Annotated in this window: 54 protein-coding genes, 1 tRNA gene and 1 pseudogene (1 of these 56 cut by a window edge); 23 read left to right on the forward strand and 33 right to left on the reverse strand. The window is 46.0% G+C overall.

The features are described 5' to 3' along the window. From DXZ20_RS28850 to nuoK, 7 genes are all read left to right on the forward strand, one after another. A partial coding sequence (locus tag DXZ20_RS28850; RefSeq protein ID WP_431732092.1) for a DHH family phosphoesterase occupies nucleotides 1–730 on the forward strand: 730 nt, incomplete at its 5' end. 119 nt (nucleotides 731–849) lie between these two features. Then, entirely contained in the window at nucleotides 850–1,365 is a 516-nt protein-coding gene (sixA, locus tag DXZ20_RS28855; protein ID WP_163702529.1) for a phosphohistidine phosphatase SixA, read from the forward strand. Between the two features lie 205 nt (nucleotides 1,366–1,570). Then, nucleotides 1,571–2,764, forward strand: a complete 1,194-nt coding sequence (locus DXZ20_RS28860; RefSeq protein ID WP_163661231.1) for a citrate synthase — start codon at nucleotides 1,571–1,573, stop codon at nucleotides 2,762–2,764. Nucleotides 2,765–3,049: 285 nt separating this feature from the next. Beyond that, entirely contained in the window at nucleotides 3,050–4,168 is a 1,119-nt protein-coding gene (gene nuoH / locus DXZ20_RS28865; RefSeq protein ID WP_163661233.1) for an NADH-quinone oxidoreductase subunit NuoH, read from the forward strand. Between the two features lie 4 nt (nucleotides 4,169–4,172). Further along, entirely contained in the window at nucleotides 4,173–4,778 is a 606-nt protein-coding gene (gene ndhI / locus DXZ20_RS28870) for an NAD(P)H-quinone oxidoreductase subunit I (RefSeq protein WP_163661235.1), read from the forward strand. Between the two features lie 86 nt (nucleotides 4,779–4,864). Beyond that, complete coding sequence (locus DXZ20_RS28875) at nucleotides 4,865–5,473, forward strand: NADH-quinone oxidoreductase subunit J (protein ID WP_163661237.1); 609 nt, start codon at nucleotides 4,865–4,867, stop codon at nucleotides 5,471–5,473. Between the two features lie 45 nt (nucleotides 5,474–5,518). Beyond that, nucleotides 5,519–5,824 (forward strand): NADH-quinone oxidoreductase subunit NuoK, encoded by a 306-nt coding sequence (gene nuoK, locus DXZ20_RS28880; RefSeq protein WP_006517218.1) that lies wholly within the window; start codon nucleotides 5,519–5,521, stop codon nucleotides 5,822–5,824. Nucleotides 5,825–6,043: 219 nt separating this feature from the next. On the opposite strand, the gene DXZ20_RS28885 is transcribed toward nuoK, so the two are convergent. Together DXZ20_RS28885 and metH are read right to left on the reverse strand one after the other, a co-directional pair. Next, on the reverse strand, nucleotides 6,044–6,406 hold the full coding sequence (locus DXZ20_RS28885; protein WP_006517217.1) for a c-type cytochrome: 363 nt from the start codon (nucleotides 6,404–6,406) through the stop codon (nucleotides 6,044–6,046). A 460-nt stretch (nucleotides 6,407–6,866) separates the two neighbouring features. Further along, a complete protein-coding gene (gene metH, locus DXZ20_RS28890; protein WP_163702530.1) occupies nucleotides 6,867–10,535 on the reverse strand; it encodes a methionine synthase in 3,669 nt (1,222 codons plus the stop codon). Between the two features lie 107 nt (nucleotides 10,536–10,642). On the opposite strand from metH, the gene DXZ20_RS28895 reads away from it, so the two are divergent. Then, on the forward strand, nucleotides 10,643–11,104 hold the full coding sequence (locus tag DXZ20_RS28895; protein ID WP_163702531.1) for a VOC family protein: 462 nt from the start codon (nucleotides 10,643–10,645) through the stop codon (nucleotides 11,102–11,104). On the opposite strand, the gene DXZ20_RS28900 is transcribed toward DXZ20_RS28895, so the two are convergent. After that, nucleotides 11,056–12,426, reverse strand: a complete 1,371-nt coding sequence (locus tag DXZ20_RS28900) for an MATE family efflux transporter (protein ID WP_163702532.1) — start codon at nucleotides 12,424–12,426, stop codon at nucleotides 11,056–11,058. The two genes, DXZ20_RS28895 and DXZ20_RS28900, sit on opposite strands and share 49 nt — an antisense overlap. Nucleotides 12,427–12,537: 111 nt before the next feature. On the opposite strand from DXZ20_RS28900, the gene DXZ20_RS28905 reads away from it, so the two are divergent. Then, nucleotides 12,538–14,070, forward strand: a complete 1,533-nt coding sequence (locus DXZ20_RS28905) for a tetratricopeptide repeat protein (protein WP_163702533.1) — start codon at nucleotides 12,538–12,540, stop codon at nucleotides 14,068–14,070. Between the two features lie 114 nt (nucleotides 14,071–14,184). Further along, complete coding sequence (locus DXZ20_RS28910; protein ID WP_163702534.1) at nucleotides 14,185–14,685, forward strand: DUF3122 domain-containing protein; 501 nt, start codon at nucleotides 14,185–14,187, stop codon at nucleotides 14,683–14,685. Between the two features lie 31 nt (nucleotides 14,686–14,716). Here DXZ20_RS28910 and lipA read toward each other — a convergent pair whose 3' ends face one another. Further along, complete coding sequence (gene lipA / locus DXZ20_RS28915) at nucleotides 14,717–15,628, reverse strand: lipoyl synthase (RefSeq protein ID WP_163702535.1); 912 nt, start codon at nucleotides 15,626–15,628, stop codon at nucleotides 14,717–14,719. Nucleotides 15,629–15,923: 295 nt separating this feature from the next. On the opposite strand from lipA, the gene DXZ20_RS28920 reads away from it, so the two are divergent. After that, nucleotides 15,924–16,430, forward strand: a complete 507-nt coding sequence (locus DXZ20_RS28920) for a response regulator (protein WP_250564831.1) — start codon at nucleotides 15,924–15,926, stop codon at nucleotides 16,428–16,430. 36 nt (nucleotides 16,431–16,466) lie between these two features. Here the strand turns inward: DXZ20_RS28920 and recR are convergent, their stop codons facing one another. From recR to DXZ20_RS28940, 4 genes are all read right to left on the reverse strand, one after another. Beyond that, the gene (recR, locus tag DXZ20_RS28925; protein WP_250564738.1) at nucleotides 16,467–17,138 is read right to left on the reverse strand and encodes a recombination mediator RecR; all 672 of its coding nucleotides are present in this window, start codon (nucleotides 17,136–17,138) and stop codon (nucleotides 16,467–16,469) included. Between the two features lie 27 nt (nucleotides 17,139–17,165). Further along, nucleotides 17,166–17,396, reverse strand: a complete 231-nt coding sequence (locus tag DXZ20_RS28930; RefSeq protein WP_006517207.1) for a hypothetical protein — start codon at nucleotides 17,394–17,396, stop codon at nucleotides 17,166–17,168. 46 nt (nucleotides 17,397–17,442) lie between these two features. Continuing rightward, the gene (locus DXZ20_RS28935) at nucleotides 17,443–18,516 is read right to left on the reverse strand and encodes a RuBisCO accumulation factor 1 (RefSeq protein WP_163702536.1); all 1,074 of its coding nucleotides are present in this window, start codon (nucleotides 18,514–18,516) and stop codon (nucleotides 17,443–17,445) included. Between the two features lie 519 nt (nucleotides 18,517–19,035). Next, a complete protein-coding gene (locus tag DXZ20_RS28940; protein WP_163661255.1) occupies nucleotides 19,036–19,365 on the reverse strand; it encodes an NfeD family protein in 330 nt (109 codons plus the stop codon). A 469-nt stretch (nucleotides 19,366–19,834) separates the two neighbouring features. Between DXZ20_RS28940 and DXZ20_RS28945 the strand changes: the two genes are divergently transcribed. Next, a complete protein-coding gene (locus DXZ20_RS28945) occupies nucleotides 19,835–22,159 on the forward strand; it encodes an NACHT domain-containing protein (RefSeq protein WP_163702537.1) in 2,325 nt (774 codons plus the stop codon). 741 nt (nucleotides 22,160–22,900) lie between these two features. Here the strand turns inward: DXZ20_RS28945 and DXZ20_RS28950 are convergent. Further along, entirely contained in the window at nucleotides 22,901–23,080 is a 180-nt protein-coding gene (locus tag DXZ20_RS28950; protein ID WP_163661259.1) for a hypothetical protein, read from the reverse strand. A gap of 657 nt (nucleotides 23,081–23,737) precedes the next feature. On the opposite strand from DXZ20_RS28950, the gene DXZ20_RS28955 reads away from it, so the two are divergent. Then, a tRNA-Ala gene (locus tag DXZ20_RS28955) sits at nucleotides 23,738–23,810 on the forward strand. 47 nt (nucleotides 23,811–23,857) lie between these two features. On the opposite strand, the gene DXZ20_RS28960 is transcribed toward DXZ20_RS28955, so the two are convergent. The 3 genes from DXZ20_RS28960 to DXZ20_RS28970 all read right to left on the reverse strand — a co-directional run bounded on the left by DXZ20_RS28960 (nucleotide 23,858) and on the right by DXZ20_RS28970 (nucleotide 30,779). Further along, nucleotides 23,858–25,012 carry a tetratricopeptide repeat protein gene (locus DXZ20_RS28960; protein ID WP_163661261.1) on the reverse strand — a complete coding sequence of 385 codons (1,155 nt, stop codon included), beginning with the start codon at nucleotides 25,010–25,012 and terminating at the stop codon, nucleotides 23,858–23,860. Between the two features lie 678 nt (nucleotides 25,013–25,690). After that, a complete protein-coding gene (gene recJ / locus DXZ20_RS38615) occupies nucleotides 25,691–28,927 on the reverse strand; it encodes a single-stranded-DNA-specific exonuclease RecJ (protein ID WP_163702538.1) in 3,237 nt (1,078 codons plus the stop codon). 409 nt (nucleotides 28,928–29,336) lie between these two features. After that, nucleotides 29,337–30,779, reverse strand: a complete 1,443-nt coding sequence (locus DXZ20_RS28970) for a hypothetical protein (protein WP_163702539.1) — start codon at nucleotides 30,777–30,779, stop codon at nucleotides 29,337–29,339. A 249-nt stretch (nucleotides 30,780–31,028) separates the two neighbouring features. On the opposite strand from DXZ20_RS28970, the gene DXZ20_RS28975 reads away from it, so the two are divergent. After that, a complete protein-coding gene (locus DXZ20_RS28975; protein WP_163702540.1) occupies nucleotides 31,029–31,925 on the forward strand; it encodes an alpha/beta fold hydrolase in 897 nt (298 codons plus the stop codon). 22 nt (nucleotides 31,926–31,947) lie between these two features. Here DXZ20_RS28975 and DXZ20_RS38790 read toward each other — a convergent pair whose 3' ends face one another. After that, the gene (locus DXZ20_RS38790; protein ID WP_163703651.1) at nucleotides 31,948–32,064 is read right to left on the reverse strand and encodes a pentapeptide repeat-containing protein; all 117 of its coding nucleotides are present in this window, start codon (nucleotides 32,062–32,064) and stop codon (nucleotides 31,948–31,950) included. A gap of 282 nt (nucleotides 32,065–32,346) precedes the next feature. Between DXZ20_RS38790 and DXZ20_RS28985 the strand changes: the two genes are divergently transcribed. Beyond that, nucleotides 32,347–32,859 carry a hypothetical protein gene (locus DXZ20_RS28985; protein WP_163702541.1) on the forward strand — a complete coding sequence of 171 codons (513 nt, stop codon included), beginning with the start codon at nucleotides 32,347–32,349 and terminating at the stop codon, nucleotides 32,857–32,859. Between the two features lie 292 nt (nucleotides 32,860–33,151). On the opposite strand, the gene DXZ20_RS28990 is transcribed toward DXZ20_RS28985, so the two are convergent. Continuing rightward, entirely contained in the window at nucleotides 33,152–33,754 is a 603-nt protein-coding gene (locus DXZ20_RS28990) for a fasciclin domain-containing protein (protein WP_250564739.1), read from the reverse strand. A 240-nt stretch (nucleotides 33,755–33,994) separates the two neighbouring features. On the opposite strand from DXZ20_RS28990, the gene DXZ20_RS28995 reads away from it, so the two are divergent. Further along, the gene (locus DXZ20_RS28995) at nucleotides 33,995–34,150 is read left to right on the forward strand and encodes a hypothetical protein (RefSeq protein ID WP_163661273.1); all 156 of its coding nucleotides are present in this window, start codon (nucleotides 33,995–33,997) and stop codon (nucleotides 34,148–34,150) included. Nucleotides 34,151–34,408: 258 nt separating this feature from the next. Here the strand turns inward: DXZ20_RS28995 and DXZ20_RS29000 are convergent, their stop codons facing one another. Then, nucleotides 34,409–34,570: a hypothetical protein gene (locus tag DXZ20_RS29000; RefSeq protein WP_163696638.1), complete on the reverse strand. Its 162-nt coding sequence runs from the start codon at nucleotides 34,568–34,570 to the stop codon at nucleotides 34,409–34,411. 179 nt (nucleotides 34,571–34,749) lie between these two features. Here DXZ20_RS29000 and DXZ20_RS29005 point away from each other — a divergent pair, with 179 nt between their 5' ends. Next, a complete protein-coding gene (locus DXZ20_RS29005) occupies nucleotides 34,750–35,004 on the forward strand; it encodes a hypothetical protein (RefSeq protein WP_163702542.1) in 255 nt (84 codons plus the stop codon). 254 nt (nucleotides 35,005–35,258) lie between these two features. On the opposite strand, the gene DXZ20_RS29010 is transcribed toward DXZ20_RS29005, so the two are convergent. The 11 genes from DXZ20_RS29010 to DXZ20_RS29060 form a co-directional block, all read right to left on the reverse strand. Continuing rightward, the gene (locus tag DXZ20_RS29010; RefSeq protein ID WP_163702543.1) at nucleotides 35,259–35,612 is read right to left on the reverse strand and encodes a hypothetical protein; all 354 of its coding nucleotides are present in this window, start codon (nucleotides 35,610–35,612) and stop codon (nucleotides 35,259–35,261) included. A gap of 145 nt (nucleotides 35,613–35,757) precedes the next feature. Beyond that, complete coding sequence (locus DXZ20_RS29015) at nucleotides 35,758–36,075, reverse strand: hypothetical protein (protein WP_163661279.1); 318 nt, start codon at nucleotides 36,073–36,075, stop codon at nucleotides 35,758–35,760. Nucleotides 36,076–36,274: 199 nt separating this feature from the next. Next, nucleotides 36,275–36,436: a hypothetical protein gene (locus DXZ20_RS29020; RefSeq protein WP_163661281.1), complete on the reverse strand. Its 162-nt coding sequence runs from the start codon at nucleotides 36,434–36,436 to the stop codon at nucleotides 36,275–36,277. Between the two features lie 156 nt (nucleotides 36,437–36,592). Next, nucleotides 36,593–38,701: a PatA/PatG family cyanobactin maturation protease gene (locus tag DXZ20_RS29025; protein ID WP_163702544.1), complete on the reverse strand. Its 2,109-nt coding sequence runs from the start codon at nucleotides 38,699–38,701 to the stop codon at nucleotides 36,593–36,595. Nucleotides 38,702–38,975: 274 nt separating this feature from the next. After that, entirely contained in the window at nucleotides 38,976–39,968 is a 993-nt protein-coding gene (locus DXZ20_RS29030) for a hypothetical protein (RefSeq protein WP_163661285.1), read from the reverse strand. A gap of 54 nt (nucleotides 39,969–40,022) precedes the next feature. Further along, entirely contained in the window at nucleotides 40,023–40,709 is a 687-nt protein-coding gene (locus tag DXZ20_RS29035; protein WP_163702545.1) for a hypothetical protein, read from the reverse strand. Nucleotides 40,710–40,806: 97 nt separating this feature from the next. After that, nucleotides 40,807–42,777, reverse strand: coding sequence for a hypothetical protein (locus DXZ20_RS29040; protein ID WP_163702546.1), 1,971 nt, complete (start codon nucleotides 42,775–42,777; stop codon nucleotides 40,807–40,809). A gap of 383 nt (nucleotides 42,778–43,160) precedes the next feature. Then, nucleotides 43,161–44,438, reverse strand: a complete 1,278-nt coding sequence (locus tag DXZ20_RS29045; protein ID WP_250564740.1) for a ligand-gated ion channel — start codon at nucleotides 44,436–44,438, stop codon at nucleotides 43,161–43,163. 296 nt (nucleotides 44,439–44,734) lie between these two features. Then, nucleotides 44,735–45,520 (reverse strand): hypothetical protein, encoded by a 786-nt coding sequence (locus tag DXZ20_RS29050; RefSeq protein WP_163661292.1) that lies wholly within the window; start codon nucleotides 45,518–45,520, stop codon nucleotides 44,735–44,737. A 77-nt stretch (nucleotides 45,521–45,597) separates the two neighbouring features. Beyond that, nucleotides 45,598–46,023: a tetratricopeptide repeat protein gene (locus DXZ20_RS29055; protein ID WP_163702547.1), complete on the reverse strand. Its 426-nt coding sequence runs from the start codon at nucleotides 46,021–46,023 to the stop codon at nucleotides 45,598–45,600. Further along, a complete protein-coding gene (locus tag DXZ20_RS29060; RefSeq protein ID WP_163702548.1) occupies nucleotides 46,020–46,775 on the reverse strand; it encodes an RNA polymerase sigma factor in 756 nt (251 codons plus the stop codon). The genes DXZ20_RS29055 and DXZ20_RS29060 overlap by 4 nt, the downstream gene beginning before the upstream one ends. A gap of 240 nt (nucleotides 46,776–47,015) precedes the next feature. Between DXZ20_RS29060 and DXZ20_RS29065 the strand changes: the two genes are divergently transcribed. Continuing rightward, nucleotides 47,016–47,576, forward strand: a complete 561-nt coding sequence (locus DXZ20_RS29065; RefSeq protein ID WP_163661299.1) for a C39 family peptidase — start codon at nucleotides 47,016–47,018, stop codon at nucleotides 47,574–47,576. Between the two features lie 910 nt (nucleotides 47,577–48,486). Here the strand turns inward: DXZ20_RS29065 and DXZ20_RS29070 are convergent. Further along, entirely contained in the window at nucleotides 48,487–48,699 is a 213-nt protein-coding gene (locus tag DXZ20_RS29070; RefSeq protein ID WP_163702549.1) for a hypothetical protein, read from the reverse strand. A 123-nt stretch (nucleotides 48,700–48,822) separates the two neighbouring features. Next, a complete protein-coding gene (locus DXZ20_RS29075) occupies nucleotides 48,823–49,365 on the reverse strand; it encodes a CAP domain-containing protein (RefSeq protein ID WP_163661303.1) in 543 nt (180 codons plus the stop codon). A gap of 496 nt (nucleotides 49,366–49,861) precedes the next feature. Here DXZ20_RS29075 and DXZ20_RS29080 point away from each other — a divergent pair, with 496 nt between their 5' ends. After that, a complete protein-coding gene (locus DXZ20_RS29080) occupies nucleotides 49,862–51,970 on the forward strand; it encodes an NACHT domain-containing protein (RefSeq protein ID WP_163702550.1) in 2,109 nt (702 codons plus the stop codon). Between the two features lie 7 nt (nucleotides 51,971–51,977). Here the strand turns inward: DXZ20_RS29080 and DXZ20_RS29085 are convergent, their stop codons facing one another. The 4 genes from DXZ20_RS29085 to psb34 all read right to left on the reverse strand — a co-directional run bounded on the left by DXZ20_RS29085 (nucleotide 51,978) and on the right by psb34 (nucleotide 53,567). Next, nucleotides 51,978–52,322 carry a hypothetical protein gene (locus DXZ20_RS29085; RefSeq protein WP_250565965.1) on the reverse strand — a complete coding sequence of 115 codons (345 nt, stop codon included), beginning with the start codon at nucleotides 52,320–52,322 and terminating at the stop codon, nucleotides 51,978–51,980. A gap of 30 nt (nucleotides 52,323–52,352) precedes the next feature. Next, nucleotides 52,353–52,781 carry a hypothetical protein gene (locus DXZ20_RS29090; RefSeq protein ID WP_163702551.1) on the reverse strand — a complete coding sequence of 143 codons (429 nt, stop codon included), beginning with the start codon at nucleotides 52,779–52,781 and terminating at the stop codon, nucleotides 52,353–52,355. A gap of 331 nt (nucleotides 52,782–53,112) precedes the next feature. Beyond that, on the reverse strand, nucleotides 53,113–53,343 hold the full coding sequence (locus tag DXZ20_RS29095) for a photosystem II protein, Psb35-related (RefSeq protein WP_163661309.1): 231 nt from the start codon (nucleotides 53,341–53,343) through the stop codon (nucleotides 53,113–53,115). Nucleotides 53,344–53,396: 53 nt separating this feature from the next. Next, nucleotides 53,397–53,567, reverse strand: coding sequence for a photosystem II assembly protein Psb34 (gene psb34, locus DXZ20_RS29100; RefSeq protein ID WP_163661311.1), 171 nt, complete (start codon nucleotides 53,565–53,567; stop codon nucleotides 53,397–53,399). Nucleotides 53,568–54,593: 1,026 nt separating this feature from the next. Here psb34 and DXZ20_RS29105 point away from each other — a divergent pair. Both DXZ20_RS29105 and DXZ20_RS29110 read left to right on the forward strand, forming a co-directional pair. Then, a complete protein-coding gene (locus DXZ20_RS29105; RefSeq protein ID WP_163702552.1) occupies nucleotides 54,594–55,106 on the forward strand; it encodes a hypothetical protein in 513 nt (170 codons plus the stop codon). A 305-nt stretch (nucleotides 55,107–55,411) separates the two neighbouring features. Beyond that, complete coding sequence (locus DXZ20_RS29110) at nucleotides 55,412–55,702, forward strand: Calvin cycle protein CP12 (protein WP_163702553.1); 291 nt, start codon at nucleotides 55,412–55,414, stop codon at nucleotides 55,700–55,702. A gap of 45 nt (nucleotides 55,703–55,747) precedes the next feature. Here DXZ20_RS29110 and DXZ20_RS29115 read toward each other — a convergent pair whose 3' ends face one another. After that, nucleotides 55,748–55,981: a hypothetical protein gene (locus DXZ20_RS29115; RefSeq protein WP_163702554.1), complete on the reverse strand. Its 234-nt coding sequence runs from the start codon at nucleotides 55,979–55,981 to the stop codon at nucleotides 55,748–55,750. Nucleotides 55,982–56,821: 840 nt separating this feature from the next. On the opposite strand from DXZ20_RS29115, the pseudogene DXZ20_RS29120 reads away from it, so the two are divergent. Continuing rightward, nucleotides 56,822–56,971: pseudogene (locus DXZ20_RS29120) on the forward strand (ISL3 family transposase); the annotation flags it as partial. A gap of 344 nt (nucleotides 56,972–57,315) precedes the next feature. Beyond that, on the forward strand, nucleotides 57,316–57,671 hold the 5' end (the start) of the coding sequence (locus DXZ20_RS29125) for a trypsin-like serine peptidase (protein WP_163702555.1). Its footprint extends 604 nt past the window's final position; only the first 356 of its 960 coding nucleotides appear in the window; it begins with the start codon at nucleotides 57,316–57,318; the stop codon falls past the right edge of the window.

A 57,671-nucleotide genomic window follows, 5' to 3' on the forward strand; every position in this document is an offset into this window, starting at 1 on the left:
TAAAACCAAGGCAGAATTTTCTGATATTCGTCCAGAGGCTCGGGCAACCGCTACGATTTTGACCCAGTATCTCCAGGCAGGGCTGTTAGATCTCGACCGTAGCAATAGCAAACACGTTAAGTGTGCTACGGCCTTAATGCACGGTTTACGTTCAGATACAGGACAATTAATGCAGGCTGCAGAAGCAGACTTTATGGCAGCTGCTTACCTTAGTCAGTATTGCGATGCCCAATTGCTAAGTGCCATTCTCCAAGCCTCCCGCTCTAAACGAGCCATGGATGTCATTGAACGATCGCTGCGTAATCGCAATATTCAAAACAGTGTCTCAATTTCAGGTGTGGGCTACCTGCGATACGAAGACCGTGATGCAATCCCTCAAGCCACAGACTTTCTGCTTACCGAAGAAGACGTCCATACAGCCGTCGTCTATGGCATTGTCCACGATGAGGACGATGAACGAGAAGTCGTTATTGGCTCCTTACGCACCAGTAAAATCACCCTTGACCCGGATGAGTTTATTAAAGAAGCCTTTGGACACGACGACCAAGGACGCTTTTTTGGCGGTGGTCGCTCTATGGCGGGAGGCTTTGAAGTACCTGTAGGCTTCTTATCTGGCTTTTATGAAAATGGCGCTTACAATCGATTGAAATGGGAAGTATTTGATGTGCAGATTAAGCAAAAGCTCATGAAATTGATTAACCCAAAAGACGGGGTTATGAATCCAGATTAAATTTACGGAGCGCTTAAAAACTGAGCATGGCTGATCCTCAGGATGGTTTTATCTGTCAAATTTAGGCTGTTAGAAAGTTTTACCGATCAATCCATCCTCTAAATCAGTAACGGCAAAAAATGGAATTGTCTTCTAAATATGCAACTCAGGTGTACTTTATTCGCCATGGCATTGCAGCCGAACGAGGTACCTATGTTGATGACCATCAGCGCCCTTTAGTTGATAAAGGCATTCAGAAAACCCAGAAGATTGCTCAAAGACTTGTGAGCCTTGGGTTGCATTTTGACATGTTGCTCACCAGTCCGTTGGTACGGGCAGTCCAAACGGCAAAGATCCTATGTGAAGCAAAGCTTGCCTTGGACTATCAGCTATTTCCTCCACTGGCTCCCGAGGGCTGTTTACAAAATTGGTTAAGTTGGTTGGAAAGTTGGCAGTCAGAGGTTCCTAAGAGCCTGGCACTAGTTGGCCACAAACCGGACCTTAGCCAATGGGCACAGCAATTGGTTCAAGGAAATAGCAATGATCGCTGGGTCTTTAAAAAAGCAGGTATCATCGGACTGACCTTGCCTGATGCACAAAGCGCCATTGGTAATAGTCAGCTATTTTGGCTAGCTCCACCTCACCTAATTTTGTAATGAGCAGACGATTACTCTGTGGCGTAAGTTTGCCTACTATCAAATGTGTATGAGTCGATGGGTGGATGCAATTGTGGCCAAATTGCGGCCATCGGGTACTAGTTTTCTTCAAAGAAAGCTTACCTGTTCCCAGGGAAAATGCATGAATAGACCACTTCTCGATATCCTTAAGGAATAAAAGAGAGCAGCGGTAGGACGACTGACAATGACCCTATGCGAATATCGCCCTGGTTTAGAGGGAATTCCCGCGACAGAATCAAGCATTAGTTACGTAAACGGTCAGGAAGGGATCTTAGAATACCGAGGCATTCGTATCGAAGAGTTAGCCCCAAAAAGTACCTTTTTAGAAACGGCCTATTTACTTATCTGGGGAGGCCTACCCACCAAGCAAGAACTGGATTTATTTAAGGATGAGATTCAACATCATCGCCGGTTGAAGTATCGCATCCGCGACATGATGAAGTGCTTTCCTGAGAGCGGCCATCCCATGGATGCATTACAGGCATGTGCAGCCGCCTTAGGGTTATTTTACTCCCGGCGAGCGTTAGAGGATCCGGCCTATATCCAGGCTGCCGTGGTCCGCTTATTAGCTAAAATCCCCACCATGGTGGCCGCATTTAAGCTGATTCGGAAAGGAAATGATCCGGTTCAACCTCGGGATGATCTCGATTACGCAGCAAATTTTTTGTACATGCTGAATGAGGAGGTACCAGACCCCTTAGCAGCCCGAATTTTTGATGTATGTCTCACGCTGCATGCTGAGCACACGATCAACGCCTCTACATTTTCGGCAATGGTCACAGCCTCTACACTCACTGACCCATATGCTGTGGTGGCTTCAGCAGTGGGTACACTAGCTGGTCCCCTCCATGGCGGTGCGAACGAGGAAGTCGTCGCCATGCTTCAAACGATTGGTTCGGTGGATAATGTACGCCCCTTTGTAGATGATTGCATTGCCCGTAAAGCTAAGATTATGGGCTTTGGCCATCGGGTCTATAAAGTTAAGGATCCAAGGGCGGTTATCTTGCAAAAGCTGGCTGAGCAACTCTTTGAGAAGTTTGGCCAGGATGAATATTACGAAATTGCCTTAGAACTGGAAACAGCTGTCACGGAACGTCTAGGACAAAAGGGCGTATACCCAAATGTAGATTTCTATTCGGGACTGGTTTACCGAAAGTTGGGAATTCCGACTGACTTATTTACACCAATATTTGCGATCGCACGTGCCGCTGGATGGCTCGCCCACTGGAAAGAGCAGTTGGCTGAAAATCGAATTTTTCGACCAACACAAATTTATACTGGTCCTCACAACCAAGCATACATAAACGTGACAGAGCGTCTGCACCTTTGGGATAAAAAGGCTCAGTCTCCGTCAGCTGTGCGCAACGGATCCGTATAAATCGGTATTTTCCCCCTGTGATGGGCATCACCCCTCTTGTCAATACTGATAAATCCAACGAAACTGATATCAGTGACGATTTTCAGGAACTCCAGCCCCTCTTGATGCATATCAAGGGGGGTTTTTGTATGCATCACCAGGAATGACTAATGTTTAATCTATAACCATGAGTAGTAATTCCTATTAGTACCAACTCAGTTATTTCACCTTTGAAGACATATTAAGCGTTAGAATCATTAGGGAAATTGGCCCTGAGGCCCTCCACTCCATCTATTTAAGTTGGGTATGAGTTCTGGAATTAACCTGCAAGAGAGCTTCATTCAAATACTGGTATCACTGGGAATACCCCCAGCTGTAGCTAAGCTGGTTTGGATGCCGCTGCCGATGTTACTAATTCTCATCGCTGCGACCGTCAGCATTTTTATTGCCGTTTGGCTAGAGCGAAAAATTTCAGCTGCGGCCCAGCAGCGAATTGGCCCTGAATATGTTGGTCCGCTGGGCGCACTGCAAGCAACAGCGGACGGCGTCAAACTTATATTCAAAGAAGATATTAATCCAGCCCAAGCAGACCCAATTTTATTTACTTTGGGTCCAGCCCTGGTCGTTATCCCTGTCTTTGTGTCTTACCTGGTTGTGCCCTTTGGGCAGAACATGGTGATTACCGATTTAGGTGTAGGCATCTTTCTATGGATTGCCCTTTCGAGTGTTACCCCCATCGGCTTACTGATGGCCGGGTATTCTTCAAACAATAAGTATTCTCTACTAGGAGGATTGCGAGCGACAGCCCAGTCAATTAGCTATGAAATTCCCTTAGCGCTAGCAGTCCTGGCTGTGGTGATGATGTCTAATAGCCTTAGCACCATCGACATTGTCAACCAGCAAGCAAGCTATGGCATTCTCAGCTGGAATATCTGGCGACAGCCTGTTGGTTTTATCCTTTTCTGGATTGCAGCCCTGGCAGAATGCGAACGCTTACCATTTGACTTACCAGAGGCAGAAGAAGAGATTGTAGCTGGCTACCAAACTGAATACACCGGTATGAAGTTTGGCCTATTTTATGTTGGCTCCTACGTTAATCTAGTCCTCTCAGCCATGTTGGTATCAGTGCTATACCTGGGCGGATGGAGTTTTCCGATTCCTGTTGAAGTTATGGCTGATGGTTTAGGGATTAGTGAAACCACCCCTTGGCTACAGGTAATTACTGCCGCTTTAGGGATCATGATGACCCTAATTAAGGCTTATTTCTTAGTATTTCTCGCCGTACTTTTACGATGGACTGTGCCTCGCGTACGCATCGACCAGCTTCTAGATTTAGGCTGGAAATTTCTACTGCCAGTAGCCCTGGTTAATCTGCTACTAACAGCAGCGCTCAAGCTCGCATTTCCATTTGCGTTTGGAGGGTAAAACAATGCTCAACTTTCTAAAGCAGGTTGGTGACTACGCCAAAGAGACCGTCCAAGCCGCTAAGTATATCGGTCAAGGTCTATCAGTCACGTTTGACCATATGAAGCGTCGTCCTGTGACGGTGCAATATCCCTACGAAAAGCTAATTCCATCTGAACGCTATCGCGGTCGTATCCACTTTGAGTTTGATAAGTGCATCTCTTGCGAAGTTTGCGTCCGTGTTTGTCCAATCAATTTGCCTGTTGTTGACTGGACCTTCGATAAATCAACTAAGAAGAAGGTACTGGACCACTACAGCATTGATTTTGGCGTTTGTATCTTTTGCGGTAACTGTGTAGAGTATTGCCCTACCAACTGTCTCTCCATGACTGAGGAGTATGAGTTGGCCGCCTATGACCGCCACGAACTCAACTATGACAGCGTTGCTCTAGGTCGTTTGCCCTACAAAGTCACTGATGATCCCATGGTGACACCAATGCGTGAGCTGGCCTACCTACCCAAGGGTGTTATGGATCCCCATGAATTACCTGAAGGGTCTCGGCGCGCTGGTAAACTACCACAAGAGATCTTGGAAGAACTGGAAGCTTCTAAACCAGCGAAGACTGAGTAAGCAGCTGACTAAATAATTTGTCCAAAGATGTTAGGACAAATTATCCACCAGCCAAGCAAATAGCAGCCTAGATAACCGGAGTAGTAGTGAACTTAGCAGAAGGCGTACAATTTGTTTCCCTAGGCATCCTTGGTGCCTTGATGTTATTAGCAGCCCTGGGCGTAGTGCTGCTTAATAATATTGTTTATTCAGCATTTTTGCTGGGTCTGGTATTTATCAGCATTTCAGGCCTTTACATCTTGCTAAATGCAGGGTTTGTGGCGGCGGCTCAAGTCCTGGTTTATGTAGGTGCAGTCAATATCCTGATTCTGTTCGGGATTATGCTGGTAAATAAGCGGGAAGATTTTCAACCCGTGTCCAATGCTTGGCTTGGTAAAGCTGCAACAGGTGCTGTGTGCATCGGATTGTTTAGCTTACTGAGTTCCATGGTGCTATCCACATCCTGGCAGCTCTCTTCAGCAGCGCCAGCTGGTGAAGCATCCATTGAAATCATCGGTCAGCACTTTTTTAGTGACTTTTTGCTACCGTTCGAACTCGCCTCGGTATTACTATTAATGGCCTTGGTGGGAGCCATTATTCTGGCACGTCGTGAATATGTGCCGGATTATGAGCCTGCTGACGAGCCTAAAGTGCTAACGTTACCTGAACGTCCTCGCGAGTTAGTAGCTGCTGGCAGCGACACTCAGGACAGTTAGATTAAACCTGCGTCAAGTTATCCATAAGAAGAAGTTAGTTAATCCATGCAACTAGAGTACTTTTTGATTCTTGCCGCTGCGCTTTTTTGCGTAGGTATTTATGGGCTAGTCACAAGCCGAAACGTCATTCGAGTACTCATGTCGATTGAGTTAATGCTCAATGCCGTAAACCTGAATTTAATGGCATTTTCTAATTACCTGGACCCAGCTGAAATCAAGGGCCAGGTCTTTGCTGTCTTTGTGATTACGATTGCTGCGGCTGAAGCTGCTGTAGGTCTTGCCATTGTGCTGTCGATTTACCGCAACCGCGACACAGTCGATATGGAGCAATTCAATTTGCTGAAGTGGTAAGTTTACTTCTCAATTGAACTAAAAAGTGCCCAGCCATAATAATAGCTGGGCACTTTTTATGATTCATCTATAGAAACAAATCTATAGCAAGCTGCTGAATGCTATCTCCAAAGGGAGAGGCGGCTTCGCCAACACTTGCTTCAGTCTTCGTCACGCTATAAAGAGAGGCTACTATCCCAATAACGAGCGAGACAACCTCTCTTTATGTGGCGAGTAACGCTACTCTGGCCAGCCACTCTCAGATTGGGCTTTTACATAGGCAGCAACATCAGCGATCGCTTTATCGCTAATACGTCCTTGAAACGCGGGCATGGCACCTCTACCATTCGCAACCTGATAAACAATCGCCTCAACGTTATGCTCAAGGCGATAGTTAAACAAATACTGTTCTAGAGCCTCCTGCTTCAATGTTTGGGAGGATACGATAGCGTTGTTGCCTCCCGCATGGCACGTAGCACAGGTATTGGTAAACACTTTCTCCCCTGCAGCTACATCACCTACATAGGTATCGTCTGCAAAAGCAGGCATTGTCAAAACGATACTGGCAACGATCGCCAGAATTGCAGTCAAAATTGCTCTCATTCTGATTAGTTCTCTCAACAAATTAGACTGTCTTGGTAAAAGACCAGCGTATTAACCACTATAAATAGGGTCTTGGCCATGGCGATAGACAACATGGCACATCTTACGTTTTTGTAATGTCGGCCAGAAAAGGTGGGCAGTATTATCAAGATTCATCACTATTCAGCTTGCAAAATACCGACTACGATTGACATTACTTGTGCCAAATCAGTGGGCACACGATAGATTTGTCCTGAGCAATTTTCTTGGTGAAGTGCAAAGAGTAACAGGGATGAAGAGCGGCTCTTTACCCTATAGCCCTAAAAGCATGACTGACACTAGCACTCTTTACCAATATCAATACAGAATCCAAATTTTTAGCTTTGACACTTCACTAGTCATTGTTTTGCCCCTCAATGAATGGCTGCAGCAAATGGGACATACCTACCTGCGGATTTACACTTTTTGTTCATCATTACCACTATGCGCTGAAGTATTTCGCGGTTGGATGATACGTCACAATCGCTGTGGTTGACTCTTCAGGATATAGCTGTTCGCTTTCATCCATGGTCATGCCGATGCGGTCAGCGCCCAGTATTGCCAGCTGCTTAGCCTGATCTGCCACATTAGGACAGGCCGGATAACCAAAGCTATAGCGACCTCCCTGATAGCGCTGAGCCAACATATCACGGATGCTATCAGGCTCTTGATCGCCATAGCCAAGCTCTTTACGGATGAGCGCATGGCACCATTCTGCCATGGCCTCAGCCACCTGGACGGCCAGGCCATGGAAATAGAGATAGTCGGTATACTGATCCTCTGCAAATAGCTGGCGGGCATAGTCTGCAGAAATCTGGCCCACAGTCACTGCCTGCATTGGGAAGACATCAAACTGATTCTGTTCTTTAGGTAAGAAGAAATCAGCAATGCACAAACGGCGCATGGACTTCTGCCGAGGAAACTCCCAGGTAAAGAGGGGCTCTGCATCGTTAGGGGTAAGTCCCTGCTCGATGACAGCAGGCTCGTAAACATGCACCGAATTGCCCTCAGCCGTGCAGGGGAAATAACCATAGACGAGCTGAGGATGCAGTAGGTTTTCTTCTTTCACCTTTTGCTTCCACTCCGCCAGGATAGGATGAACCCTATCCGCTAGAAACACATCATATTCTTCGCGTGTTTGATTTTTGGGTTTTCGAAACTGCCACTGACCCACAAATAATGCCTGTAAGTCAAGATGCCAGTACAGTTCATCCATATCAAAGTCTTCAGGCTTGAGGATTTTTGTCCCCCAGAAGGGTGGAGTTGGACGAGGAATATTAATATCAACTGCTTCAGAGCGATTGGTATCAATCACTTCAGGCTCTTTCTTTTTCTCTCTTTTATCAGCGCCTCCATTTAAAGCAGCTTCTGCCTGTTCAATGGCCTTGCGCCCCTTCTGATTATATTGAGCGTAGTCACCTGTAAAACCTTCGTCATCTTGCCAGCATTCTTCTTTCTTCGCAGGCATGAGTCGATCCATAAAAGTAAGATCGGCAAATGCGTCTTTACCATATATGACCTGACCGTTGTAGGTATCTTGGCAATCACCATAAACAAATTTAGGCGTCAGGGCAGCACCCCCCAAAATCACAGGAGCCGAAATTTTCTTCTCATTAAATACAGCCAGGTTCTCTTTCATAAAGGCTGTGGATTTCACTAACAATCCACTCATGGCTATACAGTCTGGCTGATGTTCTTCATAGGCGGCAACAATGGCATCAACAGTCTGTTTAATGCCGAGATTGATGACCTTATAACCGTTGTTAGTAAGGATGATGTCCACCAGGTTTTTACCAATATCGTGTACATCTCCCCTGACTGTGGCAATCAGGAACTTACCTTTGCCACTATCATCTTGACCGTCTTCTTTTTCCATGAGTGGTTCTAGGAAAGCCACCGCTGCCTTCATAGTCTGAGCTGATTGCAGAACAAACGGTAACTGCATTTGGCCAGATCCAAAGAGTTCTCCCACAACTTTCATGCCGTCGAGCAAAAAAGTGTTAATGATCTGCAATGGCTCATAGGGAGTATCTAAAGCAATTTGCAATGCCTCTTCAAGGCCAATGCGCTCACCATCAATAATGTGTTGTTTCAGGCGTTCTTCGATGGGCAAATCAGCAAGGGATGCGGACGAGCGGGCATCTTTGGTGGTGACCCCTTCAAATAGGGTTGTTAGCTCTCCAAGGGGATCGTATGTGCAAATTTCACCATCGAATTCTCGGTTGTCATAGATGAGATCTTTACAGATTTTCTGATGCTCTGGGTCAATTTTAATCAGAGGCAAAATCTTGGCAGCTGAGACAATAGCGCCATCCATACCGACCTGCATAGCCTCATGTAAAAACACTGAGTTTAAGGTGATACGAGCTGCCGGGTTCAGGCCAAAGGAGATATTAGAAACTCCGAGCATGAAGTGAACGCCAGGAAGCGTTTCTTTGATTTGTTTGATCGCCTCAATCGTGGCTTTTGCGTTCTCTCGATCTTCTTCAATACCAGTGGAAATCGGCAGTGCTAGGGTATCAAAAAACAACTCATGGGGTGGCAGGCCATATTCGAGAGCATCATGATAAGCACGCTGCGCAATTTTGGACTTCTGCTCAGCCGTACGGGCCATGCCATCTTCGTCAATACAGCCAACAACAACACCCGCACCGTAGGTTTTGGCTAATTCTAGAACCTTGAAAAATCTCTCGTCACCGTCTTCATAGTTTGTGGAATTGAGGATGCACTTACCCCCTGCAACTTTTAGCCCTGCTTCCATTTTGGTCCACTCGGTGGAGTCTAGCATGAGGGGCAAGGTGACATTAGTCACAAGACGAGACACAATCTCGTGCATATCCGCTTCGCCATTGCGACCCACGTAGTCTACGTTGACGTCGAGGATATGGGCACCTTCTTTAACCTGGCGTTTTGCGATCGCAATCAACCCATCCCAATCATCCTCGTTCAATAGTTCCCGCACCTTACGGGAACCACTCGCATTCAACCGCTCGCCCACAATCAAGAACGAATTATCCTGCTCATAGGGTTGCGCCCCATAAATCGAAGCCGCCGCAGGTGAATAGTTTAAGGCGGGGCGCATAATCTTCTCGCCCCCTGCCCCAAGAGAAGCTAGGGAAGATCCCACCGCTCCATTTAAGTACGGGGACAAGCGAATGTCTCGGTCTTTTGGAGACAACTCCTGGGAAATCTCCGCCAGTGCAGCAATGTGATCAGGACGTGTACCACAACAACCACCAATCACCTGTACACCAAAATCTTCTACAAACCGATGTAGCGCCATCCGCAGTTCCATCGGGGTGAGCTTATAGTGGGCATGACCACCGATATTTTCTGGCAGACCCGCATTTGGCACACAGGACACCACAAAGGGAGAAGTTTCTGACAAATACTTAATGTGCTCCGTCATCAGGTCTGGGCCTGTAGCACAGTTCAGCCCCAAAATATCAATAGGGTAGGGCTCCAGAATACTGACCACTGCTGTAATATCAGAGCCCACCAGCATTGTTCCAGTGGTCTCCATGGTCACCGACACCATCAGCGGTAACCGGGCACCTTTCTTTTCAAACACAGCCTCAATCGCATTCAGGGCTGCTTTGATCTGCAACACATCCTGACAAGTCTCGACGATAAATAGATCTACACCACCGTCGTATAGGCCCTCTGCCTGAACAGTAAATGCCTCAAGTAGCTCATCGTAGGTAATGTGTCCCAATGTGGGCAATTTTGTACCTGGCCCCATGGAACCGGCCACAAAGCGAGGTTTCTCAGGTGTCGAAAATTCAGCCGTACAGGCCTTGGCTAATTCTGCCGCCACTTTGTTCAGGTCGTAGGCTTTATCCTGCAATCCGTACTCTGCCAGGACAAATGTACTACCTCCAAAGGTGTCCGTTTCGATCACATCTGCCCCTGAAGCTAAGAAGTCACGATGGACCTTTGCCACCGCCTCAGGCTTGGTGACGACCAAATATTCATTGCAGCCCTCATACTCCAAACCACCAAAGTCATCGGCGGTTAATTCCTGGACCTGCAGATTGGTTCCCATAGCCCCATCAAAGACAAGTACGGGACGTGCAGGGCTATGCAGACGTTCGAGGAAAGCACTATTCATAGATGTCAAAGCAGTTGAACAAAGCGGAGACTATACCCATTATTATCGGTTTTATTGATGAATAGATTGGCAGTAAAGTAGAACCCAACGCAATCTGGTGCATGGGTATGACATTATCGATTGACAGACAGAGCACAGGACTGACCCCGAATACCCTCCGAGGGGTCCATCACATTGCCCTGAACGTCAAAGACATGGCTGCATCCCGTCATTTTTATGGTTCAATCCTGGGGCTACATGAGCTCACAGGCGATGAGGTGCCTGAGACCCTGGTAACACTTGTTGCCCAGGGTAAAGTGGCTAACTTTCGTCTACCCGATGGCACTATCCTGGATCTCTTCGGTGAACCGGACTTAGAACCTCCCAATCCGGATCCAACTCAGCAATTTACTCGGGCCAATCATATGGCGTTTGATATCGCCCCTGAGCTGTTTAATCAAGCCGTTGAGCTGCTCCAACAGAATCAGGTCGCGATCGACCATGGCCCTGTGAGTAGACCCACTGGGCGCGGCATTTATTTTTACGACCCAGATGGTTTTTTATTGGAAATTCGCTGCGATCCTAAATAGGGTGACGCTTCTGCTCTAGGCTGCCAACTGCCAGGCACCGCCCAGGCTAAGGTCATGGCTCTGATTGCCATAAAAGAGGCCATAGCTAACCATAAGCAATGGGGACTGTTCTGCCAATAGGCGATTAACGCCCATGGCAGAAAGCCACAGAACGTTGCCAGAACGGTGGACTTTCGCAGAATAGTGCCAGAGGTTAGGCCTAAAAAATAGCCGTCTAACATAAAGGCAATGGCTCCGAAGCCATACACGGGCAGCAGCCAAATAACATAGTGATTTAGTTGGGCTAATACGGTTTGGTGATCGGTCAGCAGACCAAAGAGAACTTGAGGAAAGGTGATGAATGCGATCGCAATTCCCACCCCCAATCCCACACTGATACCGCTCCCAATCTTAGCCAAAGCCATGAGTTCAGACGATTTTCCCTGACCATGAAACTGGCCAGCATAGGCCTCAGTTGCAAACGCAATCCCATCTAGAAAGTAGGTGACGAGCATGAGCGACTGTAGCAGCAGCGTATTGACTGCAAGGGTATCCGTACCCATCACTCCGCTGAGATTTGTAAACAGGCTAAAACTCAGCAGCAATGCCCAGGTACGCACCATAATGTCGCGATTTAGGCGAAATAACGCTGATATAGCATGACGACTCCATAGACTCAGACGCTGCTGCCAAATTTGAGCCCAGGGTAATGACCGCAATAGCACTATGCCGCCCACCAGCAGCATGGCGTACTGACTCAAAGCCGTGGCCAGCCCAGCCCCATGACTCTCCCAACCCAAACGCACAATCATCCAATAGTCGAGCAGGATATTAGCCCCATTACCCACCACAGCCAGGGCTAAAACTCGCCGCCCCTGGCCCAACCCCAGCAACCAACCCAGCAACACATAGTTCATGAGCACCGCTGGTGCCCCCCAGATGCGCCCCTGGTAAAAGGCCAAACCAGCATCCAGCACATCCGCATCGGCCTGGAGAATAGCAAACCCTAGCACCCGCAGTGGAGTTTGCAAAAGCAGAATCAACAAGCCCATGGTTAAGGCCACCATCAGCGCCCTTAGACCCACTCGCCATTGCTCTGTGCGATCACCTCGCCCCGCCGCTTGAGCAATGAGGCCAGTGGTGCCCATGCGCAAAAAGCCAAAACTCCAGTAGATAACGTTAAACAGCACCGTTGCCAGGGCCACACCCGCTAGATGGCGAATGTCGGCCAAGTGTCCGAGAAATGCAGTGTCGATCAACCCGGCCAGAGGGACCATCAGATTCGATGTGATGTTGGCGATCGCAAGTTTGCTAAAGCCCCCTAACCAAAAAGGTTTTCCCAACTTTCAATACCCCCACTCATATCAACAATTATTGGTTAAGTAGAAACTCTAGTCCCGACTCTGGGTAAGTTTTAGTAAACGCATGCAGATACGGGGTTAAGAGACATGATTATGAACCGATTTGCTCTGCTCCTTCTGAGCACATTTGCTTTCTTCGGTAGTACTACGGCCACGGGCATGGCTCAATCCGTTGCCACCACCGAAGCTGAAACATTTGAAGAAGAAACGCTCTTTCAAGATACTGACGCCGAGGCTCCAGCTGAAGCCCAACCAGCGTTTATAGAGCCTGTCTTACCAGAAGAAGATATTCTCCCAGATCAGGAAGCTGCTGAGGACGAACCAGCGGCAGAAGAGCCTGTCACGGAAAATTACCTAGACCGCTTTAATGAAGGATTAGAAGACTATCAAGATGGCAATGATGAGGCCGCCATCGAAGAATTCAACGCAGCTATCAATCTAAAACCTGATTTTGCACCTTCCTATCTATTTCGGGGTGCTGCCTTCGCCCGCTTAGAAAATACAGAAGCTGCCCTCAATGACTATAACCAGGCGATCTCAATTGATGCTAATTACAGCACAGCCTATCTCAATCGCGGCATCCTTTACTACGACCTGGGCCGTACGGATCTGGCAACTACAGATTTTGAGCGCACGATTGCAACAGATCCTGAATCGGCCAATGCTTACATTTATCTTGGCCTGATCGCATCTGAACAAGGGAATCAGCAAATTGCGTTGGAATACCTAAATGACGCGGTTCGACTCGATCCCAGCAATGCATCGGCTTACTTCCATCGAGGCTTAGTTTTCAAAGCACTGAACAGTCCAGAAAGTGCCATTAGTGATTTCACGCAATCCATTGAGCTGGATGATAATAACGCAGCCACCTTCATCAATCGCGGTGCTACCTACTACACCATTGGTGACACCCGAGAAGCACTACAGGATTTCAACGAAGCCATCGACATTGATGAAGACAATGTCGAAGCATACTACAACCGCAGCTTCGCCCTCATTTCTGAGGCTCGCCCCCAAGCAGCAGTTGCAGATCTCAATCAAGTGCTGACCTTAGAACCTGGCAATGCTGATGCTTACCTGGTGCGTGGACAAGTTTTTGCATCATCAAGTAATACAGCAGATGCCATTAACGACTTTTCGAAGGTATTAGCACTGTCTCCTGACTCTGCTGAAGCCTACTATAGAAGAGGTAATGCATATTTAGAGGCTGGAGAGCAACAGGCTGCCATTAGCGACTATACAGCAGCTCTGGCTCTGGAGCCTGAGCATGCACCTTCCTATAAGTATCGTGGTGACGCCTTTGCTGATTTAGGTGATAGCTTTAGCGCCTTGAGCGATTACAGCACTGCTATCAATCTGAATAGTGCCTATTGGAGTGCCTATGCTAGCCGTGGGCGTATGCATTATGACTCAGGCGACTACCAGAGCGCATACACTGACTTCTCAGCAGTGATTGCAGCGAATGTCTTAGACGCAGATGTGTTTTATTACCGTGGCATTACCAATGCTCGGATGGGTAACAGACGCGCGGCAGTTACTGATCTAGAGAAAGCAGGCAGCCTTTACCTGACCAATAATGAAGCCAACCGCTATCGGCTAGTGTTAGATGCCTTAAACAAACTATAGAAACCATAGGCAAAATCATTGTCGGAGGTTCCATGGAACCTCCCGACAATGATTAATCAATTCTGCATCCAAATGAATTCGACTTATCCTAAAAGGGATATTTCACGACATTCTATGGTTCGGCAGCTGATTGGTATTTTCATTTGTCTCTGCTTGCAGTTTCTTCTGCTTGCACCTCCAGCCTTAGCCTCGGTGCATGTGTATCACGAGCGTCCTGGCCAAACCACATTGAGATCGCAACAAAGCCTCCGCGATCTCAACGACCACTCATGGCAGGCGATTTTGTTCAAGCGCTATCGTCCCGATGGTTTAGATGGCCTATATTTGCGTCTGGTGGGCTTCCCTGGCGTTGCCGATGTCGACCCCAACAAACCATTGACCATCAACACGGGCACTGCCTTGGCGTGGCAGGCCAACCCTAAGCTTGATCCGCCGACACCCGCTTTACCTGATAACACCAATCAGTACGATTTCACCCCTGTAATGGACAACTTGCAAAAGGCAATTCCGTTAACCTTAGCGGTGCCGCTACAGGGAAAAGCTCCTAGCGAAATAATTGTGCCGCCCTATGCAGTTAAAGAATGGCGGGAATTGGCGGCGCAAACAATCGAATAAACCGGAGGGTGGGCAATGCCCATCTTCCGGTTTATTCTTCACCGGCATGGTAGGAACTGCGCACCAATGGACCGGAGCGAACCTGGGAAAAGCCCAGGTCACGGGCAATTGTGCCCAAGTGGTCAAATTCATCGGGGGTCCAATAGCGTTGAACGGGTAAATGGGCTAGGGATGGGCGCATGTATTGGCCGAGGGTGATGCGATCGCAGCCCACAGCTCGCAAATCCTTCATCGCCTGTACCAGCTCATCTTCGGTTTCGCCATGGCCCAGCATAAGACCAGACTTAGTGGGAATAGACGCATCCAGTTCCTTCACATAGCGCAACACCTCTAGAGATCGACGATACTTAGCACCCCGTCGCACCGGATCCTGCAAACGCTCGACAGTTTCCACATTGTGATTAAAGCAAGCGGGCCTAGCGTCCACAACCATCGCTAGCCGTTGTCGCTGATTCTCAACAGAATTAGGCCCACCCCAAAAGTCAGGTGTTAGCAGCTCAATTTGGGTATCTGGGCTCACTGAACGAATAGCCGTCATAGTCGCCACAAACCAGCCCGCACCTTGGTCAGGCAAATCATCCCGCGCCACCGATGTCAGCACCACATATTTGAGACCTAGTAATTTAATCGATTCGGCCACTTTTTGAGGCTCTTCAGGGTCGAGGGGCATGGGAGCATGACCTTTATCAACCTGACAAAATGCACAGGAACGAGTGCATGTAGGCCCCATTAACAAAAATGAGGCTGTTTTATTTGCATAGCACTCACTGCGATTAGGACATCGCCCCTCCTCACAAATCGTATGGATCTGTCTTTGTTTAATAATTTTTTGGACCGTCGACAGTTCGCTAGCCCGACCGATTGGTCGCCTTAACCAATCAGGCATCTGAACAATCTCAGGCCTAGCAGCACCACTGGAACGCATTTGAGATAAACTTTCCATGACACAATCAGCTTGTCTAAGTAGACTTGGGTATCCTCGGCATTACGCGAGCATAGACACGATGGTGACTTAATAGCAGCGTTCTATAGCCTTTTTGATCCTATATGATTCTTAGAAACTAGTCAGGATCAGACTTACATCGTTGCCGACCTGGGCAACATTGCTTTATAACGTTGCTGAGTCAGAAGCGTATCAGCAACGTCCCCTACCTAAACTGTAGCTATCTATTTATTAGGAGTTAGTCGTGGCAGCAAGTCATAAGATTTTAGTTATCGATGATAGCCGAGTGATCCGCATGCGCGTCCGGGATATGTTGCCCCAGGGCAACTTCGAGGTGATTGAAGCCACTGACGGCGTTGAAGGGTTAGAAGCCATCCGCAACCAAAAGCCTAACCTGATCATGCTCGATTTCTTGCTGCCGCGTATGAGTGGATGGGAAGTATTCCAAGAAATCCAAGCTTCTCCAGAGCTACAAAAAATCCCCCTCGTACTGATGTCAGGGCGTCGGGAAGAAGTGACCGAAAAAATTCAAGGCCCTTTCGAATATTTTGAATTTATTCAGAAGCCTTTTGAGCAAAAAGAACTCATTGAAGCCATCAAAGCTTCCATGGTCAAAGCGCGTAAGGTACGCCCAATAAGTACTGCCGCTGCTGCCCCTGCCGCCGCTGCCGCTGCCAGTGGCGAAAGTGCTGCTGAAATCGCTGCATTGAAACAGCAGGTCGCCACCCTACAAAAGGAAGTCGCTACGCTCAAAAATCAGACTGCCAAGATTTTGGCCTTCATCAAGCAGAAGCTGCGGTAAAAAACATGCCACCTGGCCAAGTGGGCGATACCTGCCCTAACCTAAAGCCTGGCGTCCTTCTAACGCTCGGGCTAGGGTTACTTCATCTGCATATTCCAAATCGCCCCCCATGGGCAAACCAAAGGCGATACGAGTCACTTTCGTAAATGGCTTGAGCAACTGTCCCACATACAGCGTTGTGGTATCTCCCTCAATGCTAGGGCTGATGGCCAAAATCACTTCTCCAATATCGTCTTTGTTGACCCGGTGTACCAGTTGACCAATGTTTAGCTGCTCTGGACCAATGCCATCCATCGGTGAAATGAGACCGCCCAGCACATGGTATTTGCCCTTAAATTCTCTGGTGCGCTCAATGGCAATGACATCGCGGGAATCTGCCACAACACAAAGAGTCTGATTGTCCCGACGTGTAGAGCGACAGATGTCACACACGGGGTCCGCCGATAGATGAAAGCAAATTGAGCACTGACCCACCTGTTGTTTGGCATCTACCAGCGCCTGGGCTAGGGCTCGGACTTCGGCTTCAGGGCGTTTAAGAATATGCAACGCCAGACGCTGGGCAGTTTTAGGCCCCACACCTGGCAATCGCTGAAATTCTTCAATTAATTTAGCTAACGGACGGGTATAGATAGATCTAGCTCCTTTTTGGTTTTGTTTTCTGCTTTGGGGTATCAATTTAGGCCATGGAGGTAGGCTTATGGAAAACATCCCGCATGACGCTGTCACCCCAAAGAGTTATTCTTCGGTTGTATTGATAACGTCTTCCGACTCAGCCACCTCTTCACTCTTACCGCGCACTGGGGGCAGTTTTTCCACCAGGCCCATGGTGAATGCAACATCTGGTAAGTCCCCAGTAATGTATTTACCGGGTTCAAAGACACGACCTGGGGTAAAGCAAATTTGCCGCAATTCCACTAGCTCAGTTGCCTCAAACATTGCCCGTGATAGTCGACGTTCTAGAGCCATAATTCCTCCTAAGTCATCGGCGTTTATGCCTTCAAGTTAGCAGTAGCTATTCGTCAATTTGCCAAAGTTCTTGGGTATAGGCTTCGTCTAGAACTTTCTTGGGTCGTACGATAACGATGACTCGACCCAATAGGGGCATACCAGGGTCTGTATCAAACCAGCGTATAGCTAGCTGACCACTATCGTCACTGACCAGAAAATAGCTGCTATCATCCCAAGCTTGCTGTTGGCGATCCACAAGGATCAATACTGTCTCTGAGACCGTACTATCGGCCTGATTGGGCAGTTCATTGAAAGGCATGAGGAATGCGATCGCATCCTGCGCTGTCAACACCACCTGCCACCCTGGCACCGGCACCCAAGCCTGTTCACCCGCAGATTTCACCACACCAAACGCACCTTCTGGTTCCATCTTGGGCACAGCCTGAAAAACATCAGCTGACATCGGCCACTGCCCGACCATTGGCACCACAAAGGGCACATCAGTATCTGTCTCTATGCGAAATAGAGGTAGTCGAGGTGCAGTCTTAGCCTTGACTACCGCAAAATCAGTGAGTAGTTTCTCAATGGCTTCACGAGCCCCCGCACTGTGGGCAAACCGTAACCCCTGTGCAATCAACCGTGATCGAGCCTGCAAATCAGACGTCTGCCGAGCAAACCCCCAGTAGGAAAATGCCACCGCATCCCCTGGATGATTGGTAAAACCAGGTGGCAGGTCATGACGGTAAGAAAACTCCTTCAGGGCCTTAGCCACATCACGCACTTGCTCAGAATCTAGCCCCTGGTCATAGATAAACTGAACCGCCTGAGCTCGATCATCCTTAGATAAAATCCGCAGTTCATAGAGCGAGTCACTCCCTCGGGCAGTGAAGTGCTCTAGCACGGGTTCTGCAACAGCACCGCCAAGAATGGACTGATATACCTGCCCCGCCACCATAATTTGATTCTGCTGAATTGGCTCAAATCCAGTCCCTTCAAAAATCGCTTGGGGCGACATGCCAGACTTCTGTAAAGTCTGGCAAGCCATTGCCCAGTCAACCCAATTGCCTTGCTTACGCCGCAATTGCAGAATTAGAGCTTCCGTATCAGCAGAGGATGAATTAGGAGCAGGGGTGGTCATCGTAGTCGTTAGACGAAAAGTGTCTCTCGACTTTATCGCGGATAGCTAACCACAACACAAGAGTCACTAATTTTTTTTACGGTACATAATGGGTTTACTTTTACTCAATTAAGCTTTCACTACAGTAAAGTGTCCACCTTGTCGCTCAGTAATCGCAAAACACTCATCAAAACAGCATTATTGCCAGAGGATCCAAAGCCAGAATCTCTGCTTAGTGCGTCAAAATCGAAACACAAGTAACAAAAGACAAACATTAACATTTAGATTAGCAAGAGAAGCATCAACCAACCCATCAATCCAAAAACAAATGTAGTGAAATTATTATGGGTCTCAGAAGTCTGCTCTTTCTGAGACTTACAATCAACACATTGATATAGATCAGGGCCTATTTTCACCAAAGACGTTTTTGAACATTTTGGACAAGTATAAACAATGTCAGAAATGTCAGAAATCATCAGTACTTTCTCTTTCATAAATGCCACCTGATTGAGACAACTATTAAAATGAACAGAATTTTTCTCAGCCGTCCTGAGATAGTTCAACCAGCAAGGTATGACTCTGGCGACTTGTAACACGGACTTTCTGACCAGGATGAATAGTCATATTGCTATTGGATAAAGCTGACCACCAGGAACCATTGAGCCTAACCCGACCTCGCTTGCAGGGGGTAATCTCAGTATCCGCCGTACCAACACCTTCTAAGTAGCTGTTTGTAGGAGAAGGGTGAGATTGTCGCAACCTTTTAAACCACGTTTCTAAAAGAACCTTAATAAGAAGATTCAGTACTACGATTTCTCGATGTGACAAAGGAGTCGCATCACATCGGTATTCTTTTGTTAAGGAGAGCATAATTCGAGCCTGATCAATCGATAACAGTTGACAGCACAAAAAGGAATAACTGCTCTAGCCACTTAAATTTTCGACACGATTTAAGATCTGACAACAAACAGTCTGAACAAATACACTCTTATGCGGCTATATGAAATGTTCAGACTTCAGGAACTCATTTAGGATTAGCATGGCACATCGCCTGATTACTTAGCGATCAACTATTCCGCTTACATACTTACATACCTAAGCAGAGATCCTGAAAAGCATTCAGACGCCATCAATTGGCGAATATCTATCATGTCTTTGTTCAACATGGGTCAGTAGAACGTTTCCGGCATAATTATTTGACAAAAAAAGGAATCCTCTGAACTGGAGGCATCACAATAAAGTTAGACTTCCATCTAAGATTTTCAGCCTTAAGAAGGAAGTCACTTTATCTCGTAGAGGGAGGTGCTATAACCGAAGATAGCCATGTTGGTTCCTGAATATGCTTTCAATACCACGCTCTTATCTTGAGTTCATTGCCAACCAAAACCATCTCACAGAATTACAAAAAGAAGCTTTTGTAGAACGCTTAGCAGACATTGAGCTGTCAGACTTAGTGGTCGCTAAGATCTTAAACATATCGAGAGAAAGATACAGTTCTCGAATGACAAAGGTTTATAAGAAATTCAATATCTCTTCTGGAAATACTCCTGGAAAATCAAAGTTACTTTTCTTTAAAGTTCTGGATATGTATCAAAATGCATATCCTTCTGACAAGCAAGTCTATGAAATAGTCAACAATGCGATCGAAATTCTAGTACAGGAAATCCAGAGCAAAACCCGAGCACTCATCAATGAGAAATGTGGATTCATGCAAATTCTTGACATGAGCAAACCCATTGAAGTGGAAGACATTTTTACAGAGGTCAAGATTACCAAACAAATCTTATCCAAAAGACGTATAGAACTATCAGACTTAGTAAAAATAGTTCAACAGCGTCATCAAACTAATGACCTCAAATTCAACATCTCCAGATTATTTGAAGGTGTCAAATTTTCAGGGCTTGAGCTCGTTGAAAATTACTCGAAACTTATTCTACTTGGAAGACCAGGAGCTGGAAAAACAACCTTCTTAAAATATGTTGCTGTCTTTGCAAATAAATCAGAAATACTACCTGGTTATGTTCCAATATTTATTTCTTTAAAGGATTTTCAGAACCAAGATCACCAAATAGGCTTAAAAGAGTATATAGAGAATGAGTTAATTAGTTGTGAAGTCAACAAAGAAAGTTTTGAGCTACTTTTAAGAGAGGCAAAAATTCTATTTTTATTTGATGGACTAGACGAAGTTCGAAAAGAAAATTTTAACCGAGTCATCAGACTAATCAAGGAAATATCACAGACATATAGCAAAAATAGATTTATAATTACATGTCGCTTGGCTGCAAGTGAATATAAATTTGAAAACTTTCTGGAGGCTGAAGTTTGCGAATTCACCAAAGAGCAGATCAGTATGTTTTCAAAAAACTGGTTTGCCACAAAAAAATCTCCTCAAAAAACAGAGAAGTTCATTAACCGAATTAGCAAAGACGAAGAGATTAGTGAGCTGGCGACCAATCCTTTACTGCTAACCTTACTATGCATGGTTTTTGAGGATTCAGAGGAATTCCCCAAAAATCAGGCTGAATTATATCAAGAAGGTCTCGATGTCTTATTGAGGAAATGGGATGTTAGCAGAGCGGTAGAACGGCCTGAAACTTACAGAAAGCTGTCTAAGAACAAGAAAGAAGATTTACTTAGCAAAATAGCATATGCCACTTTTGAAAAAGATGAAGGATTATTCAAAAGAAGAACAATCGATTATCAAATTAGAGAATATATTTATAATTTACCACGCTCCATTAGTTCACCTGAAGATGTAGAGCTAGATTGCAATTCTGTATTAGATTCCATGATTGCTCAGCATGGTTTGATTACTGAGGTAGCAAAAGATATATTTTCATTCTCCCACAGAACATTTCATGAGTATTTTGTCAGTCTTAAAATCGTTAAGACATTGGATCCTGAAGAACAAAAAAAGGTCCTAGAATCACTGGCTATTCATATTACTGATTACAGATGGCAAGAGGTATTTTCGCTTGTCTCATGTATGCTCCCTAATGCAGACTACTTGATTAGACTTATAAAGCATGAAATTGACAAAATAGTTCAAGAAAACAAGAAGATAGATTCATTTCTTGATTGGCTAAATGAAAAGTCTTCTTCAGTTAAAAGCAGTAAGAGTATTGGCAATCTAAAAGCTATCAGCCAAGTCTTTTATTTTAATTTAGTGATAAGAAAGAGAACGATCAAAACACAAACAGAAAGCGAAGATTTTATTCTAGATTCAGAGTTAGTCACCACATTGAATGTTAGTATATCTATGCACAATACTCCCCTAAAAGAAGCTGATACCCTTTTAAAGTGGCACAAAGATATCTTGTCACTAATGCGTCAATGTATTGAACACAATGTAAGTGCAGAACTAAAAGAGGAGTTAATTAAATTAAAGGAAAAACTTCCTAGCAAAACTGTAGACTCTCGTGAATGGTGGGCTCACAATGGTTTAGATTGGAGCACCAGATTTAGAAATGTAATCATACAGTATCGAAATATAGGCCATGACTGGGGTTTTGTAGAAAGTGAAATAAAAGCCCTTAAGGAATACTATGATGTTAATAAATTATTATCTATCTGTCTTCATGGAGACTGTTATGTGAGTCGTGAAGTTCGTAAAGAAATTAATGCCAGCACCCTTCTACCTATTGAGAAATATGACGATGGATAGCCGGTTATTGGGTTGTGATGGCCTTTGACCTTGACCAGGCTACATAACCTAAAATCGAAAGCGCGATCGCAGATTTGGCATGCATATTCCCCATTATCAATCGCCTGTATTGTACTGGGTGATTCAGAACCCTTCATTAATGCACCCTTGAGTGATATGTATTGCCTAGCAAGGACGAACACGTGCGCGACTGACGAAAACCACTGCAAGGCTCCCCCAAACACATGCATAGAACGACCCCCATACTCATACAGGCTACAGCTAAAATATCTCGGGAAAGATTTGGTGTAGGGAGTTCTGCACAATAAACAGTTCTGTTGTCTTGGTTATGGGTCTGCATTTCGACAATATTTAACAAACGAATAGCAACAAGATCAGCTACCTGTGCTCTTCTCAAACAACATCTGGGCAGTTAGTGCCTCATCCTTATCCAGACATGAATCACCGAAGGGAGCCTAGATTGGAATGCAGTGCGGCAACTCTTGTTAAAATCAATAATATATAAAGAAATGTAAAGCAAATCATCTTTCCTTGACATTTATTGACCTCTTTAAAATTTCTCCAATGAAAGTAGCCTCTATAAGCCTTGTAAAGTAAAGATTTCAGGGATTGCAGCGATTATTTTGTAGTGGTCAAATTTATATACCCCAAGAGGGCACCACAACACTCCAAAAAAAAGCCCCTGACAAAACTGCCGGAGGCTCTATGACGTCTACTCTACTGGATTCAACGATGAAAAAACTATGCGTTGTAGCGAACGTTGCGATAGGTGAGGCTACCGATGGAAGACTTAGGAAGACACTCTTTTAGGGTTCTCATTTTAAAAGCAAAGTCTCTAAAGCAAAGCTGGATGTCAGTTTCGATGGTTGCGACAGTTGGTGCAGCAGGAGTGTAAGGTGCACCGATATCAGCGAGTTGCATAGGTAGATTCCTGACGGGCTAATGGCGAGCAAGGCAAACATGGGAGGCTTTAGAGAACGTGCTGACGATTGGGCAAGACCCAACAGAACAGTGGAGCCAGAATCACCATGGACAGTGCAAAACAGAGGCAAACTTGAAGACCTTCGATTTGAGAGGGTGTCATGGTGAGGAGCTCCACAATAGTGATAGGTGAGAACGTGTTTTGTTTGTTCTATATATAGAAACGGTCTACTCCCCGTTCATTCCGATGTAATGCTTGTGATCCTCATTCTTTTTTGGTGTGTTGTTGATCACTACACAAAGAAATCCACCATACTTGGCAGAACCTGAAAACGATGTAGGCTAAGAAATCCTGACGATAGCGCCCGGTATCGCAGGGCATCCACAAGGGAGTGCCCCTACAGGATTGGGTATTGGTAATCGGATTGAATGAATGTGGATTGGGTATGACTTATCTCAACGAGCGACTGAATGCGATTTGACTGATGCCGAAAGGCGACTTCAGGCATGTCTGAAGTAAGCTAGGGACACCAGGTGAGATAACTGTCATATACGTTTTCTAGACCGTGCTGGCCAATAATGCGCAGGAGTGATCGCAAAAGCCTAATAAAATCCCTTGACGGTAAGCTCCTGGCAAGAGATTATTAATAAACGCGAGGGGCTATAGCTCAGCTGGTAGAGCACCTGCATGGCATGCAGGGGGTCAGCGGTTCGAGCCCGCTTAGCTCCATTCAAAAAACCATGTGGGGACGTTCTATGGAACGTCCCCACATGGTTTTAATGGGAATCAAGGGCAATCAGTTCTATTTCCTTTAAATCTTCGCCGCTATCATCCTCTTCCATATCTTGCACAATGGCCTGAAGCAACGGATCAGCATAAGCGCGTTCTGAATAGATTTGGGGGTCTAGGGACATGGCTCGCCGCACATGCTCTAACGCCCACATATCTTGACCTAAGCGAGCGTGGCAACGGGCTTGGTTATAAAATGCAAAGGCCTGATCAGGCTCAATGGCTAAAGATTTATCGTAGGCTTCAATGGCGCGACTAAAATCCCCCATCTTTTGCAATGTCCATGCCATCGCCAGCCATGCTTGATAGTTGTAGGCCTGTAGTTTCAGGGATGTGGTAAAACTTTCTTCGGCGGCAGTTAGCCGATTCATCTCTAAAAGCACCAGACCTCGCAGATGCCAAAATCGCGACTTCTCTGGCTCTAAGGTCACAGACTTGTCAAGACTGGTCAGTGCATCTTCGAAATACCCCTGAGCCTTGAGTGCTGCCGCGTGATAACTCCACACACTGCCATTGTCGGGGTCAAGATGAATGGAATGGTTCAGGGCCCTTAAGGCCTCTTGGGGGTTGTGCACCTGTAAGAGCGTGCGTCCCAGCACCAACCATAGTTTGCTATCGCCATCATAGAGTTCCACAGCTTTATTAAAGCTGGCAATGGCTTGGTCAATACGATCGAGCTGTAGTAGTGCTTTGCCGCGATAGTACCAAAGCTTATAAGAATCAGGTCGTAACTGTATTGCTTGTTCGTAACTCACAATAGCTTCGCCGTATAAGGCCCTTCGATGCAGGTTTTTGCTTTTTCGATACTGGGCTTTGAAATAGAACGGAGCCTGCTTCAGGGCGTGACCGTAGCATTTTGCGGCTTCGTCTAATGCTTCCAGTTTTTCAAGAACAGAACCATAATTACACCATACGCGATGTTCCGTTGCCTTCAAAGATAGAGTGTGACGGTAGCTTTCAGCGGCTGCTTCATATTGACCAATGCTGGCTAATAAGTAACTGCGATAGTTCCAAGCCTGATAGTGATAGGGATAGCGCTGAATGATGCGATCGCAAATATTAATCTCCAGCCTGTAGCGCTCATCTTGTTCACTTGATTGGCCACTGACACTGGCGATATCAATAACTTGACTACTCATCATAAGTATCTATGTATTTATACGGCAGATGCGCGCAGGGCAGTATCACTTAGTTATACAAATCTTAAGGATAGATGCCGGAAATGATACTGGTATTGATGAAAATCACAGCCAACAAAAATCGGGATTTGAGTTGACTTGCCGCATACATTGCCTATGTATATGTCAACACAAAATCATGTGTAGATCGACACACAGGTTCAGGGTCCCCATTTTCGATAGCCATCATTACACAGCTCAATATTTAATTCCCTGAGATTTCCGGATTATTAGTGCGTAACTGCGAAAAGTATAGATTTAGCAAAGCTTGACGTAAATCTTTATAGGCAGGTTATATCTGATCTCAATTCCTTAATTATGTTTAGGCATACGGAGAAATTTTTTCTGCGCCTAATTACGGATAGCCCGATTGAATTATCAGACCTGTGGAAAACCTTCACAGTCTGTGGAAAACTCTGTGGAAAACATGTGGAAAATTCTGGAAAAAGTTAAATTTTTGCCATTATCGTTCGCAATTTATAGTAAACAGACTAAATTATTTAGAGAGCTAGAAGTGCTCAATGCATTGGGATGACAAAATTTCAGCTGTCTTTATATTTCAACTAAAATCAATCTAACTAGCTTCTGAGTTATGTTTGAAGTTATCCACAGGTTTGGACAAGATGTGCCTCTAATGGCATCTTAACCCCCATAAATCTGCCGAAACAAACCGCGTCGATTTGATCCTCCGACTACGAGTTGACGTAGCAATATATAGTGCCATTCGTACAAAAAACTTTCCCCATGGGCCGCAATATTCCGCAAACGGCTAATTTGATCGAGGCTAGCTGCCGCTTGCTTCCCTTTTTGGCCAAAACAAGCTGTCATAGGGTGCTCCCATTGCTCAAAAAACTCCGCCAGCAACTCACGATCCCGCTGACTTAAGCCCTGTGAGTTTTTAAACGTACGATAGAGCTGTTTCTCAGGTACCTTGTTCTGCTGGGTCAAGGCATCTCGCTTTAAAGTGCGCCATTGCTCTGCAAGCAAGGAGGGCATCATGCCTAGGGTATATCTTTGGTGAGGCCCTAACGCAATACCACCAATCTCTGTCAGCCCTTCTAATCGTACAAAATCGTAAAGGTCACCAAAAAACGGCTGCATCACCTCACGCTCTACCGCAAAACTCAGACGCATCCCTGCTTCTGAATAGTCAGCGATGTCAGGATCAGCCCCCTCAGACTGCAGCATGTGGTAAGTGCGGTAGGCGGCACACAAATCTTTTTGAGAGTCTGCCTGAATACAGAACCAAACGCTGTCACCTAAAGCTTTGCGCACCTCTTGCTTAATGACGTTGGGATCTGGGGGGGGTAACGTTCTCTGTGGTCGCTCAGTTTGGAGCTGTACGATGTGGGCTTCTTTATTTGCGATCGCAGCCTGCTGTTGTTGGAGCTCGGTTTGCAACTCCTGGAAAGCCGTCTGCTTTGCCTCAGAGAGCTGAGTAAGCTTATCTTCTAAGATTTGCATTTGCTGGTTCAATGTGGCGATCTGGCTATCCTTCTCCTTAAGCAGCTCATCTTTTTCTGCCAGCAGCTCGTCTTTATAAATTAGTAAACTCGTCTTTTGCTTTAGCTCTAAAGAATTCAACCCCGCCCGCAATAAATTGAAATAATAAGTATCTGAAAGATCCACCACTTCAGGAGGCTCGCCAGGCACATATAAAACCCCACGTCGCTGGGGCAGTTGCACGATCAACAACTGCCCCTCCCAATTACGAATCTGCAGTTCTTGGGTATTTGCGTGCTCAATGGTACTCACATAGCGGCGTTTGCCATAGAAAAATTCAGCATGGGTAGCAGCGGCCACGGGTAAACTATCAATCGCCTTGGGAGGAGGAGGAAGCGGACTAGACTCATTAATCGACAGAGATTCTGCTACTTTTGGGCTCTGATCCTTGACCGGGGGAAGCTCCAGAGACCCAGGGGGACGTTTTGGAGTGACGGCTAACTGATTAGCCCTTGTTGTTGAAGGAGAATCCGTAGCTAACTCATGCTTCACTCCTGGGGTATCAGCAACTGGGGATTCACTTAAACGTTTTGACTCGTCAGACCAGGGAGGAATCGAATCTGTTGCTAAATCAGGATGGGCCAGCTTGATGCCCAACAGTTCTAATTCAACAGATTGTCGTCCCTGCCAATCATTGAGACGAATTTTGTAAGCAATATCAACCTGATGGGGCAAGGGATGATACTCAGCCCAGCGCCATGCGATCGCTTTGATGGAGGTTACTTGACCTGTCTCTGGATGGGTGTGAGCCAGCGTTAACTTAAGATGTTTACGATCCTTACCGACAATCTGTTGGTCAATTATATTGACCAGGGATGTCCAAAAAACTGGCTCATTGTTTTGAATCCCACAGGGATGGAGAAAATCAATTTGTTCGTAAAGAGCCAGAGTAATATCGGCGAAATTAGCCTTTACATCGACATTAACCAAGGGTTTTAAATACTCTGGCTGTAGATGTTGACAAGCAAAATGACTCAGTCGTGACGTCACCTGTCGTAGTTTTTTCGCCGCAAAGGTGAAGCCACCCGCAGCCCGGTGCCCACCATATTTATCCAACAGATCATCACAGGACTGAAGGGCTTCAAACACATTAAATTCAGGAATCCCTCGGGCAGAACCGCGAATCTCTTTTTTCTCTTTGTCTTCGTAGGTGCCGATAAAAACAGGCACACCATAGCGTTCTACCAAGCGGGATGCCACAATACCAATTACCCCGTGATGCCACTCGGGCTGCACAACCACCAACACACGCTCTTGTTGTAAATTGAGCTTGCCATGGGCCTGTTGTTCTTCACACCACTCTACCGCCTGGGTCTCAATCAGCTCACACATACGCTGCCGCAGCGCATTCGTCTCTTCACACTGCATCGCCCGCTGCAACGCAATACCCACATCCTCAGTCGTGAGCATATCGATAACAATCTGCGGATCGGCAATGCGGCCTACCGCATTGATCCGTGGACCTAGGCGAAAGCCAATGGCCTCAGGCTTAAGCGCTTTTTTGCCCTGATCTAACCCAGCCACTTCAATCAGCGCTTGAATGCCAGGAATACGCGACTTTGGCAATAGCTGTAACCCCCGACGTACCCAGCGACGATTCACACCCACTAAAGGCGCAAGATCGGCAATTGTGCCTAACGTAAATAGTTCTAACGACGAAGCTGTGAGATCTTGGCTACGATGAAGCGCTTGGGCCAGGCAAACCGCGAGAATGTAAGCCACACCAACACCAGCCACACCATAGTAAGGAGAACTTGTGGACAATAGTTTGGGATTAAGAATGGCCTGGGCGGGCGGCAGCTGTTCTGGCAGATCGTGATGGTCGGTGATAATGACGGTGAGACCTAGATCAACCGCATGGGCAATAGGTTCATAGGCCGCAATGCCATTATCGACAGTGAGAATTAACCTCACCCCTTCTGCATGGAAATCGTCCACAATGCGACGGTTGATACCATAGCCCTCTTGCATACGGCTCGGAATAGCATAGTGAGCATCGGCCCCCAAATGCCACAAAGCCCGTAACAGCAAAGCTGTACTGGTCATCCCATCGGCATCGTAGTCACCACAGATGGCAATTTTTTGCCCTTGTTCAATGGCGGTTGCTAACAAATCAACGCTCCGCAGCAAATCTGGAAACTCATCCAGAGGCGATGGTAGCTGCTGCGTCTCTGGATCCAGGTATAGCCATGCCTGCTCCGGAGTTTGCACGCCTCGATTAATCAAGACTTGAGCCAGCAGAGGCGATAGTTGTGTCACCGTTGCCATCCGCTGCGCCTGCTGTACCTGAGGCGGAAAAATTTGCCACCGCTGTCGAGGGATTTTAACAGCAGCAGATTCTTGCGTAGCGATTGACGTGGTGACGGGTTCGGTCAAGGAAGTGGATTGGGTACGAAAAAGAAAGTAGTCCTAGATTAAGACAAATACTAGAAATCGCAAGTTTCGGTAGGCTGGCGTCAGCCCTGTGATAGCCGCCGCCATCTATCCTTTCCTGGGCTACGGTGTATACACATCTAGAAAATAATGTCCCAAAAGATAGGCCTGGCCTTGAATTGGCCCTCATCCTAAATCCTTCTCCCTGGGGGAGAAGGACTTTGAGGCCAGGCCCCCCTTCTCCCTCAGGGAGTAAGGGGTTGGGGGATGAGGGCTCGAAATCTAGAGATAGCTCTCCGACTTATGTATACACGGTAGCTCCTCCTGGGAAGGGCTCCCTTACTTCACAGAATTTGCCCCTGAATTATGCTCCTAATATATAGTGCATTTGATCTAATGATAATCCTGATTACTATTTAACTAATTTTGCCGGGGTAGGGCGTGCTTTTTGCGTTGTCCCATAGAGACGATAGGTATTGGCCCGACGCGTTTCAACATCATCAACGGCAATGCGCTCCACATAGTTGACCTTCAATTCTTCCAGAAAAGCATCGATCAATTCTTGCAACTCTTGGAGAGTATTGCCCTGCTGAATTTCGTCTCGTAAATGCTGGCCAAAGCTCTCAACCAACTTGCCCATGAGGTCAGAACCTCTATCATCTGCCAACGCTTGCTTGAGGCTGCTGTATAGGTTTTTAGAGACCTCCGCTGAGATTTGCTGGGTGATCTGCTCAGAAACATTGGTAAACCCCGGCAAAAGCTTTAGGCCTTGATAGGCAGGAGCTTGGGAGATTGCCCCCGTCACCGTATGGCTTAAGACAGCATCAACTTCTGGCTTAATTTCCGGTAAAACCTTATGCACCACAATGTCTGTAAGCCGCTGGGCAATCGTTTGCACCTCGTCCACATCGTTGAGGTCAATGTAGTTTTCCTTACCGGCGGTGAGTTCAAAAAACCAACGGCTAATTTGCCCTGCTTTGACCATGTTTTGCGTCTGGTCAATCATGCGCAGGAAAACCACCTCAGTCAGTTCAACGGCAAACTGGCTAATTAAGATGCGATTGATGCGTCCTTGAATGGGATCGAGATGGGATAGTTCGGCCTGGTTAGACCGCACCACCACAGGTACTACCCGTAGCCAGCGCCAGAACGGGAGAAACAAGGGTACATCATAAATGCGCCACAGCATGGCATCCATCCAGGTGGTGTTTTCATGACGACGGCTTAAGAAGTACGTCCGCAGTAAAAATTCGAAGCCAAACAGGGCTGCAAAGGGGAGATCAATGATCCAAAAGCGGTCGATGGGTAAGCCATTAAAGCCAATGCCTCGCCAGTAGTTGGTTTCAATCCGGGGTCGAATTTGCGTGTCAAAAAAGTTTAGTTCCTCGGACCAGCCTCGCTCTAGATAGGACTGGCTCCAAAAGGTGCGCAATGCTTCTTTAGAGGAATTTTCCTGCCCGGTGCGATCGCGCATTTCCTTTTTAATCCGTTCCAATGTTCCAGACTTATTCGCCACGGCAAACGGATTTTCATCAATCAGATCCACACTGCTCCGGCGTAGATTCGCTAACTGACGATTGGCGGTTGGTGAATCTAGCCCTTCATTTTCTAGGGTTTCTTGTAGGGTATCGACTTCCCTGAGATAGGCTGCGGTGACTCGATGTTCTTCAATCCCTTTGAAGGTTTCGCCATACCAGTTGGTGGGGCCAGGCAAAGTTTTGAAATAGACGTCGCGGAAGCGGATGTAGCTGAGGTCAAAGAAAACGAGGAGGAGGTTGGCAGTTGCGATCGCAACCATCCCTCGCTCAAACCACAGCTGAAACGTACGACGACGGGAGGATCTCGAAAAAGTCATAGGCAGGGGGCAGCACAGCACACATACACCACATCCAAATTGAGATCTACAGGCATTCTGTAGAAAACCCTCAGTTCTGGACATGAACAAGGTCATACCCAGCCTAGCGGCCTGCCGCAGCAAGGATGTGTAACCCACGATAGACTTAAACAAGTAACGAAATATTACTTAACAAACACCTTTCCTGTAGAGGCAGTGCCTTGTGCCTGCCCTACCCCAGGGAAAACATTTCACCTTCTATATCTACCTATGACCATCGCAGCTGCACCCGCTATCGGCAATACCTGGACCTGGCGCGACTTTACCGTCTACTACGTCCGCGCAGGGGAACCGCGCACCGATCGACCACCGCTGCTGCTGGTACACGGGTTTGGTGCATCTACCGACCACTGGACCAAAAACATTGCCGAGCTACAGCAGGACTTTGAGGTGTGGGCCATCGACCTGATTGGCTTTGGACACTCGTCTAAACCATCAAGCGGCTATAGTTCAGACCTATGGCGCGATCAGCTCAGCGACTTTATCGAGCAAATTATCGGTCGCCCAGCAGTGATTGCAGGTAACTCCATCGGTGGTTATAGCTGCTTATTTACGGCAGCGACTCGGCCCCAGTGGGTAAAAGGTGCCGTATTACTCAATGGCGTGGGTTCGTTTAAGGAGCAGATGCCAACACAGGAACCCAGCCCATTTAAGCAGGCGATTGGTGAGCTAATCAAAAATATTATTCTCAGTCCGATTCCCAGCTGGTTTGTTTTTCAATTTGTTCGCAACAAGTCCTACATTCGCAAGACGCTCAAGCAGGTGTATGTGAACCAGGATGCGGTGACTGAAGAACTGATTGAGAATATTTATCGTCCGGCAACAGAACGGGATGCACCGGCAGCGTTTGCAGCGTTATTTAAAGCTCCGAGGGGTGAGCGAGTGGATGTATTGTTGTCGAAATTAGAGCGGCCTTTGTTGTTGTTGTGGGGCACAAAGGATCCTTGGATGAACTGTGAGCAGCGCAGTGAGTTATTTAGAAAATATTACAGCGACATTGAGGAACATTTTTTAGAAGCAGGCCATTGCCCCCATGATGATCGCCCTGAGTTAGTAAATCCCTTAATCAGGGATTGGATGTTCAATATCGTTATGCAAAAGCGATAATCCGTAGGATAGGTAACTACGGTTACACGCAAGCGGGGTCCGCACTACTCAAATTAGCCTCCTGGAGATTGGCGTTATCCAGGGTTACGCCCCCTAAATTGGCGTCTACCAGACTGACGTTCCAAGGAAACTTGATGATTGTATAAACAGATCAACCAAAACATCCATGAGCCTGAGTGTCCATGGGGGTTTCTTATATGGAATCGACGCTGGGCAGGGGCAAGACTCCGCTGTAGCGGCTCCGCCAACGCAACCCCACAACCACCCCTTGTGACCCCCATCACCAACATTCCTCAGCCAATCTCAGAAACCCTTTAAGCCACACTCAGTTACCCGTCACATAGCGTTCAGGTAGCCCCGGCATTCTTGTAATCAATGAAGCGAATCAAACACTTCACTGATACACAAAGGAGCTTTAACCATGAAACGTACACTTCTTTCCGCCTTAACTGTTCTCGTTGCATCCGCTGCCATTGCACCCGTCGCATCCGCCGCTGAGCCCGCTAGCTTCAATATTCAGTCTGCTCGCCTCGAAGCACTCGACGCTCGCACTAAGAATTCCGTCCATAAACTACGTCTTGAGCACCTCAACAATCAAACCAAGGCCATCGAAGATATCCAAGCCACTCGACTAGACGCCCTAGACGCCCGCACTAAAGCTATCGATAACATTCAGGAAGCCCGCTTAGACGCCCTAGACGCTCGTAGCAAAGCCGTTGAAAACATCCAAGAGACTCGCCTGGATGCTCTGGATGCTCGCACCAAGAACAGCGTTCACAAGCTACGTCTGGAGCACCTCAATAACCAGACTAAAGCCATTGAGGATATTCAAGCCGCTCGGCTAGACGCCTTGGATGCTCGTACTAAAGCTATCGACAACATCCAGGAAGCACGCCTAGATGCGCTAGATGCTCGTACGAAGTCAATCCGCTAACAGATTGCTGAGCTGTTGCGGTACCCAAGCTTGGGTACCCGGGGCCGAAAGGTTTCGGTACTCTGGCTGACAGTTTTGGGTGCCCGGTGCAGACTCCGTTAATCTGTGAAAGCTTCATTCTCAGGGCACCCTTTTCTACTCAGACTCCACACACACGCCAAGCCTCTGCCGATTGGCAGAGGCTTGCACTGGTATACGATTAGAACCTAAGGAAAATGCATTGACTAACTTAAAAGTCTTACAAGGACGACTCTCCCGCCCAGCCATAACGCTCAGACAGAAGAGAGCGATTCTATTCCAAAGCAGAAAGATCCAACGATGGCGGCAACAGTACCGTATCAATCACATGAATGATACCGTTACTCGCTTCCACGTCAGGAGTGACAACAGTGGCCCCACCTACGGTAACGCCGCTTTCGTCAGCAACAATTTCCAGTTCCTCATCGGCAACGGTTGCAACTGCTCCAGTAGTGACCTCACCAGAAGGTACCTCTCCGGAAAGAACGTGATAGGTCAAAATTTGAGCGAGGGTTGCCTGGTTTTCAGGCAGCAGCAATGTATCTAAAGTGCCCTCAGGAAGCGCCGCAAATGCTTCATCGGTAGGGGCAAATACGGTAAATGGCCCTTCACCGCTAAGAGTCTCGACTAGGTCTGCAGCTTGCACAGCTGCGACCAGTGTGTCAAAAGAACCGTTTGCAATCGCAACATCAACAATCGTATCGCCAGAAGACTCAGCAGCCACCTCTGGATCAGCCGCAATCTGTTCTTCAGCATCAGGTGTGACTTCTGCCGTTGGCTCCGATGGGCTTTGGCAGCTAGCTATGGCAGGAACCACCATCAGGGCAGCAAGCAGACTCATCAGTCTGATGAAAAAGGGAGGAGAAAAAAGTTTCATAGTGTGTCTTTTGTAAAGAGATAACAGAGTTTTAGGTAGTGCTGAACCCATTTCAGCCCAAAAGGCTAGTTCTAAACTTTAGCTACTTTGCTTGGTAGAGCCTTCCTCCTATCCTAAGGTAATAAATTTTAACAAAAATATCAGATATCTTGAGCGTCCCATCTGGTCCCACGCTTTCCACCGCTGCCGCTGATGAACTGCAAATGCTCTAAATCGGAGTGTAGCCTTAGACAGAATCGGATGAAGTCGCCCTATCAGGGAAGAATTACAGACAGCGCTCTAGAGCATGCTGGGCAGCAAGAAGTCGTCAATACGGCTGCGATTGAAATTGCCATACTGCAGCGGCTGGATAACGGAGGCTGCAAGCTTGACTTGACGCGTTGCTTTGACGGGTAACCTTGAGCGGCGATGGTGGTGGTGGTAATTCCATTGGCAACGCGCAGGTCTACAGACGATGCACATACAACTTTGTAACGAGCGTTCAACCTGGCTCAACGCCTCATGCTACAACCACAATGCGCATTAGGGCGCAGCCGCCCAGCAAAAAGCCCCAGCGCTGGCCAGGGCTAAGTTAGTACTAATTTACTGATTTTAGCAGCAGACTACATTGTATTCCAACAGTATTTATGCGTTGCGATCGCAACCATTACTTACCTACCAAGGCAACCATTTTTGCGTCGGCTTAGACTGCTCACTATCGCAGTTTCCAGGCTGCAAAACAACACCCCCTTTCCAGGTTTTGAGGGCTTCCCATACTTGGCGGGTACGTCGTTTTAGCTCTGGCAGTTTCATCATCATTGGGGATGCTCGACCCATAGGTTAACTCACTCCTAGCCGCCTGAGTTACTGAATTTAAGACCTGTTGCGGTTTTACTCGCAAACTGAATCACAATTATTGACCTCCGCTCATCCGACGCTGCTTCAGCTGACCATAGGTGTCCATCTCTGCCTGCAGCTCCAAGCTGCCCAAACGTCGAGCCGACAGTCCAGTGGACATGAGACAGGTTCAATCATCAGAACTGGCGCTGACGGCTCAAAACACTGCCTTCGACTTCGAGAAATTACTCAGTAAACTACGGGGCTTAAAAGAACTAGCGGACCAAAACTGGTGGCTCAGCAGTAGTCAGCTGGCCAATGTTTTAGACCTAGAGGCACTCCCCTCAGAGGACACATTTGAATTCCACGAATTCCGATTTAGCAAAGCAGGCAACCATGGAACTGAAACCGCCTGGAAAGTCGAAAAGCTATGACTAGTACTCCTGGCTTTAGATCAAAGGCTTGATTGCGTATGCCTCCAGTCTCCGTTACGCCCACATAGTTAACGCTGCCTGTATCGATACAGACGTTTTTGAGTATCCACCCAACAAGCAAAAGCCTCACCCACGGTTCTACAGATCCGTCGGAGAGGCAATACTCTAGATTTTTATAACCATGGCCACCAATGCTAGGGAAACCATCGTGCAATTTAACAGGTCATTTCAATTCCAGAGCGAGAAACGCCAACTTAATGCCAAATACATCCCCTTAAATCCGAGAATGTAGCCTCATCAAAACATTGTTTAACTTCCCTGTGAGATTGCCACTGAGCTTGAATTCCAGTAGCCATTAAAGAAGATGAACTACTAGTCGACTGCTCTTTCAGGTTATCAATAAAAGATCCCTTCAATTCAACACTTGGCATTTCCTTTTGGATCTCACTAACCGCATCTTTAGACGCTTCCACATGATCTTTAATATTCAGATCTGAGCTGGACCCTTGAGTTGGGTTTTCAAGTAGCCCCTGAGGAATAGCACTCGCTTGCTCAATGGCTTGTTTCACATTTTCTGGCGTTTCGGTAGAGAGCGTATCTTGTTGCATAGGGACTGCCAGTTTCTCTGAGCCATTATCCCCTTGATTGTTTTTACTAGGCGTATTGTTAGGCGTGGCCATGGTACTAATTTCTCTTATCTAGATAAAACGCGATGAAATAGCTAGGATGCAATAGGCAGGTTAAAATCTCTATTTAAAAGAGACCTCCGGCGGCCAGGCATGAAGCCATTGCAGTAGGACTAGAGCCCATCTGGCGGTTAGAGAAAAGATGACACCCCTGATTGCCGATGGCACCACCGTAACAGCCCGGATCGTTATAATTAGCCCCATGGAGCAGCTGAATTTGCACCTTTACGTATCCAGCAAATTCACCTGTAGTCTTTGATGTTGGTGGTTCACCTGGGTATTCAGGCTTGAGATTGACACATGTATATGCCTTAATGACCCTACCCGGCTTAGTAAAAGAAAGCCTTTGCACAGGCTGTACTTGAGGAGGAGAAGGAATTTGCATTGCGGTTCTTTGGTATCTAACGATGATGTTTAACAGTTTTTGTGGGGTTGCCAGCAGATAACTACTGGCAACCGAGTTACCTAATAACAGAGCCAAAACTCGATCTTAAGATTAGCTATTTCCAGAAACCTTGCAGGCCATGGTTTGCTAAAAAGAGCTGCCAAAAAAGTAAGTATTGACACTATAGTCAGATAAAGAATTAGCCAAGAGCATTCAAAGCACCACCAGCTGCGCCTTTCAGGATATCGAAAAACCCATTTGCTTCAACACCACCACCAGAAGTAGCAGCCGTAGAAACGGTATGACGAATCACAGGAGAAGCCTGCTTGGGAAGCTTGTTGAATTTAGATTGTGTATTCATGATTGTCTCCATTAATTGTGGATTTGTTACGTAACCGAACCTATACCCTGATCAATTTCGGGGTACATGTCCGGCCTGGATGGGAACCACCATTGCCATGCCTCCTGAATTGAATGAGTTTGCAAAAGTACTGTATTAAGGTCAAACGCTAAGATTTTATGACGCTTCTTTCCATGTTCTGACTTCACCCATGGTGACAGGAATAACATCACTCACGTCTATGGTGAACCGGAAGACTTTTCTAGCTGCCCGGTCATTGATCGGGTTAAAGAACACCATCTTCACATCCCAACAGTCAGAATCCATCCGGCAAAAGGGACTGCGTTCAACAGAAATGTTAGAAAGTTGATAAGAGCCGCCCCCTTCTTCAGCTTTCAGGGCATCTACAAATATCTGAGTCGCTTGAAATGCGTTCGTAGCAGCAAAATTGAGCGCACGATCTTGGGATGTGTCACCCAAGTTACGGAAATCATAGTAAATCCGGTTAAGGAAGAATTTCAAAGATTCTCTTAGTTTCTCTTCGTCTACCTCATCATCTTCATCTGCCGTACCCAATGCTTGATCAATGGCAGCTTGAATCAGTTGGTTAATGCGCCAACCGTACATGCCTCGAACGTTCTTCATCTCAATCACAGGCACTACCTGCCCAGAAAAGAGCCGTACAGAACGACCACTCAGGTTGCCAGGGATCGAAATTCGCTGAATAAATCCACTAGAATCACCATCAAGCACCTGACCCGCCAAGAAACCAATGAGAAGTTCATAGATATCTCGGGCAAATTCACCGATGGGCTCGATGGCATAGATAGGAGTCAGCTCCAAATTGAGGGTCCAAATCAGAGATCGTGCTTCGGACAAGTTACCCTCAGTCGATAGGTAGGAGACCATCTGTCTAGCATCATAGGGGTTGGGCGGTACCTCAGTCTCGCTGTCTTCAGCTCTAAAACTTGGCATTAACTGCTTAAAGGTATCTCGACGGGCCTCTGTACCAAAGTCATAGCCAAGCTCTCCAAGGGCATAAACCTTAGACAACACAGTATTACTGGGCAGAACGGAGGAAGAAGAAACACTGGTAGGACAGTCACACCCCGATGGCATTACCTGGGCTGGCAGGGCATTGGGAGCCATCCCAGTCAGGGGAATAGCAACACTAGGGGACGATTCTGCAGGCATAGTGGCCACAGAAGGCACCAGTTGAGCATCGGACTCTACTGAGGCTGATGGTCGAATGCTAGGTGATGAAACCGCATCCGTAGGCGCACTATCATTGGAGGGAACAACACTGGGCAGAATAGATTCTCCATTGGTTTGGTCTAAAGCTTGGGCTGGGGTATCTGACATAGTTTCTACTCCGTTAGAAATTAAGGCATAAGCGCCTGGAACATTGAGAATTCCTGCTAGATAGCGACGACAATCTGCGCCCGTCTCGGGGTGACATGGCCGTGCACTCTTGAGCAGGGCAGCCCTCACAGCATGGGCATTGCCGTCCTCACCCTGTTGCCTTTGCAGGCTAAGGAGAAGGGCCACAATGCCCGCTACGATGGGGGCAGCAAAACTGGTGCCGCTCAGGGATGCAACCCTGGCCCCTGGCATGGCACCAACGATGTCTTGGCCAGGGGCCAGAATGCCTTGGGTTTGATAGGCTTTTCCCCAGTTACTAGAATCAAGAGGTAATCCTTGGGGATCCATGGCACCGACAGCAAGCACTGCTGGCAACGCAGCAGGTACATGCAAACAGTCACAACCGTTGTTGCCAGCGGCAGCGACAATAAGAACACCGTTGTCGTTACAGTTGCGAATGGCATTTGCCAAAATAGGGTCTGCTCCTCCGGAGTTAGCGAGTTCGCCACCGCTGATGTTGATGATGTGGGCTCCGTGCTCAACGGCCTGGTTAATAGCCCTAGCAAGGTCCATTTGAGAGAGCCGACGCTGGCGGTTATCAGAGAATATGGGTAGTATTAGGCCCCGGCAGTTGGGGGCAATGCCTTGAATAGGACTGTTGTGCTGTCCAAAAAGAATACTGGTAATGTGGGTGCCGTGACCGGACATGGCACCACTGCTGGCAGATTCGGTGACCAGGGTGGGAAGTCGGGTAAGGTTCGCGCCCTCAAAGCATGGATGTGTCTGGTCTACAGGGCCATCAAGAACGGCAATACAAATACTGGGATCACCAAGGGTTTGGTTCCAGAGGGAAGCGAGACCGGGTAGATTCAAGGTGTTAGTAAGGGGTGTGGTCGAGGAAACTTGAGCAGTGGGCAGCACCATAGGAAAATCTGTTGCGAATGGGCTGAAACGATAAAAAAGAAGAAAAGATCAATACGGCTCGGTTCACCAGGTGACGAATCAACAGGAATTTAAGGAGAGTTGTAAACACGTGAGACTAAGCGTGTGTAAACTATTAAACTGAACCGCATTGACCGTAAGAGGATCTGTTGCTTGGAATACAGAGGGGTTTCACTTTGTATCCCGCCTCATCTTTAAGACAATCTTTGGAGAGATTTCTGATTTTTTTGAGTTGAGGATACGTGAAGAATGCAGATTAAATAGACTGTTCTGGATATATAAAAATCTGACCGGACTTTCCACCAAACAGCTTCTCCTCAATTCCTTTTGAGAAGTCGATTTTTATTGTCTTCTCTGGAATAATATTTTGATAAGCAGATTTGACTTTCTTAATTAGTTGACTGTGGAATCCTGGAAAACCAGAATCAACCTTATCATTCTTGCCAGGATCCCATATATAAGGATTAAGTCCATCACAGTTAAAGACATAGCCACCATCTTCGACAACAATGCTATTTTTTTTAATTGTCATGCCAGCAGAGGGAATCAACTGAACTTTAATACCATGATTACTATTTTTTACAGCTTTTTTGAGTCGTTCTGCAAGATGATCTAAGCAAATTTCAACTCCAACTTTAATGGGAATACTATGAAGCTGAAAAATAGAGTTACCATCGTATCCCTTACTATTTAGCTCCGACTCTAAACTGCTAGATTTCATTGCCTGTAGATGTTCGTAAGGATTCTTTTTCCACTCCACAAAATCTATGTCTGATTTAAATTCTTTCTGAACTAAATGTGCTGACTTATAAGCCTTTGATGGATCATCAAAGCTTCCTTCCTGAATTAAGGAACAATTATAAACATAGGTGGTATTCTTTTCGGCTTTCCACCCATAAACTGCAGTCCCAAAGATAACCACCCAATTCTCTAAATGGTTATTTAACATGCTCGATTGCAGCATTTTAACCAGATATTCCGGGTATGTTTGGTTAGTATTCCCTACTTTTAGAGTGATTTTATCTATTGGGTAGTATCCCTTTTGTCCTCGCCAGAAGAACTCTGGAATCATCAAAATTTTTGTTGTATTCTTATCTTTTACTTTTGGATCAGATTTAATTTGGGCGATTACTCTATCTAAATGCGTCAGTCTTCCATTGATGTCATCTAAATAGTTATCCAAGGCTGGGTATTTCTTAAATTGATGATCAAGGTTGACACAGTACGAAATAAATTGGACTTGAGACATGGTATTTCTCCTAAAGTAATTTATCAGAAAAGAGCTTTATACTCTATGAACTTGCTAGAGCGTCTGCAGATACAGTCGGTAGTCAATGCCGTCGTGGAGCACCTCCAGGCTTGCCAGGTTGCTATCTGGAGGCATCCCTTCTAGGGTGAAAATATTGTAGGTATCGCTGTCACCATAGTCGTCTTCGGGGCTATGCCAGCTACCTTCGTAAATCTCATGGTTGCTGCCGAGTTTAGCTGCATAGAGATGATAGGTAGTGCCGCCACTATTGAGGATGGACCAACGATGCCAATCGGTATCAGGAGGGAATCCAGGGATTTGGAGTTGAAATCTTTTGCCAGAACAGGGCATATAAGCCATGGCAGCCACGTTCCATTCAAATTGGTATAGCTGGGTGGGGTGACCAAACTGACGCAGGTAAAGGCGATAATTGTCTTCACCATAGGTGACGGAAAAACTTCTGGTGTCAGCGTCTTGGGGAATATCCTGGATCGTCAGTTGAGGGACTGACTTATGACCATATTGCAAGGCTTGACCAGTCCAACCAAATTGGTAGAGGGTGTCAGGGCTATTGTCTTTGAAGGTGTAAAGACGGTAGTCAACACCATCGTGGAGCATAGCCCAGCGCTGCCAGTCGGTATCAGCAGGCGCATTGCTGATGGGTAGGGTCAGGCCTTTGGGTGGGCCGAATTTGTAGGTATTGGTGCCTGCAATGTGAATGGCTTGATGGACAGAGATCATGGGCTGTGATCTTGGTTTTAGGGTTAGGAGAGATGCTTGGTGTAGAAGAGGTGGGCTAAAGCCGCGTAGATTATGGACAAGGTGCACTGGAGGACGGCTACATCACTTTCTCCCACATTTGATAAAGTAAAGGGAGTTCTTTCGGTACATTGCTAGTAGCTTTTCGGGGATCCATAATATCCGGCCACCCGTCTGGTAATCCTACAAATTCGACAATCGACCATCCGCTTACACTACTTTGTCGGCCTTCTTTACCATTACCTGAACCAAAGGTGTATTCAAATATATATTCTTCCGCTATCTTCCTAATATTCTTATCATTGTTATTTTTAAATTTTGACGAATTAAACAGTCCTTTCAAGTGCTCTTGTGTCTCAATGATGTCTGTCGTATTCCAGTTGAAGCACAGCAACTGATCGAGGATTACATCATTTTGCAACCATTTATAGTATTCTTTAAGTTTTTCCTGTTTATTGTTTTTTGGTATTAGGTTCTCCAAGTTCTTCGGTTTTACTATTAGGTTTTGCCAATTAATCGATTTGTACCAGTCATTGCTGCCCTCTAACTCTGTTTTGTCTATTGCCTTAATTACATTTTCGATAATGGACTTAATTTTCTCTTTCCATTGTTCCTGAGCTATACTTCTGACTTCTGAGGCTTTTATCTCCTGTGGAAATTCTTTATAGCCTGTAATGGCTTTGATTGCAGCTTTAGTTACAACTATTCCATCATGTGTATGCGTCGTCTCTGGGTATAAGGTAGCTATCTTTTCGTATTTTTTTACTTCTGATTTTTCTGCTAACCACCGATAAGCTGCTGGTCCAATGATGTACAAGGACTCTTTTCCTTTTTTATTAACGAGTCCCACCACCACTGAATCACTTTTTTCTCTTAAATTTCTCTTGCCATCGTTAAAATTTTTCAGTTCTATGTCATTGACAACAATTTTAGGCGTCCCACTCCTTAGACTTGCATCTATAAATAAATTGACTTTTTTACATTCAGTCTTTTCAATAATTTTTATTTTTTTGAGAAGATCATTGAGATCTTTTTGTCCTTGGCCACTAAGCAGTTTCTCGAAAAAGTCCTTATCTTTTTCTTGCTTTTTGCCCTCTGACTCTTTTTTTTCGATTTCTACCTTAACAAAGATATCTTTGTTTATGGTATTACTAGTTACTTTTTTGACTTCTCCAATCAGAAGTTGTTCATAGTAACCGCTTTGTAGAATTGTATGAACATTTCTTCCCCATGCGTTCGGTTTCTCTAGTGTTGAATATTTACTGACCCAGATTACTTCCGTTGCTCCTTGCTCATACGCTCTTTGCACTGCCCACGCCCCAGTTGGTGTGCCGCCATAGACTAATACTTTAAATTCTTTATTGTTCTCGTCCTTGTGCTGAGTCTTATGGAGAGAGATGTGTTTATAGGGAGCTTTTGTAAAAATCGACTTATTTGATAGAAGGTAATCGTCCGCTTTCCAGAATATATTATATTTTGAACCTCTAAAAGAGGCCATTTTACTTTCGGCGTCATCTGCCCAAATAGTTTTTTGCTTCTTATCTGCAGGAATTCCAGTAGCTACAAGGACTTTATCTGCCTTGATACAGCCATTCTCAACCTTAATCTTGTATGCTGACTCATCTATGATGATTTTTCCTACAATCGCCTTTCGATGGCATACCTCATATCCTAATTCTTTTAACTCTTTGATTACCTCTACATGTAGATGTTTCTGCATAGCAGCGTATTGAGCCACTGAAAGGTAGTCGTCTGATCCTTTAGTTAACTGCGCAGTTTTCATGTTCAATAACATTCCTTTGCACATCCACGAATCCCACCAATTGAGCGTATAGTTCAGACTAAGAGATTGGCCCATCATAAAGTCTATCTGAGGATCAATATTGTCTGAAAAGCGAGTCCATAGGTCATCCTCTCCCAAGATGAGAATCTTCTTCTTATCATCTTTTCCAGGTTTTACAAGCAATTTTTTATCTCCTTTATAGGCAGCATACAAAAAATTGAGTGCAGTACTGCCATTGCCGATAATTATCCAAGCGTAATGTTCCATGGTCTTTATTGATGGTGTTAATAAACTGTTTGACTGTGTATGATGAGCTTTGAGGAAATTTTCACCCCTATTAGCTCATGCTTAAGACAATCTCAGTACTTAATTTCTGATTTTCTAGAGTTGGAAATCATCAGTTGATTGTTGATTTTATCAAGTTAGATTTACTCCTCTATCGACAAAACAGCCAGGTCATGCCCTCAACATCCAGTAATCTATGTCCAGCCCCACCATAATCTCAACCAACACTTCACCGGGAAGTATCTCATCTCCAAAAGGTATTGCTCTGATCAAAGATTTTGAAAACTACGCTGATCAACTCCCAAACGGTTGCACCAAAGATTACGTCGACATCTCATAGACCGACATGCTGCCCCATATGCCTTTTAACTATCTTGTCGCTGAGTAGCTTGCAAACGTTGATCGTTAGACAACACCGTGTCGTAAACAACAAGCTGATCATCCACAGAGCTGTCAGGCTCACTTGGCAACAAAATAAGTGCCGTAATTAATGTAGCACTCCCCAACAGGAGAGGCCAATACATTAGCTTAGGATGAATATTATCCCCTGACTCAATCCAGCTTAAAATAGGATTCTTCTCAGTGTTAGGCAAAGAGATAAGATAGGCATTGGCCGACACTGCTAATAACGCCCCGTACATCAGTGGATAAAAATATTCGATATAAACGATATTCGCACCTGAAAACTGTTCACGGATTTGTACTTGGGAAAGTAACACCACAAAAAATAGGCTGGAACATACGCCAATAACCCCACTCGGATTCACCCCAAATAAGGATGAGCGTTCTGGATTTTTAGAAACCATTAGCAACATTGAAAATGTCAGACAAGCAATCAGGCTTAAGGGCAAAATATAAATCACAAAAGAATTCAAGAATCGGCGTTTTATGACAATATTAAAATAGAGTTCCGGATGAGAGCCTGTAATAATTGAATCACTCAATCCAAAGTTAGAGTTATAGCTTTTTGTTTGATAATCAAAGAATGTTTCTAATAATTTCCATTGCCCTAAAACAATATCTTCGTCATAACCAAAATCATCATCTATGCCAGTAGCAGCATAGGAGGAAAGATCAGGTATAAGGACAGTTTCTTGCTCAAAGTCATTACTCCAGATGCGAATCCATACTGTTTTATGATCAAAAGGGTATTTAGTATATTTAAACTTTTGTTTTAGGGTAGCTTCAAAATACCAACCAAGCACGACCTGGCTGCCCTTATCTCGTATATAAGATAGTTTTGGTTCAATATTATTGCCACTTTCCACAGTTTCAGGCAATACAAAGCCGACACGGATATTCTGAGTAGGAGTGCCTTCAAATTCTGAGCGATCATAGGTTTGCCAAATGTATCCAGAAAAGTTTACCTCACTAGAACTATTAAATTTAAGCGACTGAATAAAGACCCCAGTTGGTATTCTTCTATTGGGCAAATCAGAAAAATTTTCTGATAAAAATTTGTCAACTTCTGCTTTGTTTGTTAATTGTTGAGTATTGGGTTCATAGCGCTTTGTGGTATAAAACCACATAAGGCCAATAAGCCCTAAAAACATACCTGAAACCGCATTAGATATCCTCCACCATTTCTTCTTGTTTAGGTGGTTGGCTTCGGCTAAATTTATATCATACGGATGTTGAGTCATGGAAAACTATCCTTTAATTGTAAACTTCGATTGGGTGCTCCAGGGGTTAATTCCCCTGATAAGACTCCAATGAGGCCCCTTAAATAGGCTATTGAGTCCAGCATTTCCCCCCTCCCTTAGGACAAAATCAGGCTTAGATACCTGATTTTTTTGATATACTTGAGCTGTCTTTACGCCAATTAAAAAGAGCAACGCTCATCTCTCTCCAATGTCTTAAGAGGTCAATTAGGATAGGCCTCAGTGGAGGCTGATGGCTATGCCCTCGTGACGAAGTCGATATATCGTGTATTTAAGACTTAAAAAGGCGGTAGAGGTGGCAGTGGAAATGCATGTTGTGTCTCATCAATGCGCTCAAGTTGCAGCATGGCTTCTTCCCTGATCTCTAGATCAGGATCTTCTTGACTAATGTCTTCTAAAATTTTCTGCACCTGCTCCACACTTTCGGGTTGGCGAGTACTATTGTTGATCGCCAGATCTCCTAAATCACGGATGGATTCCATCCTCGCTGCTGGGCTCTCATCATTGATCTGGATCAACCGTTTATAAGTTTCTATAAGCTCCCTAGTTATAGCGCGATCATTGATGGCACTATCCATTGCAGCCAAGTCATCGATAGATTCATTTATTTCTTCTGTTATGTCCTCTTTTTTTTCTCTTAGTCTCACTAGTTCCTCTTGATAAGTGCGTTCAGCCTGACTCGAAAAGGATTGATGGATAAATTTAGGAATGGTAGGAAAGAATAGACTGAATAGCATGGCACTGGAAACGACGCGCCAGCGATTTTTACCACTAGGCGTACCAATGGTGTAAAAAGTGAAAATAAACCCTGAAATAGCTCCTAAAATCAAGCTAACCAGCAAATAAAGCAAAAAATCGACGCTGAAAACTCCTGGTTTATCGAAAAGGACCGGTAACCAATGATTCTTTGTTGACTCCACCTGGACTTCAGTGAGTTCTGAATCTGCTAGATAAATTCCTCTCAATTCCAGCAAAACACCACCAACTCCACCAATTGAGCCAGGTATGATCACATACTTTAGAATTTCATAAAACTCTTCCCTCTCTTCCATCTGTTGATTCACTTTAGAAGATTCATCCAGATTAGGGCTTAAATTGCGACTCTGATCGTCAATATCGTCTCGTCGTCTCATGGGCATTGCTATATCTCCTCCCTGTGGGGGTTGTTATCGTTTGCAGCCACATCGACGTTTTTCTGACAAGACTCCATGGCCTGTTGCAAGTATTGTCGGCTTGGTTCGTATGTAATTCGATTAAGGGCAGCCTGATAGACAGGCATCGCCTCTGCTGGTCGTTCTAATATTTCCAGCATTTTGGCGAGCTTGAGGCGCACCGATAGCCCCTGAGGTAGATTGGGTTGTCGGGCTAGCACCCAGCGGAAATCTAAAATGGCCTCTTCCCAATGGCCCATTTCATAGCGGAGTTCGGCCAGGGCTAAGCGTTTTTTCCAACCAGATGGATGGCGCTGAACATATTGGGTGAGGGTCTTTAGTTTCTGAGCCTGTCGGATAGGTTTTTTAGGAAGCAACAACCTGACAGTAAGTAAAACACCATCAGCGCGTTTCACTTGTACGATCCAGGGCACTGGGAAATCAGACATGTGGCAAGAATGGTATGGTCAATTGTTTCGTGGGAGGATGGAATAGATTGGGGAATGAGAGAACGCCAATCAGGATCAGTATTGGTGGCGACAGGGACTGTAGTCAGGCAACTGTGTCCGGCTAAATATTGCTGTACCTGGGGCCGAAGGGTATCTCGGGCAATTTGTAACCGTTTATAAACAGTGGCCAGAGATATCTGCTGCTGTTGGGCAATGGCAGTACAGCTAAGGCCTTGATAGTAATGCAGTAAGAGGGGTGCACGCAGTTGAGGCGTCAGACCTTTAATCAGCTTGAGCAGATAGTTGCAAATCTCACGTCGGAGTAGGACACCTTCAGGTGACTCTAGACTGCTAACCACAGGCAAAGCATTAATATCCGATGCAGAGTTTTCTATATTCCCTAAGGGAATAGCCTGGCACTGTCGTTTTACTTGCTGATTAACGCAAAGGTTATGGGTTAGCTTGGTCAACCAGGCCTTAGGGTTTTCTAAACAAGCTGCATAGCGAGGAATTTGCTCCCAGGCACGATACATAGCCAGGCTGAGGATATCTTCGGCATCGCTATAGTTCCCCCCTGTCCAATGGAGACAACGGGATGACAAATAAGATTGGTATATAAGCCATAGATCCCAAAATGCGGCCAGATTTCCTGCTTGAATGCTTGTGAGGAGTTGTTGTTCAGATAGATTAGAGGTTGGAGGCAGTGCCAGTTTAGACATTTGAGTGTATTGACCGGGAAGATTTGACAGCAAATTATGCCTTTGCCAAGAGACAATGTCTCGGCAAAGATGGTTGGACATTCTCTTGGCAGTCACAGCTCTGTTACAGGCCAATCAAAATGTGGCCATAAATCGAAAAAGTCCAAAAAAACGCGTAAGGAATGTCTTTTAGAAAGCAATCACTATGTCCTGCCATACATTCATGGCAGAAATTGCTCATCCTTAGATTAAGAGGGAGCTATGCTTCAACGCATTGTAGATAAGCCTGGCAATATTGACTTAGATGTCACCTACTTTTCTCAAATAGATAACCAATTCAACCCCCATGGCAGCTGTAATGTAACCAGCATTGCCATGTGTCTCTGGTCTTTGGGTATCCGAGGGAATGGCAGCCAACCCCAATTAGAAGATCAGCTTTACCAAGCCTGTGAATATAAAGGTCTGGATCGCCATAGTGCTCAGGATCTCAAAAAATTAGTTGAACTGTTTCCAGACTGTCACGACGATTTCACGGAACACGGAACATTAGATGATATTCGTATGGCCATTAGCGCTGGAAAACCTTGTATCGTTCATGGTTATTTCACGCGGTCAGGGCATATCATTGTCATTCGAGGATTTGATAAAACGGGATTTATCGTCAATGATCCCTACGGCGAATACTTTGCCAAAGGTTATGACACATGTGTTTCAGGAAAAAGATTACACTACTCCACTGACCTAATCGCAAGAGTTTGCTCTCCCGAATCAGTGAACAATCCTAAACATATTTGGTTACACCGAATTTGGCGTAACCAGTAGTTCCTTGAGATAAAAGAGGTCAATAATGCGACATCCATTTGCACTCAAGAGTAACAACGTTTCCCGATTTCATATGTAACGGTGCTGCATCCATCAAGGAAGTAACCTATTTCCAGGATTATCTTTCTCACCCCGTCTTTAGAGGTCATCAAAAACCGCCTGCTAATTTTTGACTACCCATTGTCCACAGCCTCTCTATCCTTCAATGAAAAAAGGCTGATCCAGAATAACGTATGCATTCAATCAACCTTGGCCGTTACTCACTCGACACCTCTTTCTTGGTCGTTGGCACCAAAAGCTAATTATATTTTGAGAAATAGCCATCTCAAGAAGCCCTCTGCAATATTGGTAGATTTGAGTTTGATTGCACACGACATGTTCTGCACTACGAGCATAACGTTTTTTTTTTTTCACTTGTCAAGCCTTTTTGCATTACGTTTTGTATTTTATTCTAGAGGTAAATAATCGGTTTTAAGGAATACTTTTTAAATACTTGAAATGCTTTATTTGGAAGGTTTACAGCATTTAAAGCGCGGTCTTTAGAGAGGCATTTAGCAGAGATTTTCACGAATCATGTGCATATCTGCAAACACATATCCATATGAAGTTTGCCAGCCGTCACGATGAGCTTCATGGGATACATTGTCTCCATAGGTAGGTCCGAATGAATGCGTTAAAGCAGCGCGATCGCAAATCAGCCTTACTGCCGCTGGCGCATCCAATCACGTTCTTATCCCCGTTAAAGGCGTCAACTCCCTGGTGGAAACCCTCGCTTTCCTTGATGAACAAGCCGACAGTGTAGCCGGTGGTAGCGGTGGCGTGATGGTGGAATGCTCCAGGCGTTGCAGCGTGAGGTCTAGTTGTCGGGCCTGGGCTTCTAGGCGAGTGCGATCTCGTGGGCGGTCGGCGATCAGCTGGCCAACGGAGATGCGATCGCCGACGGTGACTTTGAGGTCGTCGGTGATGGTGACGGAAACGTTAATGGTGAGGCAGCGGGGGCTTCGTTAGATTGGATGGTGGGTTGTTCTGGGGAAGAGGTGGGAGTGGTGAAGCTGGGCTGTTGGGCGATGGCTACGCCAGCTACAGAGATCGTTGCGATCACATACGGGATTAAAGCTCGCACAAACTATGAGCATAAGCATCGTCCGAAGAATGCCCAACAGCCATGTCAACGACTTTAAATAGCGTCGTTGGCCTACCCAAAAGTACATAGCCAATAGTGCTCGTACAAACCAACCAATCAGATTTAGCGAGCTGGTTGTCCAAAAACCAAAACCCAATAATGACCATATGTCGTTCCAGGAGCATTGATGTAATAGCCGACCCCCGCTTCAGAAAAGTTAGGGTTCAAAATATTCTCTCGGTGACCACGACTATTCATCCACTGCTCAAACGTATCTTCTGCTGAGGAATAGCCTGCCGCTACATTCTCACCAAGGTATCTATAAGAATAATTTTCTCGTTGCACACGTTCGCTCATCGACGAACCATCCGAGCCAGTATGCGTAGGTCGATTATTATGCGCCACGATATCGTCAACATGCGCCTGCGCAGCCCTTTGCAGAGAACTCGAAAACGCCAACGGTGCGAGACCTCGTTCACGCCGAGCGTCATTCATCAGTCTCAGTAATTTAGATTGTTTCTCATTAAGACGTGAGACGCTATCCTTGGAAGGAGCAGTGGTTTGAGGTACTTCGCCACCCACGACAGGTTCCACTGATTGAGCCTTTACTGAGGCAGATAGGAGTAATCCTATTGTTAACAATGCGACCATTGCAGGCTGGAGCATCTTGTCTTACCTCAAAGATTCATAACAAGCACGCAATATATCAACGCACTTTGGGAAAATTTTAGTGTTCAGCACTACGGCAAATTGTCTCTTTAACTGGGTTCTTGAACTGTCACACTCAATTACAAGTTAGCCATCGGTTCTTGGAGCTTCGATAGCTTTATAGAATAAGGACTTTAATTGTTTATTCAACTACAGGGTAAGGTCAAAGCACTATGCCAATCTCAGATTAGACCACCCAAAATCGGAACGTAGATGCTCAACACAGTTCTAAATGGATTGTGCATTGCTTCAGGAAGGTGACTCAGACATACCTGGTCCGGTCATCGGCCCACACGCCGGTTATATCAGTGTCGATGTCTGGCAGCTAGCTACCCAGGACGGCTGGCGCTAACGGTAACGGTTGGACGGTGCCGAGGAGTCAGGAAGTTGAGATCACAGCGTGAGGATAACTTCCCGTTATCTTATAGTTTGAGCCCACTTGATAAGGTCAGACATGATAGAAAGTGCCATCGGAGGTATTGCTGTTCCACTTTTCGAGCAACTCTGGAAAGCCGGCGTTCATTTAGTCGGGCAGATCCACGAAGCGCGTCAAGACGTCAGGGACATAGAGCAAGTCCTAAAAGCTTCACAGAATTATCACCTAAAGTACGAAAATCGCCACGGACAGGTCAAAGTCATGCCTGGACTGATGAAAGAGCCTGTACCCCTAGCCTCAATTTACACCGCAGTTAAATTTCTCGACGAAGATAGCATTTGTCAATTTGCCAGCCCAGACGATTTAGAACAGCTCTACCGAGACCAGGGTAAGCGAAACTTTCAGACTACTGAAAAACGGCATGATGGCATCACCATTGCCAAAGAAAAACAATATCTGATGGTGCTAGGCGGCCCAGGTGTTGGCAAAAGTACATTTTTGAGAAAACTCGGCTTAGAAGCTCTCAAAGGACAACAAGGGCAACTTCAAAGAGAACAGATTCCAGTCTTTATAGAACTAAAAACCTTTAGACGCAAAACAATTGACCTAGCAGCCGTTATCGCTAAAGAATTCAAAATCTGCGGTTTCCCTAATGCTAGGGATTTTACAAAACTATCCCTCGATCAAGGAAAGCTGTTGATTCTACTCGATGGACTAGATGAAGTCCCCACTGAAAATGTAAATCAGATTATTGATAACATTGAATCCTTTGCGATCCAACATGATAAAAATACCTTTATTGCCTCCTGCCGTACCGCAGCCTATCGTAGTAGCTTCCAACAGTTTACCGATGTCACCATTGCCGACTTTGATGACGAACAAATTGAACAATTCACTCAACGCTGGTTTAACTCTGAGCTAGACCAACAAACTGATACAGCCAACAAATACTGGAAACTGCTACAGCAGTCTAACAACAACGCAGTTAAAGAACTCGCCCACACACCTCTACTGCTAACATTCCTGTGCCTAGTTTATGAACGAGAACAAACACTACCCAACCGGCGCAGCACTCTCTATGGAAGGGCATTAAGTATTTTACTGAGTGAGTGGTCTGCCCAAAAAAGGTTGGAGCAATCTCCTATCTACGAAGATTTCCATCCAGAGTTAGAAAAAGAACTTCTGAGTGATATCGCCTACAACAGCATTACAGAAGACCGTTTGTTCTTTTCAAAGTCGGATATTACCAACCGGATCAGCACATTCTTAGCAGACACCCTTGATGCTCCAGCACATTTAAACGGAGCAGCAGTTTTGCAAGCCATTGAAGTACAGCAAGGAATTATTGTAGAGCGAGCTACCGACACTTATTCATTTTCCCATCTTACATTACAAGAATATCTCACAGCACTCTACATTTTTAATCATCAACTAACATCAGAATTAGTCAGTCAGCATCTAAGCGATCAACGCTGGAGAGAAGTCTTTTTGCTAGTTGTTGGACTGATGGGACGACGAGGGCATGAGCTGCTACACACCATATATCAACAAACCAAAACAGATATTAATGCTCAGCCTAAAATACGGTCTTTAGTCCAGTGGGCAGAGCAAGCTACACAAGGTCCTCCTTCTGAGTATAAGAAATTCGCAAAGATTGCCACCGCTATCGCCACCGCTAGCACCATAGCTAGCATAAGAACCCCAAGCAGAGCTATCGTAAGAATTATCAAAAGAGCCAGAATCATCGCCAGCGACAGAGTCATAGGCAGGACCATCGCTATCGCTAGCGCTATCAAGAGAGCTGTTGATAGTGCTATCGACAGAGACAGCGCTAATGCTATAAACAGCCTTAGCGCCAGCGTTAGCGCTATTTACTTGAATGACGACAAACTCTTTAATACATCAGAATTCCAAGAGTTACCCAACCAGTTATTAATCCTAAGAGAAAACATGTATCAACTGTCAAAATCATCTGACGAATGGCCCCACCATGCCGATAAACTTGAATCAACTTTTCTCAAGGCATTAGGATTGACAGCTGAGGATGTCTCGTTATCAACAGATGACTGGAAGCGCTTGGACGATTACCTGTATGCCAACGAACTCCTACTCAGCTGTAAGCAATCATCCATTAGCATCTCACGCAAAGCCTGGGAAACCCTCGAAGAGCGTCTGCTGACAGTTTAAACGGACTTCACTGCCCCAACCGCTTCCGCGCACCACGCACCTGCCCTAACGACTTCATCGTCATCCCAGCCACCAGGGCCGTACCACCAAATATATATAGACTTTTATTACGCGTACCCATCCCAATAAACCGTACGATGCCAAACGCCATCAAACAGGCCACCACAATCGGCATCACCACCACATATTGCATATGCTGCGGCCTTACTGACCGATTTAGCCCCAGCCGCTCATTGCGTACCACCTTCCGCGCCAGCATCGGATTACACCCTGCCAACGGTTGCAACGCCGCCAATCGCGACTTACTCAGCTGCAACCCCATTCGCCTGGAATTCCGCAGCTGCCTCAGCATAGGGTTCTCTAAAATGCGCCCTGTACTCCTCTAGTTGTAGTTAAGCTCAGAATGCTCAACCCCAAAAGCCGTATCAAACCGGCAGCTCAAAGTTGCACTTTTCAACGCCATGCAGAGGGCTAGGGCATCGCGGTTACCTCTAGAAGCCTGCCATTGCCAGTAGGCGGCCACGGCATCTAACGACATGGCACGAAGCTGAATGCGGCCACGGGTGTGACAACTGGGGGCCAGTTCTATCTGAGAATTATTATCCGCATACCTTTGACCTAACAACGATTTAACGGCCTTTAAGGATAAAAAGTCTGAGGCGTTTTGTGGCCCAAAACCAACGGCTCCCGACGATTGGTTCAGGGACATGCAATAGCTGCCATCTGGCAACATAAAACCGTCTACGATTAGAGTCCCGACTTGGGTCCCGATTTGGATGGTGGCACGGGTGGCGATACTAGATTCACTCATTAGCTGACTCCGGTGGTTTGCAAGCGCGGGAATTGTGCGTCTGTCCTCGGCTTGATTGGAAGCCAGCTCAATAGCAACACCTACGATGACGCTCCTATACTAGGTCACTACTCCTTACGCAGGGGTTGAATAACGACTCTCGTAATAAATCAACGCTCAATACAACATCCTACGGAGTAACCGATGTTAGCAGTTGCACTCGCTCTATGGGGACCCCAGCGTCTCAGTTAGCTCGATTATGGTCTTGCAAAAAAGAAGATCCCCAGGGTCGGAGAGAGAACCGCTAGGGACCGATGAAATAGGTTGTAGATGTTAGGTGAAACGAATGTAGTTAGTTGTTGGCTACGTTGCTGGTGTAAGCGTCACCGCCAAAGGGATATACACGCTCGTTGAAATCAGTCTCACGACCGGTGACTAACTTGGCAATCTCCTCAAAACCATCGGAGTTCCAGTTGCGTTCATGGATGGGCTTGGATTGCTCTCCGAAGAAGTAGGCTTGGGTACCAATGATGGAGGCTGCCAACCAACCCACAATAATGACGGCTAATAAGATACCAAACATAGTTGCGTTTCCTTGTGTTGAAGTGTGGTGTGACGTGAATAGACGTTGATGAACTAGCTAACGGAAAGTGCAGTCAGCATCAGTGCGCTGATGAGGAGCGTAGCCAGACCACCCTGGAACAAATAACGACGCTGTTGCTCAGGTGCAGGGTAGGAAGCGAAATACATTTCGGGCTCTGTGGCGTAGTTATTGAGCTGCCCGGTTTCGTTAGTAGTGGTGTACATGTTCTGAAGCCTTTTTCTTATGTGTGCGTTCTTATGTAAACCAATGTAACGAAAAATATAACGAATTGCAAATAAACTTGACAGAAAAAGATCTATGCTATCTATAAGCCAAAGCTATGGGTCGGCGCATCGGTGCTTACCCTACGATTGAAGTGCCTGATTCTAAACGGATAGCCTTGCCGCTCGTAGTGGCATCAACCACAGAATCCCATAGAGTTATCTCACTGATCGGCAAGGATAACAGAGACAAATAACAACGTTACCGTTTGTATCAACTGATATTTCTTCTTACTGGCACTAGAGAGCCCTGTTGATAGTCGGTTTTCCTGATATACAACAACTCTGAGAAGTCTTGTTTACCTTAGAAGAGTTCCTTGGTCGATTGTTCTGGGTGCTGTTGTGTTTTAAAGCTGTGATCGCAGACACAAGCCGAGCAAACTTGATAGTTGTGTGAGGAGACGATGGAATTGCCCGGTAACGGATCCGATGTGACTCTTTCCGACCTAGAGTGGACTCATAGAAGAACGATTTATTGAATACCACTCTATATCTAAACTGAAGCCTCCATGAACCTAGCGTCCGTGGGGGCTTCTTATTGGTCTCTCTGTTGACTTTATGATCCGGCACACCCACTCATTGAGGTACGCAAAAAGGAGCCTAAAGCCTTTTCAGATAAGTAAAGCTGCAGGCCATGATCGGGTAGCTGATGGTGTTTGTTATTACTCATTTGAGCACTCGCAAGAAGGTTATTATTCAAAATAGTATTTATGTACTACTAAATCCAGATCTGTATGAAAAAGGTCCTTAAATCAAAGACGTTTTGAGTTGCGATGCTCCGCTGGAGCGGCTCCGCCAACGCAACTCAAAACCACCCTTGTGACCCCCATCACCACAATTCCTCAGCCAAATTCAGAAACCCCTTAAGCAACCTTCAGTTTACGGTCAGATAGCGTTCAGGTAGCCCCGGCATTCTTGTAATCAATGAAGCGAATCAAACACTTCACAAATTAACAAGGAGCTTTAACCATGAAACGCACACTTCTTTCCGCTTTAACTGTTCTCGTTGCCTCCGCTGCGATCGCACCCGTTGCTGCCGCCGTCGAGCCCGCTAGCTTCAATATTCAGTCCGCTCGCCTCGAAGCGCTAGACAGCCGCACTAAGAATTCCATCCATAAACTACGCATTGAGCACCTCAACAACCAGTCCAAGGCCATCGAAGATATCCAAGCCACTCGACTAGATGCCCTCGATGCCCGCACTAAGGCTGTCGATAACATTCAAGCTGCTCGCTTAGATGCGTTAGACGCTCGTACTAAAGCAATTGACAACATACAAGAGACTCGTCTGGATGCATTGGATGCTCGCACCAAGAACAGCGTCCACAAGCTACGTCTAGAGCACCTGAATAACCAAACCAAAGCCGTTGAGGATATTCAATCCGCTCGTTTGAATGCGCTAGATGCTCGCACTAAAGCAGTCGATAACATCCAGGAAGCTCGCCTTGATGCACTGGATGCTCGTACTAAGTCCGTCCGCTAACAGATCGCTGAGCTGTTGCGGCACCCAAGCTTGGGTGCCCGGGGCAGACTCCGTAATCTGTGAAAGCTTCATTCCCAGGGCACCCTTTTCGACTCAGACTCTCCAACACACACTCTAAGCCTCTACCAATTGGTAGAGGTTTTTCCTTAGGTGAAGCGATCATATAACCACAACTGAGTGCCACCTCAACGCAAATAGGTAAAGAAAGCTAATGAATCATAGATGTAACTTATATATTTTTGACCTTTATATTTACCAGGATTATGTATAAGCTATGAACAGTTCACAACAAACCAGTTCTCACCATGGCTTACACCACAATTGCATCGTCTACAGTTTCTCCAATCTCTACGCCGTCACAGAAGCCTTTGTCTAAAGCAACGTTTGAAACTCGGCTAAAAGCTGCCTTAGAACATGCTCGTCGACTAACTGAGATGCATGGCCCCAGAAGTATTGATGCCGCAATTGCCTGGGAAACCGTTGAAGAACTACAAACAGCTAAGGCCCACCAGCAACAGGTAAGGCCCACCACGGCCTTTGTCCGCTACTGTGCCGAAAATCCCCACGCCCCTGAATCTCGCATGTATGACGTTTAAGCCCTTGGACGCTGTTCAAACTCTCTCTTTCCTGCAACAGACACCTTAAGCCTCTCTCGATTTGGTAGAGGCTTTTTTATGACTCAAAAGGGGACCGAAGCCCCACGCCGCTAGTAAGCCGACGGCGGATGAATCAGCACTCGGCCACGTAGCCACTAAGGACCGCAGCAGCATGGGTTCCGTTGTCAAGCGCAACGGAACCACCACATCCCGCAACAAAATAAACCACAGTACCAGCCTCGGCCACCGAGTCATCAGCAAACGCGGCTCATCCACCATCAACACACCTCATACTTTGGTTTTAGTCTAGAGGATGCGTTGCCATCACAAACCCATTTCTACCCTGTCGCTCCATAGACTTATCTCACTACTTGGCAGTAACAGCAGTGACAAATAACAAGTTAACGTTTGTATCACCCAAGAGATATCTCAGCACCACTGGAATATGCTGTACACATGGGTTGAAAAGCTCATAGTCACAACAAAAGGAGGTCTAACGATAGATAGCTTGATAGAATCGTTCAACGTTTCAAAAACAGTGCCCAAACACATCACTGATATTCCTTCTTAATTGCACTAGAGAGCCCTATTTATAGTAGGTTCGCCTGATATACAACAACTCTTAAAAGTTTTGTTTACCTTAGAAGAGTTCCTCGGTCGAGTGTTCTGGGTGCTGTCGTGTTTTAAAGCTTTCCTAGACTAATTGCCCAACGCTACAACGTATGGGGCCACAGCAAACAACCATGCGTTGAATCATCTAGGCAAGACCTCATCAACTCACGCCACAGTGCTCGCAGGCACGATCACAAAAAGCGGTGTGGGATACTCCTGGAATCGCCTAAATTCTCATACAACAGAGAACTCATTAGCTCTCCTATCTCTCAAATCCACTTAAAGCACAGCAAACCCCTGACCGTTCTTCGCCAGGGGATTTTTTTGGCTTTATATACTCCACGGGCCGAGGCTTTGGATGCTGGATTGAGGATGGGTGCGATCGCATCCCATCCTTAAGGATTAAGGCTCTTCTAGAACTGCCGTGGTTGATTACGATATCTAGTGTTACGGACGAGAGCATGTCCTTTGTGGGATGATTACGGTGGTGAATCCTCTGGAGGCACTATGGATAACTCCATTCGAATTCCGCTTGATCTACCGGACATTCGCGTCCTTAATGTCTCAAAAACAGATCCGGGAGCCTGGCTGATTCGTATTGAAAGCACCCTGAACGGCACCCACTGTCATCAATGTAGTGCTGATGTGAATTACCTGACACTTACCAGCATGCTAGGGTGCACTGAGTCTAATCTGGACATTCTCTGGAAAGTCTTAAGCCATGTCTGAAATTCGCTGAGACAATTCAGTGACAATGATCACAGAAGGGTCGTCCTAGATATTCTCATTTATTGAGGATGTCATTAATTGAGAAAGATAATCCTCCCTTCCATATCTCACAAATCACAAAAGAAAGAAATCACCCATCGGGGTGATTCTCATTGAACTACTGTTTGAGCCATTATCGAGGCATCGTAAAAAATCCATGAATCAAGAGGCTGCCACCAATGAGGCAGCCCTAGTTTCTGCAAAAACACACTTACCCTTAAGGAGTATTTGTCATGACTCAACATCAAGCTGTCTCTTCAGAAGAGACGCCAAATCCATCTACCAAGCCCACTGACGAGAGTTTACACGAATCAGTATCGAGCGAAAGCACAGCTCCAACAGAAGAGACAGAATTAGTCTCTGAGAGTTTTGATGGCACTGAAGCTGTAGGAGAGCTTGAATCCGTTTTAGGATTTGACTATACCTACGCTCAAAACGAAGGCACTCTAGGTGAACAAATTACCATTACAGAGGAATTTGAGAATTTACCTGAAGCTGGTGCCCTAGAGTTTGACGACGAACCTGAATCTGTCTGCGGTGTTGATAATCGAGCTCGTATTTCGCCTGCCAATCGATATCCTTGGCGAGC

This window comes from Adonisia turfae CCMR0081, from assembly GCF_011009555.1.
GTDB classification, from domain to species: domain Bacteria; phylum Cyanobacteriota; class Cyanobacteriia; order Phormidesmidales; family Phormidesmidaceae; genus Leptothoe; species Leptothoe turfae.

Bases quoted from the DNA above. Each gene is read 5' to 3' on its own strand.
- sixA (WP_163702529.1), top strand. From the start codon at position 850: ATGGAATTGTCTTCTAAATATGCAACTCAGGTGTACTTTATTCGCCAT.
- DXZ20_RS28860 (WP_163661231.1), top strand. From the start codon at position 1,571: ATGACCCTATGCGAATATCGCCCTGGTTTAGAGGGAATTCCCGCGACA.
- nuoH (WP_163661233.1), top strand. From the start codon at position 3,050: ATGAGTTCTGGAATTAACCTGCAAGAGAGCTTCATTCAAATACTGGTA.
- ndhI (WP_163661235.1), top strand. From the start codon at position 4,173: ATGCTCAACTTTCTAAAGCAGGTTGGTGACTACGCCAAAGAGACCGTC.
- nuoK (WP_006517218.1), top strand. From the start codon at position 5,519: ATGCAACTAGAGTACTTTTTGATTCTTGCCGCTGCGCTTTTTTGCGTA.
- DXZ20_RS28885 (WP_006517217.1), bottom strand. From the start codon at position 6,406: ATGAGAGCAATTTTGACTGCAATTCTGGCGATCGTTGCCAGTATCGTT.
- metH (WP_163702530.1), bottom strand. From the start codon at position 10,535: ATGAATAGTGCTTTCCTCGAACGTCTGCATAGCCCTGCACGTCCCGTA.
- DXZ20_RS28895 (WP_163702531.1), top strand. From the start codon at position 10,643: ATGACATTATCGATTGACAGACAGAGCACAGGACTGACCCCGAATACC.
- DXZ20_RS28905 (WP_163702533.1), top strand. From the start codon at position 12,538: ATGAACCGATTTGCTCTGCTCCTTCTGAGCACATTTGCTTTCTTCGGT.
- DXZ20_RS28910 (WP_163702534.1), top strand. From the start codon at position 14,185: ATGGTTCGGCAGCTGATTGGTATTTTCATTTGTCTCTGCTTGCAGTTT.
- lipA (WP_163702535.1), bottom strand. From the start codon at position 15,628: ATGGAAAGTTTATCTCAAATGCGTTCCAGTGGTGCTGCTAGGCCTGAG.
- DXZ20_RS28920 (WP_250564831.1), top strand. From the start codon at position 15,924: ATGCGCGTCCGGGATATGTTGCCCCAGGGCAACTTCGAGGTGATTGAA.
- recR (WP_250564738.1), bottom strand. From the start codon at position 17,138: ATGTTTTCCATAAGCCTACCTCCATGGCCTAAATTGATACCCCAAAGC.
- DXZ20_RS28930 (WP_006517207.1), bottom strand. From the start codon at position 17,396: ATGGCTCTAGAACGTCGACTATCACGGGCAATGTTTGAGGCAACTGAG.
- DXZ20_RS28935 (WP_163702536.1), bottom strand. From the start codon at position 18,516: ATGACCACCCCTGCTCCTAATTCATCCTCTGCTGATACGGAAGCTCTA.
- DXZ20_RS28940 (WP_163661255.1), bottom strand. From the start codon at position 19,365: ATGCTCTCCTTAACAAAAGAATACCGATGTGATGCGACTCCTTTGTCA.
- DXZ20_RS28945 (WP_163702537.1), top strand. From the start codon at position 19,835: ATGCTTTCAATACCACGCTCTTATCTTGAGTTCATTGCCAACCAAAAC.
- DXZ20_RS28950 (WP_163661259.1), bottom strand. From the start codon at position 23,080: ATGCAACTCGCTGATATCGGTGCACCTTACACTCCTGCTGCACCAACT.
- DXZ20_RS28960 (WP_163661261.1), bottom strand. From the start codon at position 25,012: ATGATGAGTAGTCAAGTTATTGATATCGCCAGTGTCAGTGGCCAATCA.
- DXZ20_RS28970 (WP_163702539.1), bottom strand. From the start codon at position 30,779: ATGACTTTTTCGAGATCCTCCCGTCGTCGTACGTTTCAGCTGTGGTTT.
- DXZ20_RS28975 (WP_163702540.1), top strand. From the start codon at position 31,029: ATGACCATCGCAGCTGCACCCGCTATCGGCAATACCTGGACCTGGCGC.
- DXZ20_RS28985 (WP_163702541.1), top strand. From the start codon at position 32,347: ATGAAACGTACACTTCTTTCCGCCTTAACTGTTCTCGTTGCATCCGCT.
- DXZ20_RS28990 (WP_250564739.1), bottom strand. From the start codon at position 33,754: ATGAAACTTTTTTCTCCTCCCTTTTTCATCAGACTGATGAGTCTGCTT.
- DXZ20_RS28995 (WP_163661273.1), top strand. From the start codon at position 33,995: ATGAAGTCGCCCTATCAGGGAAGAATTACAGACAGCGCTCTAGAGCAT.
- DXZ20_RS29000 (WP_163696638.1), bottom strand. From the start codon at position 34,570: ATGGGTCGAGCATCCCCAATGATGATGAAACTGCCAGAGCTAAAACGA.
- DXZ20_RS29005 (WP_163702542.1), top strand. From the start codon at position 34,750: ATGAGACAGGTTCAATCATCAGAACTGGCGCTGACGGCTCAAAACACT.
- DXZ20_RS29010 (WP_163702543.1), bottom strand. From the start codon at position 35,612: ATGCAACAAGATACGCTCTCTACCGAAACGCCAGAAAATGTGAAACAA.
- DXZ20_RS29015 (WP_163661279.1), bottom strand. From the start codon at position 36,075: ATGCAAATTCCTTCTCCTCCTCAAGTACAGCCTGTGCAAAGGCTTTCT.
- DXZ20_RS29020 (WP_163661281.1), bottom strand. From the start codon at position 36,436: ATGAATACACAATCTAAATTCAACAAGCTTCCCAAGCAGGCTTCTCCT.
- DXZ20_RS29025 (WP_163702544.1), bottom strand. From the start codon at position 38,701: ATGGTGCTGCCCACTGCTCAAGTTTCCTCGACCACACCCCTTACTAAC.
- DXZ20_RS29030 (WP_163661285.1), bottom strand. From the start codon at position 39,968: ATGTCTCAAGTCCAATTTATTTCGTACTGTGTCAACCTTGATCATCAA.
- DXZ20_RS29035 (WP_163702545.1), bottom strand. From the start codon at position 40,709: ATGATCTCTGTCCATCAAGCCATTCACATTGCAGGCACCAATACCTAC.
- DXZ20_RS29040 (WP_163702546.1), bottom strand. From the start codon at position 42,777: ATGGAACATTACGCTTGGATAATTATCGGCAATGGCAGTACTGCACTC.
- DXZ20_RS29045 (WP_250564740.1), bottom strand. From the start codon at position 44,438: ATGACTCAACATCCGTATGATATAAATTTAGCCGAAGCCAACCACCTA.
- DXZ20_RS29060 (WP_163702548.1), bottom strand. From the start codon at position 46,775: ATGTCTAAACTGGCACTGCCTCCAACCTCTAATCTATCTGAACAACAA.
- DXZ20_RS29065 (WP_163661299.1), top strand. From the start codon at position 47,016: ATGCTTCAACGCATTGTAGATAAGCCTGGCAATATTGACTTAGATGTC.
- DXZ20_RS29075 (WP_163661303.1), bottom strand. From the start codon at position 49,365: ATGCTCCAGCCTGCAATGGTCGCATTGTTAACAATAGGATTACTCCTA.
- DXZ20_RS29080 (WP_163702550.1), top strand. From the start codon at position 49,862: ATGATAGAAAGTGCCATCGGAGGTATTGCTGTTCCACTTTTCGAGCAA.
- DXZ20_RS29085 (WP_250565965.1), bottom strand. From the start codon at position 52,322: ATGCTGAGGCAGCTGCGGAATTCCAGGCGAATGGGGTTGCAGCTGAGT.
- DXZ20_RS29090 (WP_163702551.1), bottom strand. From the start codon at position 52,781: ATGAGTGAATCTAGTATCGCCACCCGTGCCACCATCCAAATCGGGACC.
- DXZ20_RS29095 (WP_163661309.1), bottom strand. From the start codon at position 53,343: ATGTTTGGTATCTTATTAGCCGTCATTATTGTGGGTTGGTTGGCAGCC.
- psb34 (WP_163661311.1), bottom strand. From the start codon at position 53,567: ATGTACACCACTACTAACGAAACCGGGCAGCTCAATAACTACGCCACA.
- DXZ20_RS29105 (WP_163702552.1), top strand. From the start codon at position 54,594: ATGAAACGCACACTTCTTTCCGCTTTAACTGTTCTCGTTGCCTCCGCT.
- DXZ20_RS29110 (WP_163702553.1), top strand. From the start codon at position 55,412: ATGGCTTACACCACAATTGCATCGTCTACAGTTTCTCCAATCTCTACG.
- DXZ20_RS29115 (WP_163702554.1), bottom strand. From the start codon at position 55,981: ATGGTGGATGAGCCGCGTTTGCTGATGACTCGGTGGCCGAGGCTGGTA.